Genomic DNA, 57,671 nt, shown 5'->3' with positions numbered 1-57,671 from the left:
GAAACATATACCATTAAAGAATTATTGCAAATAACAGTTTCTGCTTCTAGTAATGCGGCAGCACTAATATTAGCAAATGAAGTATCTAAAAACACTTCAGAATTCACTGACTTAATGAATAAAAAAGCTAAATCAATAGGCATGAAAGATACGCACTTTGTTAATCCTACAGGTGCTGACAATGCCCAACTAGAAGATTTTGCACCTAAAAAGTACACTGATGAAGATAATTCAGTGTCTTCAACACGAGATTTCGAAATTTTATCGCAACGTTCAATTCAAGATACACCTAAAATTTTATATTTCACTAAGCAAACTGCGCCAACACAACATGGTGTTACATACTATACCTTCAACCATTCACTTGAAGGTGGCGACATGAGCTTAGAAGGTACTGATGGTTTAAAAACTGGATCAAGTGACCTAGCAAATTATAACCATACTATCACGACAAAACGTGATGGATTCCGTATTGTACAAACAATCATGGGAGCCGGAAACTATGATAACTTCGGTGGTGAAAAACAACGTAACATGATGGGTAATGCTATGATGAATATGTCTTTCGATCAGTATAAATACACTAAAATTTTAGGCAAAGGCGAACACAAAATTAATGGCAAAACTTATTACTTAGAAGATGATTTATATGATGTATTGCCAAAAGACTTTACAAAAGAAGATTATAAATATGTCATCGAAGATAAAAAATTACACATTGAATACGACCGCTCATTTATTTCCGATAAATACGGTCCACCTTCTGTAAAAGTGAAAAAACCATTATTACACGAAACTACTACTATGGTTAAATCCACTTGGGATGATCATCCTATTTTAACGTTATTAGGTATCGTCTTAATTATTACCGCATTAGCAATCGTTATTTATTTACTTATTGATTTAATACGTCGTAAATCTAACAATAAAAAATAGTTCAACATACGCATTGAGTCTAGGATTATCAATCCAAAACTCAATGCGTTTTTTTGAGTTAAATTAAACTTATAACGCAATAAAAAAGGACAAGTTAGAAATCATGGTGATTTCTAAAACTTATCCCTTTAAACATTATCAACACACATTCATATTATCGTGTGTGATAATTTATTAATGTTCTTCTTTACCATATAATTCTTTTTTAACTTTAGTCGTAGAAATACCTTCCGTACGTCTAAGATAAATAACCTCACATTTGTCCTTTAAAAAATCAAACTCGCCTTCCCAGTCATGACCCATGACAAATGTATCTATATCATAACGTTCAACATCTTTTTCTTTTTGTCCCCATCCTTCTTCCGGGATTACAAGATCAACATAACGAATTGATTCTAACATCATTTTACGTTGTTCATAGTTATAATAAGATTTTTTATTTTTTATACGGTTGAATTCATCCGATGATAACGCAACAATAAGATAGTCACCCATTTCACGTGCTCTTCTCAATAATTCAATATGACCATAATGCAATAAGTCATAAGTTCCATATGTTATAACTCTTTTCATTATTATCTACCTCTCAGTAACTTTTCACATTTTCAAGAAGTATATCATACTAAAATTTTTAATACTATAACGTAATTAATGTTTACCTTTTCAATAATTTTTTTAGAGTCATTTTGCTTTTAAATTTAGCACGTCTCGGTAGAATTTCAACTTTAAAACGATAATAAGGTGGCCGTCCAATACCAACATAATGTAATGTTTCTCTCCATGTTTCATATATTGGTTTTGTCCAACCTTTACCACCTTGCTCTACTACTTTAATAATTCTGAACAATGCGCGCCCTTCGTAATCTGTTGTTTGCATTGTTTTCAGATACATTGTCACTGCATTAATAAATGGTTCGGTAATTTCCTTTTGATTGGCTAGGTAAGATTGAATTAAATAGCTAACAATCAACTCGTCAAAACGATAACTGTAATATACTCTTAAATTCGATAATAACAAAATATCCATCACGCGTTGTCTAACCACCGCTGCATTAGCTAAATAATCTTCAAAACGGTGCGTACGCTGTTCTGTAATTGATCCTTCTACATTATTATAACCATAAATAATATTAGGTAATAATTGAATATCACTGGCTTTATTAAAAGCACGTGCCATAAATGTATGTTCTTCACAAAACACTACATCTTCATCAAAACGTAAGTCCGCAAATTTAGCACTAAACATTTTTGCACCAGGGCCTATAGATTGTAAGATAGCTGGACATTGAGCCAAATTCACAGTATCAAATTTATTAATTTCTGTATGAGTTGGAATCGTTTGCCATTCTCCATGACGCTCGCGTCCTAGTTGCCCTAAAACAATATCTACATCATCATTTTTCAAATAGTAGTCAGCCATGTAATCAATTCTGCTAGGTAAGAACTCATCATCAGCATCTAAAAACATAAATACATCACTCGACATAGATGCAAGACCTCTATTACGACTTGCTGCCGCACCCGCATTTTCTTGATTGATAATTGTCAGTTCTTTATACATTTTCGCTAATTCCTGCAACACTGCTAATGATTCATCAGTCGAACCATCATTTATACAAATGATTTCATGCTCATACTTAGTATCAATCGAGGCAATAGCACGACGAATCGTATTAGCTGCATTATAAACTGGAATAATAAATGCTATTTTCATTGTGAAGCCTCCTTATTAATTAACTTCATGACTTGATTTAAGCTATCCTTCGTATTGTATTGATGCCACGTTTGAAATAACGGTTCTAACGTTTGTTCTTGTTGCTGGATCAATTGAATTAATGATGTTTCATCATATGCTTTATAACGACTTGGTATATCATAATAATAGCTATTTAACCCACGTTCCGCTTCATACAATGTCTCATCATAAACGTAAAAGACAGCAGTTTTATTTAATAAACTTGCCTCAATTGCTAATGAGCTATAATCAGTAATAATCAAATCTGCCATCAACATCAATGTCTGTGTATCAATCTGAGTCTGACTTGGCTCTGCTACTGCTGGATGTAGTTTATTGATTAAAGTATAACCAGGTAATACTTGTTCAAATTGTGTAACATCGATTATTCTATTTCTTTGATTGTATTCCCTGTATGTAGGAACGTAAATCGCGAGTTTAGTCGTAATCCCATGCTGCTGTTTTAACTGTGTTTGCATCTCTTTAACATCTAATTGACAATACGGTACTAACCTCGGTAGTCCTGTCGTACAAAGCTGTGTTGGATGTACATCAAAAGCTGCTTTAAAACATTCTGCCATTGGTGGACCACCGATTAAATAAAAATCTGTAGCTCCATAAACCCGACGATATTGTTTAACTTGCATTTTATTAGTATGATCCACTTGATGATCCGTTAGCCCAAAATGTTTTAGCGCACCTGCAGCATGCCACGTTTGAATAATTTTTTGACCAGCTTTTTTGCGATAGCCACCTAATAGTAAATAATAAGTATCAATCACTATTACTTTTGCTGTGCTTAATGCTTTTATATGGTGAATAATATGTTTATTTCCTGCTGGAATAAATGTACAATTTTGTAATTGTTCAATGGTTTCTTGATGTATGCCTTTAGCAATTACTGTGACACGATATCCTTGTTGAGATAATTCTTTAATTATCGGTAAGACATCTGCTTCAAAAGTCATCATCACTACTATGTGTTTTGTTGATATTTTATTCCAACTAAATACTACATTTAGTATATGTATCATCATCATGTAAATTCTTTTTATCCATTGTCTCATTTTTTCTCCCCTTTACTTCAGTTAGTTTCATTTAATTATAGCGTGCTTTTTCCAAAATTTATAGAATTGCAACGATAGCAATGTTTAATTATTAAATTATTTCGTTCTATCTTATTGTCAGCTTGGCCCTATTCACTTAACCTACACTTCTAACGATTAATTATTACCAATATACAAAAAGAACCTGGAACGTAAAATATGTTTCAGGTTCTTCATATATTTTATAAATAATGCATTACATAAAGTCTGCAAAATGATCGCGATACTTCATGTGTAAAATCGATCCTACCACGAGTAAAACAATAACTAAAATGACATTATAGACTGCCAATTCCCAATGAGAAATAAAGTACCAATCATGATGTAAAATAGCAGCTCTATATGCTTCAGCTAAAAAGTAAATCGGATTTAATTGCATCACATCAGTTACAATACCTTTAGGTGGCACGATTAAAATAGATGATACGAAAAAGACAATTCGCATTAACGCTTGCATTGCCATCTGAGTATCTCTAATAAGTACACCTAAAGTTGATGTTACGAGTGAAATTGCCACCGTTAAGATTAACGCGAAAGGTACATATATTAACAACTGTAAGGTGTAAATTGTCGGGTGATACCCTGCAAAATAACATATAACCATCACTATGGCTAATAAACCGAGATGCCCGTAAAATCTACTAAACACAATATAAGTAGGAATAATAGACAACGGAAAATTCATTTTTGCTACTTGATTATATTTCGACGCAATCGCCTTGGTTCCTTCTAATACACCTTGGTTCACAAAGAACCACATACTAATACCGACCAATAACCAATATATAAACGGCACACCATCTTGAGGGGTATTACTGCGCATACCTAAACCAAAAACAAACCAATAAACCGCAATTTGCATTGCTGGGTTGATTAATTCCCACGCCATACCTAAGTAATTACTATGGTTAGTGATTCTAATTTGAAATTCTGCTAATCTTTTGATCAAATATATATTTTTTATATGTTCTTTAAATACAGTCCAAACTGCCTTCATTTAAATAAACCACGCTTTCAAACGATTTACTTTTATATCTTAAACTTTTGTTTTTTATTCTGTCGTTATCTCCAAATATTTTCATAACAAAAAAATTATACCCTATTTAATAAATAGATGTAAACTTACTATGATTTCATTTTAGCTCATTACTATTAATATCATCATAAAATAGTATTGCCAATTATTATATACTAGATGATACCAGCTACATTTTACACTATTTTCTACTAAAAGAGTTGATTTAATTCCACAAATTCAGTAAACTTTAACAATTGTAGACTATAGTTTTCTCGCAATTCATACCTACTTACTTTACAATAGGTTAATAAATTTAACAACTCATTTACTATATATTATAATAACAGTAATTAGAAATAAGGATGGTAAAATTATGACAGTCTCGGTAAACATTGAACATGTCTCAAAAGAATACCGTATTTATCGCAATAATAAAGAACGAGTAAAAGATTTACTGGTACCTTTTCACAAAAACAAAACATTTTATGCTTTAAATGATTTATCATTAACTGCACATGAAGGTGATGTTATTGGCCTAGTAGGTATTAATGGTTCTGGTAAATCTACCCTTAGTAACATGATTGGCGGATCACTTTCCCCAACACGTGGTCACATTAACCGCAATGGAGAAGTCAGTGTAATCGCCATTAATGCTGGACTTAATGGTCAACTTACTGGAATTGAAAACATTGAATTTAAAATGTTGTGTATGGGCTTTAATAAAAAACAAATTAAAGATTATACTCCACAAATTATTGAGTTCAGTGAACTTGGTGAATTTATTTACCAACCCGTTAAAAAATATTCCAGTGGTATGCGTGCCAAATTAGGGTTTTCAATAAACATTACCACTAATCCCGATATTTTAGTTATCGATGAAGCTTTATCCGTTGGTGACCAAACATTTGCACAAAAATGTCTAGAAAAAATTTATGAGTACAAAGAACAAAATAAAACAATTTTCTTTGTCAGTCATAATATGAAACAAGTACGTGACTTCTGTTCAAAAATTGCATGGATAGAAGGCGGTAAATTAAAACAATTTGGTACATTAGATGAAGTCTTGCCTGAATATGAAAAATTTTTAAATGACTTCAAAAAACGTTCCGCTGCGGATCAAAAAAAATTCAGATCAGAATTAGATAATTCTCGTTTTGAATTTAAATAACGTTAAACTAAAAACGATTACGATGCCACAAAATTCAAGACATCGTAATCGTTTTTAATGTTTATGTCGCATTTGTTTCATAACTTTCCATAAAAATCTAGGAATACTTTGCATTCTTCCTAACCGTTTCCAATCAATTATTAAGCGATAGACCCACTCTAAATTAATGGTTCTAATAAATTTAGGTGCTCGTTTTTTGACTCCACTAAATACTTCTAATGAGCCACCTACGCCCATCATCACTGTATGTTCAAAGTTATGTCGATGCTGCTCTATCCACATTTCTTGTTTAGGATAACCCATCCCCACAAAAATATAATCTGGCTTAAAGTCTTTTATTTCTTGAGCAATGTGCGCATCTTGTAGATCGATATATCCGTGATGATGATCAAAAATTATATTTGGATATTGCTGTTTTAACTGTTCTTGTGCTTTTACTACTACTACTTCTTTGGCTCCTAATAAATACACCCGTTGATGATTAGAATGCGCTATTTTTAAACATGATTCCATCAATTCAATACCTGGTACACGAGCTTTTAATGGCGTTCTTAAAATTTTGGAAGCTTTGACCACGCCTGTACCATCTGCAACGGTATAATTAGCGCTGTTAATCAATGTTCGATAAAATGTATTAGTTGTAGCATAATCTACGATTTCTGGATTTGCAGTCACAATAAACAGTGTCTCTTGTTGCCCGTCTTCAAAAAATTGTTTTACATTTGTTACCATATCGTCCATTGTGACATTATTAAAATGTACAGATAAAACATCTACTTTATCTGTTTCGTCTCTTTTCACCATTAACTATTAACTCCTATCTACTCACTGTCGATTTCATACAATATTAACAGTCATTTTATCATAATACGCAGTAATGAGATAATACTTTCTGTAATATGCTATTCCCCTAATTCTTTCCTACATCAAAAGTCCAAATGCGCTAATTGTTTATATCGTTTATAATAGATTAAAGTTCATATTCATCACCATTACAAAAGAGGTATTTGCATGTCCTATATACAATCATTTTTAAGTTCATCCATTCAATTACATATTAGTTGGATTTTAATATTAGCAGTGCTTTACATTGTGATTCATCAGTATAGGCACAAGCCACTTAATCGTATAATTGATATTTATTTAAATTATATTCCAGTATTAACACATGAATTTGGCCATATTTTATTTAATAAAATTAGCGGAGGCAAAGCTAGAGATTTAGTTATTGTCGCTAAACCTTCAGAACGTGACCAAACATCACAACAAGGTTATGCTATTACACAATCTAGTAGTCGTTTGAGCCAAATCATTACCACATTAGGTGGTTATATCATGCCACCTTTAATGCTCTTTTTAGGATATTTAGCTGTCACTGCCAACTATCCCAACATCTTTATTGCTGTGTATTTATTTATATTTTGCTATTTTGTCATATTAACATCTCGTAAATTACTCCCAATTATTATACTTTTGATGTTAATTGTATTGCTTTATGGTATATTTCAAAGCAATGATCAGGAGCTCATCTTTTATTTCGTTTCTATAAGTTACCACTTCATCCTTGGAATGTTGCTCGGTGAAGTGCTCCAATCAAGCTGGACAATCTTTAAACTGACGTTTTTCAACCGTGATGTTGAATGGGATGGTACAACATTAAACGAATTAACTCGCTGCCCCACATTCTTTTTTAGTACACTGTGGATTGCGATTAATTTATATACTGTGTATAAACTTTTCACTGTAGTTATTTCATTTTAAATATATATGCAAAAAGCGATGGTTAATATAAACCATCGCTTTTTATATTATTCTACGTAAATATGCGCTGCATTATCATAACTCAAAATTGTAACCGTCTCGCCTTTTTGAATCATTACTACTCTATTTGTATCATCTTTATCGACGATAAGTACTTCATCACCAATTGAGATGGCTTTACTAGACAAATAAACCAATAATTCTGTTCTGTCCCTTACTCTTTTAACATTAACATAATCTCCAGCACTAAATTGTAATAAATCGGTTGTATATAGTTCCTTATATTGATTATTACGTGGTATAACGCCGCCATGAGGACATGTAGTTGGATAATCTAATAACTTATCTAACCGCTCTACAAATAGATGTGAGACTCTGTGTTCTAATACTTCCGCTTCCTGATGCACTTCTTCCCAATCATAATGCAATATTTGAATTAAAAATAATTCAAGTAAACGATGTCGTTTAATAATATCTAAAGTGTGTGCCAAACCTTTCTGCGTTAACATCACACCTTTATATGGTTTTGTTGCTACCAATTCTGTTTGTTCTAATCTATTTATCATTTCACTTACTGATGGTGGCTTTATATTTAAATACTGCGATAACTTTTTGTTTGATACAAAAGTAGTATCGCCTTTATGCGTTAAAATGGCCTTCAAGTAGTCCTCTTTCTCTTCTGTCAGCATACTTTCACCTCTCACAATCATTGTCTTTATTGTATCACGAAAATTCTTGACACGCTAAAAGTTCGTAGTATATTATAAAATAAATTAGGTCAACCTAAAAATATTTTTAGAAGGTGAATTATGTTAGAAATAAAAAACTTAAATTTGCATTTAGGGAAGAAACATGTGCTCAAAGATATTAATTTAACATTACCTATCCAAGGTGAAATTATAGGAATTATGGGACCTAATGGTGCAGGAAAGTCATCTTTATTTAAATCGCTTATTGGAGAATTCAAAGCAACTGGAGAACAATTGTTAAATCAACAACCGCTCTCCTCAGTATTAAAATCAATTACGTATATTCCTCAAAAAGCTCATATTGATTTAGATTTTCCTATCGGTGTAGAAGCTGTTATATTATCAGGCTCATATGGTAATATCGGATGGTTTAAACCCGTAACTAAAAAAGTAAAATCACGACTCGAGTCTTTATTAACAACATTAGAATTAAATGATTTGCGTCATCGTCAAATTTCCGAATTAAGCGGAGGTCAATTGCAACGTGTACTTGTGGCACGTGCTTTAATGCACAGTAATCAGGTCTATATGTTAGATGAACCTTTCGTAGGCATAGATTTTCATAGTGAACAGTTAATTTTCAATTTATTACAGCACCTAAAAAGTGAAAACAAATTAATCTTAATTGTTCATCACGACTTATCTAAAGCCACTCAATATTTCGATCGTATCATTTTACTTAATCGCACTATTCGCTTTTTTGGTGATAGCGATATAGCAATGCAACCTGAACAATTAAACCAGACATTTTTAAATGCAGAACCTTCTGCACTAATATCCGATGAAAAGAGTGTGCAGTAAAATATGTTAGATTTCATTGAACATTTATTCAGTTATCAATTTTTAAACCGTGCACTTATTATCTCTATAGTAGTAGGTATTGTATGTGGCACGGTAGGTAGTCTTATTGTATTACGCGGTCTTTCGTTAATGGGGGATGCTATGAGTCATGCAGTGTTACCTGGTGTAGCATTATCATTTGTACTCGGTATACCAATGTATATCGGTGCTTTAGTTACAGGGATGATTGCAAGTTTATTTATAGGATTTATTACGCAAAGCAGTAAAACTAAACCAGATGCTGCGATAGGTATTAGTTTTACGGCCTTTTTATCTACTGGGATTATCATTATTAGTTTGATTAATAGTGCAACAGATTTACACCATATTTTATTTGGCAACATTCTTGCCATTACAACTAATATTTTTTGGTCTACTATTATCGTCAGTGCTATAGTACTTTTACTTATTGTTATATTTTATCGACCTTTAATGATTTCAACATTTGATTCAACATTTAGCCGCATGAGTGGCTTGAACACTACATTAATTCATTATTTTGTAATGTTATTACTAGCTATGGTAACAATAGCCAGTATTCAAACTGTTGGTATTATTTTAGTCGTTGCATTATTGATAACACCTGCGAGTACTGCATTTTTAATAGCTAAGACCTTACCACAAATGATGGTAATTGCTAGTACTATTAGTATTATTTGTTCTGTCACTGGTATGTATTTTAGCTACATTTATAATATTCCAAGTGGCGCAACCATTGTTCTGTGTGCATTTATTATTTACATCATTGTATTCAGCGCACTAAAAATTAACACACGTATAAAGAAAGGACAATTAACATGAAAAAATTATTACCCATACTTTTAATATTAATGCTAGTCGTTGGTGCTTGCAGTAATAACAACAAATCTGCACAGTCAGAAAACAAGTCAAATGATAAATTAAAAGTTGTAACTACTAATTCAATAATTTATGATATAGCTCAAAATGTTGGCGGTAAGAATATAGACTTACATAGTATCGTTCCTATAGGCCAAGACCCTCATGAATACGAAGTAAAACCTAAAGATATTAAAGCATTAACAGATGCTGATATTGTATTTTATAATGGGTTAAATTTAGAATCGGGTAACGGGTGGTTTGAAAAAGCTTTAAAACAAGCGAATAAATCAATGGACGATAAAAATGTTGTAGCTGTTTCTAAAACAGTAAAGCCTATTTATTTAGAAGGTGCTAGTAAAAAAGAGGAGAACCAAGATCCTCATGCGTGGTTAAGTTTAGAAAATGGTATTAAATATGCCGAAGTTATTAAAGAGACGTTAACTAAAAATGTTAAAGATAATAAAGATGTAGAGAAACAAGGTTCAAATTATATTAGCAAGCTACAAACATTGAATAAAGAAAGTCATAACAAGTTTGATGATATTTCAAAAGACTCGCGTGCATTTATTACAAGCGAAGGTGCCTTTAAATACTTTGCAAGACAGTACGATTTAAAACCAGGATACATTTGGGAAATAAATACTGAAAAGCAAGGTACACCAGAGCAGATGAAACAAGCCATTGAATTTGTTAAAAAACACAATCTAAAACACTTACTTGTTGAAACAAGTGTTGAACGTAAAAGCATGGATACATTAAGTGAAGAAACTAAAAAAGATATTTATGGTGAAGTATTTACCGATTCTATTGGAGAAAAAGGAACTAAAGGAGATTCCTATTATAAAATGATGGAAGCTAATATCAACACAATTCATGGCAGTATGAAGTAATAATTATGATAATAACTAAGGCTATTCAACCTGTTAACTAGGTGAATAGTCCCATATCGTACGTGTCTCTCCTAAACATGCTACACACCCACGTACGATATGGTGGTATTCAAGCCTTAAATCATACTCTTACGCCATCAATGGTACATAATCCTCCTCCATTGATGGCGTTTTCTCTGTGTAAAAAAGTAAACGTAGCAATATAATGAAATTTCTATCCAGACAGCCCATATTGCTACGCTTACAAAACTGGCAGACCGCTAAACATTTATGATTCATTGTTTTAGTGATCTGCCAGTTTATTTTTATTTACTTTTCAGTTCGTACATTAAACTAAAGCAACTCTATATATAGAGTAGTGTCACTAAGTTAAACTATCTACAATAACCATTTCATCATAGTTGATTGATTCTCGTATTTTTAACGCTGTTGTGTCACTAACATCTTCTTCTTCTATCAATTGATTTAAGATACGACGTTGTTCTTTCAATGCATCTAAACGAATTTTCGTTATCGAATTTTCGTTCTTAGGATTGAAAAAGTTACTTGGTGTTAAATTATCACGTCGTGCCAAATAACCATCACAAATCATCCCAACTTCTAATTTATTATCTTCAGTAGTTTCTTTACTTAAGCGACTCACTACTCGATAATGTACTGTACGCATAACATTGGAGATTTCTAACAAGTTATCTGCAATAGATAACGAAGAAGCTGCGTTTGTTTTCATACGTTTTTTAATACGTATTTTCAAAATATAAACTTTCACTTCAACAATTAAACGTTGCATTAATGAAGCTTGTTTATAAATTTGAGTTCGTTCAGCGTAACGCATATAGTTATCCAACACACTAGTAGTAATATCACCATTAACAACTAAATTATTTAAAGTATCGTTTTCAACCTCAAATGCAATTTTTTGCAGTCGCTGCAATTCTTTGATATTCTCATCTTCATTTTCCACAGTACGTAAAAATGCAAGTTTTTCATGGTATTCTTTAATTACTGTTCCATAATGAAAACTAGATTCTAAAGTTGAATTTTTATTTAATGACTCTATTACCTTTTCTAAAATAAAGATTCTTGCATGCTTATAGTTCATCCCTGTATCTTTAGGTTTCGGTGCAGATGGTGTAAATAATGGTAATAAGAATTGTGCTATTACTAAACTAATAATTACCATACCAGATGCAACAAATAGTAAATCATCCCTAAAAGCAAAAGAATGATGATTTGCCAACATATATGGCAAAGTTAAAGCAATAGCTAATGAGATAGTCCCATGTACACCACAAAGAGACATTATAAATGCATAGACCCCTCTTTTTGGTGGTGTTTCTGTGTTGGTTTGATTATTTTCATTATCCGACATCATTTTTTGGAAAGGACTCACTGGTAAATAAAAGTAAGGGTATAAAACGAACACCCATAAAAATCTAAAGACATAAATCGCTAGTGCTATTAAAACAGTAACAATAATTAAAAATAATAAATTATGCGGTTCATTTTCTATAATACGACCTACCACTTCAGGAATTAAATAACCTAAAATAGCAAACACAAAGCCATTCAATGCATAGCCGATAATATTCCACGTATGGTTATAACTCATTTGCAAACGTGTACGTGCTTGTGAGATACGATCTCTTTCAAAGCCATGAACCAAACCAGCTACAACCGCGGCAATAATACCTGAAGCATGGAACATTTCTGCTATAAGATATGTGACAAACGGTGTTAATAATTGAATAAAAGTAAACATGTTAACATTTTCAATGCCTCGTCGTGTTAAAGATACTCTTGCTCGTACTAAAACCACACCGATAATAAGCCCTACGATAAATCCTCCGATAGATGATATTAAAAACTGTTCTATCGCGTTAGCCACTGAAAAAGTTCCAGTAATAAGAGCTGCTACAGCAATTTTAAAAGATATGATACCAGCTGCATCATTTAAAAGTGATTCACCTTCTAAAATTGTCATAGAACCTTTAGGTAATACTTTCCCTTTCGTTATAGCTTGCACAGCTACTGCATCGGTAGGACATAAAATGGCTGCTAAAGCAAACGCTGCTGCCATTGGTAACTCAGGCCATATCCAATGAACAAACAGACCTACTACTATAACTGTTGTCACTACTAAACCCAATGCCATCATTAAAACTGGCTTAATATACCTTCTTAAATGTACGCGAGATACTTGTACACCTTCTACAAATAATAATGGAGCAATTAATGCAACCATAAAAAGTTCTGAATCAAAATTAAAGTCTACAGGTACAGGTGTAATATATAACAACATACCTAAAATTATTTGAATGAAGGCCAAAGGAACTTTTGATAAAAATATATGTACAAATGAACTTAAAATGACGACTACTATAAAAATAAGCAGTGTCTCAAATATTTGCATAGTTTCACCTCTCATCGTTTGAACTTTACTATTATAATTGCTGAGGTTGAAACAAATAACGCATAATATACATGTCACACAAGCGCTTACGCTATCATCTCATTTTAAATGCTACAATGAGCAAACGTTGCCCATCGATTATTAATTCACACAATTACAAATATATATTATTTTATCATTTTTTTAGGGAATGGAACAGAAATCGAATTTTATTAATAAGATTCCTCTCCCCACAGCGACAAGGATGACTGGTATAAAAAACATGAGTTAAGGTACATTACAGTTCAGTTAGCTACTGGCAATATAAAATGAAGATGACGATTTAGTTATTCCCTTTCCTCTTGTTATAGAACGTAGACAAAAACCAAGGTGATAGTTCATCTAAAACTTTCATATATTATTGGCAGTGATTTGGGCCAACTCCTGCGGGAATAGCAAGAGCCGAAGACTACAGGCTGAGGCAGTTCCCGCGGAAAGCGAGCACAAAAAACTGCAAAAAAAGTTGGAAGCTTTGTCAATAGCCTATTGTCTTATTGGCAGTAAACATACCTTAAATATTAGTTATCCTAAAGACTTTTCTACAATATTGGCAGTGCTTTGGGCTGACTCCTGCGGGAATAGCACTCGCCGAAGACTACAGGCTGAGGCAGTGCCCGCGGAAAGCGAGCACAAAAAAACTGCCAATAAAATGTTGAGACTTTGGCAGTAATATAGAAAACATGATCCATCATTGACCCCTCAATATTCCATCACATTATTTAACCTAAATATTTAATAAAAAAGTGCATCTTATTCCGCCTACCTTGTCAGCACAGGAGGAAAAGATACACATCTTCATATAACAAAATTAATATTCGTCTTCTTCATAGGCTTTTTTACGTAATTGTTCACGCTCTTTAGCACGCTTTTTCAGCTGTTCAAAATTATTTTGATCATCATTTGAACTTAACAATATGTTCGTTTGTCTCATACCATCTTTTTTACGATACATATAAGCCCCCGTACGATATGCAGCTCGTGAAATTAAATGTCCTCCAACAGGAGAAGTTAAATTAATAAATACCAAGGCTAAAATCATACGTACACTTAAATATCCTTGCGCAGAGATGAAATAAATAATAACTCCGACTAACGTCAATAACACTGACAAAGTAGAACTTTTAGTAGCCGCATGACTACGTAAAAAGACATCCTGAAATTTGATTAAGCCAATGGCACTAATAAGTGCAATAACACTTCCTAAAAACATGATAATGGCAGCACATAAATTAACGATTTCGCTTGTTGTTTGCATTAAATACGTGCCCCCCTTCAATAAATCTAGAAATAGAGACTGTACTTACAAATGAGATAATGGCAATTAATAATATAGAATCTAAGAATGAAAACGTACCATAAATAACGCTTAAACCACCTACTATAGACATGAGTATTGCACTGGCAGCATCAAATGCAACAACTCGATCAGCAGTGGTAGGTCCCTTGATTAATCTAAACAAAGTGAGCAGTAACGCGATCCCAAAGACAATAATGGAACTTGTAATGAAAAAATTGGTTAGTGAATCAATCATTCTGCCACCTCCAATATTAGACCTTCATATTGTCTAATACTTTTTAATAACTTTTGACGTTCTTTGTCTGACACATCAATTGCATGAATAAAGAATTTTTGTTTTTCTTTTGAAATACGAATAACAGTAGAGCCAGGTGTAATAATGATAAGTATTGTTAAAAATGATACTTCCCAATCACTATCTAAAGTCGTTTCATACGTAACAAGACCTGGATTCATATCTTTTGTTTTAAACAAAATATAATTAATGTTGGTCATACTTGATGTAATCAATTGATATAAATACACAAATAAAAATTTAATAGCCACCCAAACTTTTTTCAAGTAAAACTGTTGGCCAAAAAAGCGATGTAATATATAAATAACAATTAGACCAATTAAATATCCTGCGAAGAAGGTAGAAATATTAAAAGCGTCTTCATCTTGAAATAAAACCCATAAAAACGCAATGACAACATTTAACACTACTTGTCTCATAGATTATTTCTCCTCCTTCAGCAAATGTGGATTAACTGCTTTTTCATATGCTTGGTCATCCATATTTAAATGTGTCGCATTTTCAGTCACTTTAAATAAAATAGGTGCTGCTAAACCAATAGCAATGACCACAGCGACAAGCATCCCTATTAAACTTTTACGATAGAATGGAATACGTTTAAACAATACTTGTTCACCTTTTTCACTACTTCCTAAATACATTGTAAAGTATATTCTGAATAAGCTAAACATCGCTATTAAACTTGTAATGATCATTAACGTTAAACCGATATAATTACCATTTTCTACAGCGCCTTGGAAAATTAATAATTTCCCAGGAAATCCACTAAAAGGTGGCACGCCTCCGATAGCTAGAATTAATACAATAAAAGCGACACCAAAAAATGGCTCTTGTTTAGCTAAACCAGATAAATATTGGTAGTTTCTATGTCCAGTTATATATACTAAACTTCCTATAATAAAGAAGAGTAAAGTTTTCACAACAATATCATTTGTTAAGTAAAATATGGCGCCATTCACACCCGCAAAAGTATGTGTACCCAAACCTAATATGATAAATCCAATCGATAAAATAACTTGATAGGCAGCAATTTTTTTAATATCTTTATAAGCCATTACTCCAAATGCTCCAATAAGCATAGTAACACAAGCTAAAAAGACCATTAATGAATGCGTTACATCATCTTGTTCATTAAATATTAAAGTGAAGAAACGAATCAATGCATAAGCGCCAACTTTAGTCATTAATGCAGCAAATAATGCTGCTAATTCAGTATTTAATACCGCATAAGCTTTTGGCAACCACATAAAGAGGACTAATGCTGCTTTAGAACCAAATGCCACTAAAAAGACCATCGAAATTATGACTACGGCACGTTGATCTTGAACTTCACCAATACGTTGCGCAACATGTGCAAAGTTAAGTGTTCCAGTTAGCTTATACAATAACCCTATACCTAACAGTAACATCCACGATCCGACAATGTTCAGCACGACATAGATAATTGCCGCTCGTAGTTGTTCTACCGACTGTCCTAATGTAATTAATACGAATGAAGACAATAACATTACTTCAAACATGACATAGATGTTGAATAAATCAGCAGTTAAAAATGAGCCAATAACGCCTACAGTTAAGAATAAAATAAAACTGGGAAGATAGAAGCGTATCGCACGTTTTTCAGCTCTACCAAAGCCATAAGCAATTATTAATGTGACTACGAAACTTGATGTTGTAACCATTAATAAACTTAAAGAATCTCCGACAAACTGAATACCATACGGTGCTTGCCATCCACCAAAATCCAATTTGATAGGTTTCCCCTGCATTACATGTATTAGTAAGAATAACGAGACGAGTGTAGAGACCGCCATCGTACCTATCGCAAAAATTCGGGATAACAAACTATTATTACGAATGAAGACCAAGATTAAACCACAAAGTGCTGGAAGCAGTAATGGTAGTATTAATAAATTACTCATTATTTTCGTCATCTCCTCTCAGCACATCAATTTCATCTTCTTTAGTAACTCGGAAGGTTCTGTATACAAGTACAAGCAAGAATGCTGTCATCGCAAAGCCAATGACAATAGCCGTTAAGACAATCGCTTGTAACAAAGGGTCAACAAAATTTTGGTTAGCAGTTCCAATTAATGGTTCAGTCTTGTTTTTACCATAACTACCCATACTCATAATGATTAAATTACCAGCATGCGTATAAATAGAAATACCAATAACGATACGTATTAAATTGACTGATAAAATCATATACGTTCCTATAAATATTAAGAAGCCAATTACTAATAATAAAATTAAATTCATGAGCGACCACCACTAATTGACAGCATTACGGTAACAATGACTCCCACAACTGAGAGTACTATTCCCGCTTCAAACAATGTCACAGTTGTTAAATGCAATTCACCCATTAATGGTACATTGACGTATGCATCTGTTTGGTAAAGGAACGGTTTACCAAAAAACATAGGTACAATTGCTGTTACCATTGATAATAATGAGCCGACAATAATCATTATTTTAAAATCAACAGGCAGGGAGACTAATACTTGTTTCACATCGAAGGCTAGAAACATTAGTAAAAATGCTGAACTAAGAACCAGTCCTCCAATAAAGCCACCACCTGGATTATTATGTCCCGCTAAAAACAGATAAAATCCAAATGTTAAAAGAATAAAGACCACAATTTTAGTTATTGTGCGTAAGACAACATCATTCTCTTTCATCTTGTCCCCTCCGATTTTTAAAGTTTAATAATGTGTAGATACCTAAGCCGACAATAATCAATACCATACCTTCAAATAACGTATCAAATGCTCTGAAATCTCCTAATATAGAATTAACTATATTTTTACCGCCAGATAATTCATAAGCATTGTGATAGAACGTTGATATCGTTGATATTGATGTGCCATGTTGTGCGATAAAGACTAATATTACTACTGTTATGGCCATGATTAGTGATACGACTATTTTCATTAATTCACGTTTTTTATGTACTTTTGCTCTAGGTACGTTTGGTAAACGTGAAAAGCTGACAATAAAGAGTATCGTTGTTATCGTTTCTACCACTAATTGCGTTAATGCTAAATCTGGTGCTTTCATTAAAATGAAGAATATTGTAACACAATACCCTATAATTCCATTCAGAATAACCATTGTTAGACGTTGTCTGATAAACACTAAAGCAATTCCCAACACATAAACAACAATCAACGTAACAACTTCTAGCGGTCCAAATTCCCCTACTTTTACTTGATGTACTTCAGGGAAGCCAACACGAATAATGGCATACAAGACAAGTACCGCAAAGATAATAAGTGTCATAATAATGTATTGATTTAAACGGTTATTCATTAGTACACGTATACTATAACCTGAATAATGTTCAAATTGTTTATAAGAATTGTCATAAAACTCTGTAATAGATTTCACTTTGAAATTACGTGCAAATTTAGTCCAATTTATTTTCAATCCTGCGATAATCCCCACTAATATGACAACAACACTTAGTATAAGTGGTAAATTCACGCCGTGCCATTGTGCAATATGCGGAGCAAATTGATCAACTTTTTCACCAATGGTAATACTTCTTAAAGCCGGTAAGACTAAGTGGTCACCGAAAAGATTCGGAACAAAGAAAATAACAGGCAATAAGAGCGTCATTAGTAATGATGGTAATGTAAATTTCAATGGTTCATGTGGTTTAGCAACTTCTAGTTTCGCCTCACTATATTTGCCCCAAAAGACTTCCTTAATCATATAAACCACATAAATCATCGTAAATACACTTGCTAAGCCACCTAATAGATCAATAATTAAAGTTAATACTATATTAAACTGTGGCAATTCATGTGCGCTAAGTAAACCATCAAAAAACATCTCTTTACTTAAGAAACCATTTAAAAACGGAATGCCCGCCATAGATAATGCTGACAACAACATGACAAAATGAACTTTCGGAAATACTTTGCGCATTCCTGATAATTGTCGAATGTCACGTGTTCCTGTTTCATGGTCAATAATGCCCACACCCATAAATAACGCACCTTTATACAATGCGTGATTTAATAAATGGAACAATGCGGCAAAAAGTAACATTGCATATTTAGCTGATAATTCATCTGATGTATGTTGAGCATAACCACCACCTAAACCTACCATCGACATAATCATACCGAGTTGGCTGATGGTTGAATAAGCTAATATTGCTTTTAAGTCATATTGTCTAAGTGCATTTATAGCCCCATAAATCATTGTAATTAACCCAACAAAAGTCACACTATAAATATAAAAATCACTAAGTCCAAGAACAGGTGTAAATCTAAAGAGTAAAAAGATACCTGCTTTCACCATTGTTGCCGAGTGCAAGTAGGCACTGACTGGTGTAGGTGCCGCCATCGCTTTCGGTAACCATACATGGAATGGAAATTGCGCTGACTTGGTAAAAGCACCTATTAACACTAGGATAATAATTGGTATAAACAATGGATGGTTAGCTATTTTATCACTTTGATCAAGAATATCTGTAATCGTATTTGTGCCAGTAATGCTGTAAATCATAACGAAGCCTACTAATAATGCCAAACCACCTAAGACTGTAATTACAAATGATTGTATAGCACCATACTGACTATCTTCTTTATCGTACCAATAAGAAATAAGTAAAAATGATGACACACTTGTTAATTCCCAGAACACATATAATAAAATTGTATTATTAGAAGTAACAACACCTATCATACTGAACATAAAAAGTAATAAGTATATATAAAAACGCGGTAAATGATCATGTTCTTTAGACAGATACTGTGTCGCATAATAGAAGACGGCTACTCCAATGCCTGAAATTAATATGCCAAAAAGTAAACTTAAACCGTCAAGTCTAAATGCCAAGTCAATATCTATAGCTTGCAACCAAGGTATATTGACCATCGTCATTTGTCCTTCCACTACTCGTGGAATTTGCCACAAAAAGTATACTAAAGCTAGAACTGGAGCTATTAAAGCTATTTGTCCTGCAAATCTACTTAATTTGACATGTGTCATTGTTAAAGACACAAGTATCGTAATAGCTAATATAATACATAATAGGTATATCAGACTCATCGACTTCCTCCTTTACATTTATAAATTTAATGCGATTGTCGTCTTACTTGCATTCCTTGAAATACCTATGAATTTCATCGTTTCATAAGTGGTCTGATGCCCTAAATATTTTTGAATAATAGAAATAGAGATTCCAGACTGATAGGCGTGATAAGCAAACGTCTTACGCAAAGTTGTTAATCCTATATGTAACATCCCCAACTCTTCTGCAGCAGCATGGATAATGCGATACGCTTGTTGTCTAGATAAACCTTTTTGAGTTCTATTGGATTGAAATAACAAGTCACCCGTATTTAACTGTTCCATAGTGATGTATTGTCGTAATTCGCGTTGTAATTCTTCTGGAATCATAATATTAATATTTGATGCATGTGATTCTACCCAAAATGATTTAATAGCTTTATTTTTATCCATCACTTCACACACGGTTAAATTTAATAATTCAGATAATCTAATACCTGTGTGTATTGCGAATTTAAATAATAAATAATCTCTATATGACTTTCGTTGCAACACTTCATACATCAATTTTATATCTCCAATATCTCTAATTGGGTCCACCTGGTTCATCTTCACACCTCTTAACTTTAAAATGTTTCTTATTCAATAATAAATGATAAATAAGTAACATAAAAGCATTTTACACAAATTTCTTAAAATTTTTATAGCCATTTGCTTTTATCACTTCGATATTTTTAATAGAAGGAGGTGTTAAGCAATGAATGGAATTAATCAATTAACAGTAACATTTTCTCGTAGCTTTGCTGGACCTGATGGGAAAGTGAAAAATTTCTCTCGTCGTTTTGCCAATATAAATCCACAGGCAACTACAGAACAAATCAAAGCCTTTAAAGTTGCGCTTGAAAATATGCTTGGAGAACAGTTTACTACTATAGAATTAAACAAAAGCGAAATCGTTCATTAAGGAGGCACCATAATGTCAAAAACATTAGAATTAGTATTTACAGATGTACTTAATAAAACGTTAAAACTACAAATTCCTAAAGTGGAACGTAAACTAACAGAAGTACAAGTCAAAGAAAACATGGAAAAAATAGTTGATTTGGATATTTTGAGAATTTCGAAAAGCCAACCTGTGAAAGTACATGCTGCCTATTTGATAGACAAAACAATTACTACAATTTTTGAAACGTTAGACGCTAAACACTAACCATTTTCTAGTAACTTTACATTATATGACTATCTAATTAGCACTATATATACACATAGTTGCTAACTGTCTAAAAAATAAAAATCGCCCCCTCAGCTTAAGTGCTTTAGGGGCGATGTCACTGTGACATTTTAATGTATATTTGACATCTAGTTAATTATTTAACGGACGAATTCTGACTGTATCACCAAAAAATATTTTTTTCTTGCCTAATTTTTTACATAATGCATATTGTTCATACACTTCTTCAACGCGTGCTAAATTTTTGTATGATCTTTTAGGGTTCAATACTTCAATAAATTGTTGTGGTCTTAGTTGTTGATTGCTCCCAGCACCAATAAAAAAAGTTTCTTCGTCTAACAGACGAATGATAGAAAGTTGCTTCAATTTAGTTAGTCACTCACTTTTAAATTCTAAAATCATTCACTTTTACAAACATATCTGCTATAACTCATGTATCAATATCATGAATTTTACATTTATATCGTATATACTCATCATATCATATAACAAAAGAATAAACTGACATTATCAATATCAAAATTTTAGAGAAAGCGTGATTATTTTGTTTTTATTATTTATTTTAGGGTTAGTTGCTGGTATGGTAGTACCTTTTCAAACTTCCATCAACTCACGATTGAGCATGTATACCCGTTCATCATTTTATGCTTCGACGATTTCATTCGCTACGGGAATGTTATTTTTAATTCTTATCAATATTATCGTTAATCCTCATGTCTTTACAGCTGATTTCTATGCAAACCAAAGCTTAAGCTATGTTTGGTTTGTCGGTGGTATAATAGGTGTTATTTTTTTAACAGGAAACTTACTCCTCTTACCTAGATTAGGTGCATCTTTAACGGTAGTAATGACTATTGCAGGTCAAATTATTATGGGAGTACTTATTGATACTTTTGGTTGGTTTGGCGCAAATCACGAACCTTTTACTGTAGTGAAATCATTAGGCATTATCATATTATTTATAGGGATATTGTTAATGAATTATACTCGTAAAACACAAGAACGCCGTGTAACACCCGTTTCTTTTTATCTTTGGCTAATTATTGGCTTTATCTTTGGTTTTGGCCCTCCGATACAAACTACAATTAATAGTAGTTTAGGACAACAATTACATTCTCCAGTAATGGCAGCCCTTGTTTCCTTTACTATCGGCACAATTTTATTATTTATCCTCACTTTGATATTTAATAAATCATTAAAAATAACAACTTATAACCCGACACAAGGCAAACTTAAACCGCTTTATTTTATTGGTGGTATTCTTGGTGTCGTATTTGTTACGACAAACATTATATTGATGCCACATCTTGGCGCTGCTGTTACTACCATAGTAGTTATGTTAGGCCAGATGATTATGGGCATTATTATCGATCATTTTGGTTTGTTTGGAACACCTACTAATAAAGTAACATTACGAAAAATTATCGGTATTATAGCATTGATGCTTGGTATTATCTTATTACGATTTTTCTAATCAGCAGTTACAATTTATAGTTACATATAGCGACAGAGATTTAGTTACAGTTAATAATTATCATTTTTTGAACTTAAAACGTTAAAATATCTACTATATATTAATAATATTTCAATTACTCATTTAATTTACACAACATTGTAAAACATTTGTAATTAAAATAAAGTTGAATTTATTACTCATTGAGCGTAATATAACTTTGGTAGTATCAAATAATCAATTTAACAATAAATTTTAATTAACTATTGTTGGTGTTTGAATTGTTTTCATTTTTCAATGATCAACTTGTAATTATAGAAAAGTGAAACATCTTGTTTTAGAATTAATTTTTTTAAAATACAACGACTCTAAATTAGTTTATAGTCAAATTAATTTTGATAAATTTAAAAGCAAATTATGCTAAAAAATGTCTTTAATATATTTAAAACGGGTAAAATAGACTACGATGCATTTGTATTAATGTTAACCATTAATTAATGAAATATGCATTAAATACTTAGTAATATTACAAAGTATTTAAAAAATTCGCCAATCGGCCAATTTAAGTTTTAAATTATACTGTAATGGGAAAAATTAGTTTAGAGCAATAAAATATATTTAAATTTTTGCTTATAAACTAATTGAATTAATAAAATAAATCATTACGCCCACTCTTAAACAGTTTTTAGTTTACTTTCTATTTTTATTTAGTTATAATAAACTAAATAATTATGGTTTTAATATATTTTACACAAATAAATTTAGACTAAAATTATCATAATAAAGTAGGTTTAACTTTCGTTTTAGATAAAAGTTATACAAATTATAAAATTTAATTTGTATCATGATTGGGCTGGCAAAACAGGGAGGAATATAAAAGATGGCGATCACAAAAATAAATGATTGTTTCGAGTTATTGGCTATGGTGACATATGCAGACAAATTAAAAGGTATTATTAAAAAAGAATTCTCAGTGAGCTTTGAAGAATTCGCAGTACTTACTTACATCAGTGAGCATGAAAGTGAAGAGTACTATTTAAAAGATATAATTAATCATTTAAATTACAAACAACCGCAAGTGGTAAAAGCAGTTAAAAATTTATCACAAGAAGATTACTTCGATAAAAAACGTAATGAACACGATGAAAGAACTGTATTAATTTTAGTTAACAAAAAACAACGTGATAAAATTAATGAGTTATTAGAACGTGTTAATAAACGTATTAAAGAAGCTAATGACAATAAAGAAGTCTAAATCATTTTAATTTTATATTCATAAAAAGAATCTGCAACACCAAAGGTGCTGCAGATTCTTTTTAATGTATTTAATAATACAGTTTAAACGTTGACTTGTGCTTATTCATTTCCATGTGTAATTTACTCCCCTTAATATCTACATACTCACACTTTCACTGATTCCACAAACAAATTGAAGGCTGTTAAAAAATGTAATGGTTCCTCAATATGTGGAGCATGTCCAGATTCAGCGAATAATTTTACAGTGATATTAAGATTATTAGATGCGAAATTTTCCGTATAGTCATGATTAATGAGCGGATCATTTTTCCCGTTAATAATCAAGGTGGGTACTGTTGTCTCTCCCATAATTTCTTCATTATCTAAAGTTGGAAAAGTCATCATTGCTCGTGTAGCAGTTGCGCTGCATTCAGGTTTTTGTCGTGCATAAATTCTTTGCTTCTGTACCCACTTTTTGGCGCTCTCACGGGCAGTGTACATATACGGGAATAAAATAATCAAAGCTTCTTCCTTATCAAAACCAATTATTTCTTCTTCGTGTTCAAACATTAACTTATTGAGACCATGAATACCATTTGTATAGTCAAATGAAATTAACGTTAACGTGCGGACACAATTTTGATAGCGATCTGCAAAACCTTTAGCAATAATCGCGCCCATGTCATGACCAATCACATGGGCATCAAATAAATTTAATCGTTCCATTAAGATTTTTAAATCTTCAATATGATCATCTAATGTAAAAGTTGTTGGTTTTGATGAGTATCCATGACCAACTACATCATATGTGATTACTTTATAATTGTGTTTCAATTCATTTTTTAGATTACAAAATGCTGCCATATTCCCATCTAAGGCATGGATTAAAATTACAGGAATTCCTTGACCCTCAATTGTGTAAGCTATCTCGTTGTCATCATTAACAAATATTTTATTCATTTGGGTCACCTCCCCTTACAAGTAACATATACCCACTATGTAAAATGTTATTCCATTATGGACCCTATTAATTTCATAAAAATATCATATTGAGAACAAATTGTTTTCTTGATTTTTTTATATAATAAGAAAAGTGAAGCAACAATCATCTCCATCTGATTGCTACTTCACTTTGAAATCGAGCTATAAATTAATTGTAAGTTCCACGATAAACGTGATGTTTTGTTGCTGTTTTCAACGTACATTTTATAATGTTAATTTCTGGAAGAAATACGAATAGTGTAATAAATAATTACAATTAGTAATAAAATCCAAATAATGATAGATACAATTTGCGCAATACCAGGGTTCGTAATCATAGCATCTACTGTTTTTTGACATAACAGCAAACCTATACCTGTAAACTCTAAACGTTTGAAATAAATTCCGGTAATACTAAAAATGATACCTACAAAGAAAATAAATTGATGTGCATAAATTGATACCGCAACGATACTAAAATTAACATTAAATGCATGGATAACAACTAATACTAATGATACTGCTGCAATGGCGAGACCGATATACATTTCTAATTTATTACTATACAAATAGTTTTTATGACTTATCCTAATATAAATCACAATTGAAATAGGTAAAATAACCAAACAATAAAAAATAGATAGTCCTGAAGCTGCTTGGAACGGTACATATTGTTTATCATATAAATAAGAAATTACGATAAAATTTAAAATGAAAAATACAATAGGATTTAACTGTAAAGTAAATAAATTACGTTGAATCGTCAATATAATTTCAGCTGGTGATTTTCCTCTATACTCAATATAATCTTGATTTTGTTCTTCAGATTTTCTAAAATCTTTTTTTAACTTTTCTTTTATGTCATCGATTAAATTAGGAGAAAGTCCTTTATGAGTAAAATAATCATTGATATTTTCTACTAATACTTTGTCATTGACTCTCATTATAGTCTCCTTTTCTCTTCTACTATTACAATGCTTATTAAACATACCTTTATGCCAATTATCATATTAACTCAGCTATATGGTGTCCAGTGACGTATTAATAACATTGTATCAATAAAACAACCGACAAGTATAGACTTGTCGGTTTATTTTTCACTAAGTATGACATTGACGATTAGCTTAAGTCAATACGATATAATTTAATATCTTTATCATCTGGTGATGTAGTAGTAAATTGATATGATAAATTGTCGTCTTGGATATAACCTATGTTACCTGTAACATCATTGTAATGTTCACGAGCAGAAGCCTTATTACTTACTTCTTTTTTCACTTCATTAAAAGATGGTCCATTGGGTTCATTATAAACCATTGACGCACGTAAAATTTTACCTTTACCTTTTTTACCATCTGCAGTGACAATTAATACACCATTATCTTTTTTAAATTCATAATAATGTTCATCACCATCAGGACTGTATGAATATAGTGGTTTTTTATTATTTTCTAATACAGTTTCGATAGATGCTCCTAATTCTGCACCTTCGAGTTCCTGATCACCTTGCTCTAATTGTTCAACACTTTGAATAGAGTTACCTGAAGCTGCCTCAACATTTGTAGCACTAAAACCTGATAATGTAAGACCTGAAACTAATAAAGCAGCAAATAACTTTTTCATCAGCACTCTCTCCTTTTTCAACCTATTTTGTGCTTAACCACATTATAATATACATGTTACGAAAATAACAGAGATATTACAAAATGATTTCAATTATTACTAATAAAAGATATATATAAGTGTAATACTATAATATCTCTACACAAAACGATTGATAAAAGGTTTGACTGTTTTTAAAAATGCTTCTTTTTCTTCAATAAAAGGATATAAACCTGAGTGTTGGAAAACTTCAAATTCACTGTTCGTAATATAATCTGCTACTTCTTTAGCTTCAACTACTGTAGTCCGTTCACCATGTTGTCCAACTATAATTTGGACAGGTACTTGAACTTGAGCTAAAAAGTTTCTAATATTATTAAAATTAAAAGAAGCCTCAACTGACTGACGTTCCGCTGTTGTAGTAAAAGCCAGTGTATTTTCCATTTGTTTTAACACCTTTTGTGCTTTTTTCTTATCGTAATATAATTGATTCGCTAAAAATTTGTGCTGTTTTTCTTCATCCCAATTACGAATTGTTTCAGCATATTTTTGATACAAACGCTCACTTGGCGATTTATCTTCTAACATCGTAGGATTCACCATAGTTACAGACGTCACTAATTCAGGATATTTTGATGCTAATTCAGCACTCACAGAGGCACCCATTTCATGTCCAATAAGTGCACAACTTTTGATGTATAACGCATCTAATAATTGTTTGATGTCGCTACCATAGTCCGAAAAGCTAATATGTTTAGGTTTATCAGAGTACCCATGACCTCGCAAATCTATAAGTACAATTTGATAGTCCCTACTCAGTTGTTTTTCCAGTTCTTTAAAAACTGTAAAATTTTCTAATGCCGTGTGAATCATCACAATAGCATGCCCTTCTCCACTCGTATCGTAATTAAGTGCAACGCCGTCTTGTGTAGTAAATAAATTCATATCAGTTTTGTCCTTTCTGCTTCATCGGTAAAATTGTTAACAATTCTTCTAATGTTGTAATCGTAAAGTCTACTTCTTCTGGTAATGGTTCAATCTCTGCATCTTCATCTTTAAACCAAACACTTATCATTCCCATTGCTCTTGCAGGTGCGACGTCGTTCAATGGATCGTCTCCTACATACATAGTCTCTTCTGGTTTAGTATCTAACTTTTCTAAAATATCTTCAAAAATTTTGGGATGTGGTTTACGCACGCCAACAGTTTGTGACGTCGACATATAATTGATGACGTGTTCTATTCCAAGGGCGTGTAGGCGGTATTGCTTGATCTTTGATTTACCGTTAGCAATGACACCAGTAATATAATTATACTGGTTAAGTCGTTCTAACGTGTATAAAGTATCGTAATACGGAAATACATAGCGATAAAAATGCATTTCAAAATCATGAAATAAATCTTTCCACGTCAGTCTATCTACATGAAAATCTTTAATAATCGCTTTGTATAACTCCGGTTTATCATGATCTTCGTCATCATCTAATGCTATAAATTTATTTTTGAAATCTATTGCCTGTATATTGACTAAATAATCATGAAATCGCTCATATTGTTCTTCTATAAATTTTTCTCGTGATTTTTTTCTATCTAATAAAGTACCTTCTAAATCAAATACAACTGCTTTAATATTTGATAAATCCATACGCTACCTTCTTCTCTATTTTTTATACTTAATTTAATGTTTTAGGTTGAGTTATCATTAAATAAAATAACACAAGAATGCCGATAATGGCTATAATGATACTCGCTGGGATTTGATATGTTTGTAAAATTATCCCTCCAACACCATCTGCGATTAACATAGTAGTACCACCAATTAACATGTTTAAAGTCAGTTGTTTACTTAATGTATACTTAAAATAATAACGACGAATAAGTTGTGGTATGACCATACCAATAAAACCAATAATTCCTACAAAGGCAATAATAATCGCTGTCATAATTGATGCTAATAACAGCACACCATACGTTAATTGCTGAGCGTTCAATCCTAGCCCTTGCGCATGTAAGTCGCCAAGTCGCAATAATTTAATTTTAGGCATCATACTATATAACACCACAATACAACAAATTAAGATTATAGCAATATATATTACCTCTCTATATTCTGCTGCTGAAAAGCCCCCAAACATATAATTAACAATATTATTCATTTTATCTTGATTAAATAAAATCATCATATATAATAAAGCATTAAATAACGCGCCAATCATAATACCTGATAAAATAAGTGATTTCATAGGGTAGCCTTTAGACATCATTGTAGTTATCACAATGACTAAAAGTAATGTGATCAAACTAAATAATATAGAAAACAGAGGGAGCATAATAAAACCTGCACCGAGTACAACTGCTAATCCTGAACCAAAAGTAGCACCACTGGCCAAGCCTAACGTATAACTGTCAGCTAATGGATTATTTAATATAGTTTGAAACATTTGTCCTGCAACTGTTAACCCAATACCGGCAAAAAGCGCCTCTAAAACTCTAGGCAAGCGCACTTCAACAAAAATTGCATGTTGCATCGCAGGCGTCAAGCCCCACATGCCCCAACTTAGATTGACTAACACGGCACATAATAGAGTGCCGAGCCATACATATATCGCTCCATTACGCATCATTTTCTTGCCACGCTTTCGCCTCAAATTTGTTCTTTATTTTACCATATCATCATCACACAAAACTAACTACAATAAATTCACTTCTATGCAAAAAATCCTTATCGTCAAAATTAGCGATAAGGATTTTTATTTAGTTATATATCGCATCTCTTAGTGCCTTCAAACCTTCATCAATACGAGGTCCTGGTCTTGATATTTCATCACCATTCACTGTCGTTACTTGATCATATTGAACGGCCTGAATGTGGTTAAAGCCACCGCGTTGCTTAACACTTTCTTGGTATTTTTCCTTGCTAATGCCCATCGTACCTATCATGACATCAGGATTTTGTTTAATGACTTCTTCTTTACTTACCTTTTGCCATCCCTCTTTCGAAGCAAAGCTATTTTTGGCATGCAACTGTGTCAGCATATCATTAAAAAATGTATTTTTGCCGGCTGTAAAAATTTCTGGTTCAGAAGATACTTCCATAAAAACATTAGGTTGTTGTTTAGTGTCTGGCACTGATTCGACAACTTTTTTTATATTTCCTTTGGTTTCGTCTATTAATTTCTTAGCCGCTTGCTCTTTGTTTGTTAACTTGCCAATATTTTCAAAAGTATCGTACATCTCAGATATTGATTGGGCATCTTTTACATAAACAACTTTTATATCATTTTGTTTTAAGCTGCTAAGTACTTTACCATTCATGCCTTTTTGACTTTCGTGCGCTAAAATTAAATCTGGTTTAGCTTTCATTAATGCTTCTTTATTTAACTTCATAGCATCAAACTGTTGCTTGTTTTTTACGTCTTTAGGGTAATCATCTACTGTAGACACCCCTATAATTTGTTTACCTAAACCTAACTCATATAAAATTTCAGTATTACTTGGCATAAGTGAAATGATACGATCATAAGACTGCTTATCATTATTTTTACTATTTTGTTGTTCATTTTGACCACATCCAGCTAATACTATGATAGCTACAAATAGTACCACAAATAATTGGTATTTTTTCATGACTTAGTTCTCCTAATTTATTTCAACTTTAATTCAATCTGCAATTGTTATATTGAATTGTCATTTAACGTATAAAATATTCATCTAAAAATGTATATCTATGTGGTTGCTTACTATTAAAATAAACCTTTCCAAAATTATCTAAAAGTGCATGAAATTCGTTCGCATCTTGTACTTCAAAATCTGACGGCAATACAATATGCTGTTTAAACTTACGATAATTTGTCGTATTGGGATAGCCTAATTTGTAATAAATACGTCGAGTATAGCTATCAGGAATAAATTGCACCTCTCCAAAGACATAAACTAATAACACATCTGCCGTTTCTTCACCAATCCCTTTATGTCGAAGTAACACCGCTCTTAAATCTTGTTGATAATGTGATTTGATTGCTTGATAATCAAAGTTAAAAATCTCAAACCATGACAAGACTGTTTGCAGAGTTCGTGCCTTATTTTTATAAAAGCCACTCGGTCTGATTAATGTTTGTAATTGCTCATCTGTGAGTCGAAGCAAGGTTTTAGGTTGTAAGTCGGTAGCATCTTTCAATTGTTCAATCGCACGCGCGGCATTATTCCAATTGGTATTTTGGACCAAAATAGCACCTATGATTATTTCAATTGAGCTCTGTGCTGGCCACCAGCCCTGTGGACCCATATGTGCATATAACGTTTGATACAATGTTTTTGTGTCTAACATGTCTCCACCTACTAGTTATCAGACTGAATAAGAGTCAGTGCTTGATTAACATTATAGTACTCGCTCGCACCACTTTGTTTATGCACTGACTCTTTCAAAAATTATTACTTACATTGATTCCGGTGCGTTGACACCTACTAAATGTAATGCATTGTGTAGTGTAATTCTTACCGCTTCTATTAAAGCAACTAAAGCAGTTGTTTTAGCAACATCGTCCGTTAACACTTTTTCAGCATTATAAAATTTATGGAAATGTGCTGCTAAATCTTGGATATAGTTGGTAATGCGATGAGGGGCTCTATGTGCCGCCGCACTTTCAATTGTCGGTTCAAATTCCGCTACTTTTTTCAATAATTCTATTGCCTTGTCATTCGTAATTAAATTAAAATCTGCATCTGTCGTTGGTGTGATACCTCTTTCTTGCGCTTGTTTTAAAATAGAACAAATACGAGCATGAGCATATTGTGCATAGTACACTGGATTATCTTGAGATTCTTGTTTAGCTAACTCCATATCAAAATCAAAGTGTGTATCTGGACTTCTCATCGTTAAGAAATAACGTGCCGCATCTACACCTACTTCGTCCATAATTTCACGTAACGTAATAGCATTACCAGTACGTTTACTCATTTTCACTTCTTCTCCATCTTGCATTAAACGTACCATTTGCATAATTTGAATTTCTAAACGGTCGCTATCAACACCAAATGTTTCTAGTGAAGCTTTTAAACGATTGATATAACCGTGATGGTCTGCACCAAAAAGATTAATCAAAGTATCGTTACCACGTTGAACTTTATCAAAGTGATATGCAATATCTGGTAAAAAGTATGTGTAATTTCCATCTTTCTTAATAAGTACACGATCTTTGTCATCTTTAAAATCAGTTGTTCTTAACCATGTCGCACCATCTTGTTCGTAAGTGTAGCCTAGCTCATTCATTTTATTTAATACTTCTGTAATTTCGCCTTGTTCATATAGCGTTGTTTCACTAAACCAACTATCAAAATGCGTATTAAAATCAGCTAAATCAGTACGTAATTTTTCCATTTCATAATCTACACCAAGTTTTCTGAACGTTTTAACACGTTCTTCATCTGATAATGAGCGTAATTCAGGTTGTTTTTCAGCTAAAGTACGCCCAATATTAATAATATCTTTACCATGATATCCGTCATCTGGCATAGTATGCGTAGTATCTCCTAATGCTTCAAAATAACGTGCTTCAATAGAACGCGCTAAATTCGTAATTTGATTCCCAGCATCATTGATATAATATTCTCTTGTTACATCATAACCTGCAGCCGCTAAAATGTTAGACAGCGTATCGCCTACAGCAGCATTTCTTGCATGTCCGATATGTAAATCTCCTGTAGGATTAGCAGAAACATACTCTACAATTATTTTGCCTTTATCATGCGATTCAGCACTTCCAAATTTATCGCCTTTATTCAATGCCTCTGCAATTACAGCTGTCAAATAAGAATTATCTAAATAAAAATTGATAAAACCTGGACCAGCAATTGCTACTTCTTTAACATTGGCTTTCGTCGCATCTAAATTGTCGACGATTGCTTGTGCGATATCACGTGGATTTCGTTTAGCTATTTTTGTTAAAACCATTGCGATATTTGACGAATAATCACCATTTGCTGTGTCTTTAGGGATTTCTATTTTAATTTCAGGAATATTTGCTGCTTCAGTTAGTTCAGCTTTTACAATACTGGCTTTAATTTCAGCTACTAATGTATGCTTCACTTTATCGATTATGTTCATTGCTTTTTCTCCTTATAACTTATTTCATATTGATATGTGCCCATTTTTTCGTCTTCTTGTAACAAATCATAATGTACTTTAACTTTACCACCATCATCAGTTACAAAATGTAAAATAGAGTGTGTATGAACAGTTAATGGAATACGGCCACCATTAATTTCATACAATGTAATTGTATCTTCCCCTTCTACAAAATGAAGGTTCATATTTATATCACCTTTACGGATAATTTTCACGCCAGCTTGTTCAATTTTCACAGTTACATTGACAGTAGCATCTTCTATCGTTTCTTTATATCGAATAAAATCTGCTTGTCGCTTTTGCCATGTACCTTCTGTTTTAAATGAAAATTTTTGTTTATCGTCGTGTTGTTTGACAACTTGCTTTGTATGAATAAATACATTGTTTTCCAATGTTCATTTCACCCTAATCTTTAAAATAATACACATAATTATAGCATAATTATGCCTTACATCACAGGTAAGAAATTAGCATTATCCTATAGCAGTAGCAAGTACAAATTTGCATAAAATTTTACATATGATAGTAACATGCACAGTTCATATTCACTAATTGTATTAATCACCATAGTAATAAGGCTGGAACATACTAAATGTCCCAGCCTCGCTGCTCGTAACTATCCTTCTGTTGACAATGCTTTATGCAATTCCTCAGCCGAATTGTGCCACATTTCCTCATTATGTTGCTCTAAAAATGCTTTTAAAATGTTTTTATTAGTATCGCCTATATGATCAATAATAATTTCTCGTTTCATTGATTTATCCATCATATTCACATGTTCTGGCATACTTTTATAACCTCGACGGATGCTTTTATTAACTAATAAGTAACATGCTGTCACGCCTGCATAATAAGGTCCATTTTCACCACGTTCCGTAGTTACCCAACATAACCAGTATGGTTTAGCGTCCTCACCTTCAACAATTTCTTTATCGTTAATCCACTTAACACCCTTTTCAACACTAGCACGTGCATGCATACCACCAATATCTATAAAAGCTTCTTGATTTTGTACATCTATAAAAACTGGTGCAATGTTATCTAAACTAATAGAACCTATGTTAGTACCTTTATGTCCACCCAATGGATCGTTTTTAATAATGTTAAACTTAAATCCTTTATTTTCAGACACTAGCACCACACCTCCTTCTAAATCATTCAATCATTTCTAACTTCCATATTAAATTATATATTTCACTGTCACAATAACTTAGTTTAATTCGTTCAGCAAACTAATAATCGCATTACGCACTTGATCATCTTCTACATTCACGAGTAATTCTTTCGGATAATATAATTTATAATCCTCTCTTTGTATACCGGTAATACTCGAAATAATTAACGATTGGTTACTAATTTCTCTAATTGAACCATTACGTCTCAATAGATGAATAGGTTGGCGATTGGAACCTGGTCGATCATAGTCATATGGTAAATCACTAAATGATTCACTTACGAAATAATAATTAGGGTCTATATCTGCCTGAATAAATAAATCTGTTAACTCAGTAATGGTAATAATTGAACCATCAAACGGCATATGCTTAAATAAATCACGATTAATAAATCGTCGAGCTAAATCACTTAAAATAGTATCCGCTTCATGTACCCATGCTTTTAAATAGTACAAGACGACTACTTCGTCTAAGTCTATATATTGTTCTATCGTCATCGTTTCCTCGAAGAACGGTACAAAATCAGTTGGATACATTTTAAATTGATATCCTTCGTTGTAGAGTTGCTTTGCACGTTTTAAACAATTATTCAATAATACCTCTCCACCACGACTTACTGGATGAAAATATATTTGCCAATACATTTGATAACGACTCATAATAAAATTTTCTACTGCATGCATACCACTTTCTTTAATAAGTACTTCTTCCTTCGAAGGACGCATTAAACGTAAAATACGCTCCATATCAAATTGACCGTACGATACACCAGTAAAATAAGCATCTCTTTGCAAATAATCCATTCTATCAGCATCAATTTGTGATGATATCATTGAGATGACTAATTTATTACTATGCGATTTGTTTATCACATTAGCCACTTCTTCAGGAAATGTCGGTGCTACACGCTGCAACACTTCATTTACTTCAGTTGGTCCAGTAATAATAGCTTGTGTAAAAGCTTCGTGGTCAGTATTAAATATTTTTTCAAAGCTATGTGAGAAAGGACCATGACCTAAATCATGTAATAATGCGGCACACAACGCTAATGGTCTATCATCATCATTCCATGCTTCACGACCTGAAAATGATTCGTCAATAAGTCGACGCACTATTTCATATACACCTAATGAATGACCAAAACGACTATGTTCTGCAGTATGGAAAGATAAATATAATGTGCCTAGTTGCTTGATGCGTCTTAAACGTTGAAATTCTTTAGTTTTAATTAAATCCCAAATAACTTGGTCTTTAACATGTATATAGCGATGTATCGGATCTTTAAATACTTTTTCTTCAGGTAATTTTTGCGTCGCATATGTTGATTGTGTCAAAATAGTCCTCCTATTCACTAATAGCTGAAACGTCTACAGCTTTTTACGCATTAAAGCTAAATCCATAGTTTCACCATACATTACATGCTCATACGACCGAACTACTTCAAAGCCTTTATGTTTATAAAATGCCATCGCTTCATCATTTTTATTATCAACTTCTAAAAATATTTCATCATATTGATCTTTAAACTGGGCAATCCCTTGTTCTAACAAATCAGTGCCATACCCATGATGTTGTGACACTGGTGTCACATAGTGAGCTGATAAATAAAGTTCTGTCCCATAAATAAAATTCGCAAAACCTATAATTTCATCGTTAGATTCAACGACTAAAAACAATTGTGATTCCAAGCGTTTTTTTAAATGCTCTTCATTATATGAAGCAGCTAACAATTCATTAACTGTTTTAGCTGCATAAATATTCAGATATGTGTTATACCAAGCTTTTGTTGCTACATTTCTAATGCCAATAACATCATATGGTGTTGCCGTTCTTACTTTGTACATGTTGCTGTCCCCCTATGTTTGATAGGCTAATTAGTAGCTATATTATATCATAATTCCATCAGTCACCATACGTAAACTATATCGCATGTGACCTTTTATTATTTAACTACCTTTCACATATTCCAATGCATTTGCGACTATACGTATTATAGCGATTTAAATAGGAAAAGAACCGATTCTAAGCAATATATCATCGCGATTGAATCGATTCCTGTATTATATTTATATACCATATTTGTCTTTAATCTTTTAATGTTTGTTGCCATTCACGTGCTCTTTTGAAGGCATATGTGTCCTTCTCGATATCACCTGGTCGTTCCGCTGTACCGATAATATAACCATTGAGTTGACCACCTAAAAAGCCCAAACTGTATTTCATTTGCGCAATACATGGTTTTGCTTTTACTTGAGGACAGTCACCCCCAACAACAATAAGTCTAAAGTCTTTAGTTGCCATTTGTTGTTTAAAATCTGCATAACGCGGGTCCAACAAACTTTCTGACCAGTGATCAATAAAGCTTTTCATAGAAGCAGACACACTATACCAATAAATAGGTGAAGCAAATATCACTGTGTCACTCGCTAATACTTGATCAATAATAGTTGCATAATCATCTTCATAATGATTAATCTCAGTGTCTTCATGACGTAAATCTCTGACAGGATTCAATTGATATGTCGTTAAATCTATCCAATTATATTCATGTCCCTCTAATGCTAATTGCGTCAACTGCGCGGTGTTCCCTTTTGGACGACTCCCTCCAAATAATACTGTAATCATTAGTTTCTCCTTCTATACAATTCTTTTTGCTTAGTGCTTTAGGGCTATTACTCTATTACTCTATATAGGAAATATTTGATCAATTTCTGCAATTTCATCATCTGTTAACTTAACTTCTGTTGTTGTTAAGTTATCAACAACTTGGACTGCACGTTTAGCACCTGGTAAGACTACATCAAGTGATGGACGAGTTAAATAAAATGCTAATACAATGTGTGCAACATCAACACGATGATTGTCTGCAATACTTCTTAATTTATCGACTTTTTCTAAGTTTTCTTTAAATTTGTCACCTTGAAACTCTGGATTTTCTGCACGTAAATCATCAAAAGTTGTATTTTCGTTATACTTACCTGCAAGTATGCCTGAAGCTAATGGGAAGTATGGAATAAAAGTAATTTGATTTGCTGCAGTATACTCAAGCACTTTTTCATTCTCTCTATTTAATAAATTATATTCCATTTGCACAACATCAACGTCACCATTTTTATTAGCCTCTTTCAATTGTGTTAACGAAAAATTGGATACGCCTATCGCTTTAATCTTGCCTTCATCTTTCAGTTCTTTTAATGCTGCAACGGCCTCGTCTTTAGCTGTGTCATCATCTGGAAAATGAATGTAGTATAAGTCAATATAATCTAACTGCAAGCGTTTAAGACTATCCTCTACTTGTTGTTTTAAAAACTTAGGATCATTAGAAAAATGCACATCGCCATTATCATCGAAATAATGTGCACCCTTGGTAGCAATCACAAATTCATCTCTTGGAAATTCTTTTAATGCCTCACCAACTAATTCTTCTGATCGTTCAGGGCCATAGATATACGCAGTATCTAATAAATTAATACCATTTCGAATCGCTGTTCTCACAACTTCTTTACCTTGTTCTTCATCTAAATCATTATATAAATTATGTCCACCTACTGCATTCGTGCCTAGTGCGACAGGAAATACATAGACATCTGATTTTCCAAGTCTTACTTGTTCCGTCATAACTTATTATCTCCTTTTTTGATTACTATTACCTTTTTTAAGACATTGTAACCATTTATATTAATAGTTTAATTAGTTTACATTTTTTTAATACATACTACTTTTATATAGTTAGATTATTTACATACAGTTAATATTGTAAATTCTTTTATAATATATTCACAATATTATGATAACATTTCACAAATTTAATGCTATAGTTTGACACACTTTTCTTATAAAAATCCATAATTTCATATATATATATTAAAAAAACTATATGCACTTTGGTCAAAGTGCATATAGCCTGATCTATGTATGTTATTTTTTCTTTGCTAATTTTTCTTTAAGCTTACGATCTTGTTCTTCTTTACGACGCTTTCGTTCTTCGTTACGTTTTCTCAATCGTTCTTCTTCTTCTGGATCACGTGGTTTTTGTAAATGCTTCGTTACCTTTTCCATTAATTCTTCTTCAGTTAAAGCTGCCAGTGGCCTATTATTGATAAAGGCAAATGTTTTACGCCGTCCGGGACCACAATATGATTGACAACCAATTTCTATTTCAGCTTGCGGATCTAATTTTGACAGCTTGTTTTCTAAAGATTTACAATCAACGCCTTGGCAGTCATCACAAATTAAAAATTTATTGTGCACATTCACCCCACCTTTCATTTTCTAAATAATATAAAATGCGCACAGTTACTTGATGCATTATTGATGCTTAAGTAACACAACTTGATAGATAGCATTTAGTTATCATAACTTTAATTATTGTACGCTTTCTCATAATAATTTCAAGTCTTTCAATACGAAAAACTAAAACGACTGAAACACAAATAATGTTCCAGCCGTTTATCATATATTATTCTCTTTTATGTCCACCATAAATCTGGAGCAGGTTGATTAATGTTTACTGAAGTTAAATTAGCAACTGCTTTTTGAAAACCTTCTTCTATCGACATAATCGGATCTTCATGTTCAATACTAATTACATAATCATAACCATAAGTACGGAGCGCACTAATCATCTCACTCCAAACTTGTGGCGAATGACCATAACCTACAGTTCTAAAAGTCCAAGCACGAGTTGCCACTTCACTATACGGTTGCATATCTGTTAAACCATACATATTAACATTATCTTGATCTATATAAGTATCTTTAGCATGGAAATGATGTATAGCATTTGCTCTACCTAAAATTTTAATTGCTGCTACTGGGTCAATGCCTTGCCACCATAAATGACTCGGGTCTAAATTGGCACCTATAGACTCATTAGTAGCTTCGCGCAATTTGAGTAATGTATGAGGTGTATGTACTGAAAAACCTGCATGTAATTCAATACCTATCTTTACATCATGTGCTTGCGCAATTTCTGCTACTTCTTTCCAATAAGGTATTAATTTCTCTTCCCATTGCCATGTGTATATATCACTATATGCAGTTGGCCAAGGTGTTACTGGCCAATTAGGGTGCTTTGCATCATCATCTGAGCCAGGAACTCCAGAGAATGTATTCACTACCGGGACATTGAGCAATGACGCTAATTTAATAGTTTTCACTAATGTCTCATGGGCTAAGTCTGCTTCTGTTTGATTCGGAGACACACCATTGTCATGACAACTGAAAGCGCTAATAGTTAATCCGCGGTTATGGATGGCCGCTAAAAAACTGTCACGTTCCGTTTCGCTTGCCAATAATGCATCAACATCACAAAAATGATTACCTGGATTGCCTCCAGTTCCGATTTCCACTGCAGTCACACCTGCAGCCGCAACATAATCTAACATTTCTTCAAATGACTTATCTTGGAATAATACTGTAAAAACACCTATTTTCATCTTGCATTCCTCCTATTCCATTACTATACTGTGACCTGTTTCACTACTGCGATAAATTGCATCGATAAGCTGATTAACAGTTTGTGCTTCTTCAGGTTGTACTACTAATGTATCTAGACCTAAACAACTATCTACAAAATTACGCGCCTGTTGTTGAGCTGCTTTATGTTCATCATGAGGCGCATCTGCACTTTCCGTAACAAATGTGCCGTATTTGGGTGTGTACGTTTCAAAAGGATAAACATTTAAGCCACCTTGCTCTCCCGAAATACTTATATGCATTTGATCTGCTTTGACATTTGCAGACCATGAACATTCAAAATGCATCGTTGCTCCATTATCAAAGGTAATAAAACTAGTGACGTGATCATCGACATCAAACGTTTCGTGATTTATTGCGCCCCATTCATTCAGTTGATTCGGCATTTTGCTTAAATTATTATACGTTTTGCTTAACACTTCTACCGGTTTGACTTCGCCTAAAAGCCATAATGATAAATCTAAAAAGTGACAACCGTAATCTATAAGACTACCGCCACCTTGTAATTCTTTATTCGTGAAGACTCCCCAACCCGGTACTTTTCGTCTACGTAGCGCTTGTACACGAATAACTAAAGGCTTACCGACAGCACCTGCTTCTACCGCTAATTTTGAACGTATCGCTGCTTCGGTATAACGATAATGATAAGCAATAGATAACAATTTATTGTGTTTACGCGCAGCTGCAACCATATCCTCACATTCTGTTGGTGTCATGGCCATCGGTTTTTCACATAACACATGGACTCCTGCTTGTAATGCGGCAATACTAATTTCCGCATGAAATTTATTCGGCGTACAAATTGTAACGGCGTCCACATATGGAAATACGTCATTATAATCAGTACATACATGTGGAATGTGATGCTGTTCAGCTATAGACTCCGCTAACTCTTGATTAACATCATGGACTGCGACCAATTCTACTCTATCGCTCATTTCTGTAAATGCAGGTATATGTCTACCTTGGGCAATACCACCGACACCAATAATTCCGATTTTTAATTTATCCACGTCAAGTGCCTCCTAGAATTATTTTTTTGTAATATGTTCTAATGGTTGAGCATTACCATAATCATGCTTTGGTGTCGCCTGGGGTTGCGCCCATTTCACAGCATTGCGAATCACTTGTTGTACATAATTATTATAATAAGTTGGATAAGTTTCATGGCCTGGTCGGAAATAGAATATTTTACCGTTTCCGCGCTTAAACGTCGCTCCACTTCTAAAAACTTCTCCACCTTCAAACCAGCTAATAAATATCGTTTCATCAGGCGCTGGAATATCAAAATGCTCTCCATACATTTCTTCTTTATCTAATTCAAAATACGACGGTAATCCAGTCGTAATTGGGTGTGTCGGATCAATAACCCATAAGCGCTCTCTATCATCTGCTTCACGCCATTTTAAATCACAAGTTGTGCCCATAAGTGTTTTGAATATTTTTGAAAAATGTCCTGAGTGTAACACAATAAGTCCCATACCATTAAGAACATGTGCTTTTACACGATCGACAATTGCATCGTCAACTTCATCATGGGCTTTGTGTCCCCACCAAATTAAGACATCCGTTTGTGCTAATACTGACTCTGTCAAACCATGTTCTGGTTGGTCTAACGTTGCTGTTGTCACCTTATGCTCATCTGTTAAAAATTGGGCAATGGCTTGATGAATCCCTTTAGGATAAACTTGACGTACCTCTTCATTCTCTTGTTCATGACGATATTCATTCCATACTGTTACTTTCATTTAATCACTCCTCAACTGAAATTTACTTATTGAAATACACTGCTTGACCACTTTGCGCAGATTGATAAATAGCTTCTAAAATTTGAGTAACAACTAGTGCTTCTTGTGGGTCAACTACTGGTTTTGTATCATTCAATATCGCATCAATCCAAGCTCTTGCCTCTACTTCTGCTTCATCTTCATCTTCGCCTTCATAAAAAGCAACACCTTCATTATCTAATGCAATATGCTTCGTATAGAGTTTGCCCATGTCTTCTCCGTGAATACGTAAGCCATCTTTCATATCAGCACCACCTTCAGTACCTGATAATGCACATTTTGCTTCGTCTTCATCTAAAGTGTTCAATGCCCAACTTGATTCTAAAATGATAGTAGCTCCATTAGTCATCTTAATATAACCAAATGCAGAATCTTCGACTGTAAATGCTTCAGGGTCCCAAGAATCCCAAGCATTAGCTGCATTTGCTTTTTGTCCTAGCTTATGAAAAGTTGATCCCATAACCGATTCCGGTTCATAATTATCCATCATCCATAAAGTCAAATCTAAAGCATGTGTTCCAATATCGATGAGTGGTCCTCCACCTTGTTGTTGCTCATCTAAAAATACTCCCCAAGTTGGTACAGCACGACGGCGAATAGCTTGTGCCTTACCTAAATAAATTTCTCCTAAATCACCACGTTGCGTCACTTGACGTAAATACTGACTATCTGTTCTAAAACGGTTTTGATAACCAATTGTCAGCTTTTTGTTATTTCGTTTCGCAGCAGCAATCATATCTTTGGCCTCTGCAGTCGTTTTGGCCATTGGTTTCTCACACATCACATGTTTACCAGCGTCCAATGCTGCAACTGTTATATCTCTATGTGAACTATTCGGAGTACAAACATGAATAACATCAATAGAATTATCTGCTAATAGTTCACGATAATCTGTATAAACACGTGCTTCTTCACTGCCATAGTTATTAGCTGCATCTGTTGCGCGCGCTTGTTCAAGGTCACAAAAAGCTGTTAACCTCACTTCGTCAATAGCTTGTAGACTAGGTAAATGTTTACCATTTGCAATACCACCACAACCAATAATACCAACATTCAATTTCATGTATCTCATCCTTTCACCCTTTTAAGGAAGCGTTTTCATTTTAAGTTATTAAAAAACACAAATGACAATCATTTATGTTGCTATAAAATATTATGTTTGCATTAATCGTAATATAAAAGCTTCATATGACCAATAATTTTGACGTATTTAGAATTTATGTATTAATATTAGAATATATTTCCAAGTAGCGAAAAATTTTCCATGTTAGGTGTGAAATAATCTTTTATGATACTCGATCCTCTGATTAACAAACATTATGATGCTTTAAACGACAACGACTTACATATCATTAACGTTATTCATCAACATATTGACGAAATGGTAACAATGAAAATTCAAGATTTAAGTCACCTTACGCACACATCTATCTCAACCATTCATCGACTAGTAAAAAAATTAGGATTTGAAGGCTACAGTGATTTTAAATTTCATATTAAAATGGAACAACAACAAGCTGTACCCAAGCAACTGGTACATGCACATGCCGTTATGGAGGATGTCCAACGTACTGTGGAACATTTAGAAATGTTAGATTATACAGTGTTAAATCAACGTATTGATCAAGCTGAAATTATTTATATTTTTGGTACAGGCATGGCGCAACAAAATGTCGCCCGAGATGCCCAACGCCATATGCTCTCCATTTCCAAACGTGTTATTATCTTGAATGATGAAAGTGAATTGTTGTTAGCAATCGATCAAATGCGCGATACCGACTTACTTTTTATTATTTCGCTATCAGGCGCAACAAAACATATTGAATATCCAGTACAATTATTAAAAACACGCAACTTACCATACGTATCTATTACAACATTACAAGATAACTTTATAGCACAACATGCTATTTTTAACATTTATGTGAGCACTACGCCAATTACTTTTTTCAACCATAAACAATATTATAGCTTTACACCCTATTATGTAATTTTTGATTATATCGTGCGTACGTACCATGATTATAAAATTGCTCAAGATACATAAAAATGAGCTTGTTAGGTCAAAAGTAGTTGGTTTGATCTAGCAAGCTCATTTCAGTATATTCTATTACTTTTTAGTTTACGTGTTTAGACAATGTTTTATCGTCTACTATTGCCCATGATAAACATTAAATTCTAAAGGAATAACTTCATGTGATTTCCACTCTTTATAGATATGCTTTTTATTACTATCACTATTTATAATACTAATACCACAATCTCCACCGCCAGCGCCGGATGTTTTAGCGGCCCCGCCATGCTTTTCTGCAATTTCACATAGTGTTTTTAAATGTGGCGTTTCAATATCAATCGTCGCTTCATTATCCATTTGTTGAATGATTTTACGATTATGACGAATCATTTGTTGTACACCTTTAATATGGTTAGTTTTAAACGCATGTATGAGTTTTTCCACACAGGTATGAGATTGCTCTAAAAACTTGCCATAAAAAGTCGGATCTGCTTTTAGCCTTTTCACTTCACTCACTAAATGATGTGATGAAGCAGGCGAACCTGTCCATCCAATTAACACTTCCATATTTTCTGGTGCTTGCAATGGCTCAATATGTAACCCTGGCCAGTTTTTATTTAACACCTCATTGACAGAAGTATCTTCAATTTGTTGCATCACCCATTCGTGATCAAAAGTGCTATAGGCTAACCAACCTGTATACACACTCACTGCAATATCGCCACATGAACTTAGGCTTTGTAATTTCATATTAGCAATGACTGCTAATTTATAAATATATAAATTAGACAATTGCATATCATAAAACTCATTTAATGCTTTTATCACAGAAACTAAAACTGCTGCACTCGAACCTAGTCCATATTTATGACCAGATGCATCATCTAAATTACTATCAATAGTTAAATTAAAATGCTTTAAACTAATATCGTTACTACGTACATATTGCTCAAATACCTCAATCGCAGTAATTACATATTTTAGTTGTTTCGCAGCATGTAAATCTGACACTGCAATTTTGTCTTCTCGTCGCTGAAATGTCACTGGTTCATGATGTAATGTTTTAGAATGTATCGTACCTTGTGTTGCTAACGATGTTGTATCTTCAATAGAAGCTGTCACAAAACGATCTACTGCAATCAATACAGACTTATAGCCAGGTTCTGTAACTGCGTATTCTCCTGCAATATAGAGCTTTCCTGGTGCTTTTACTTGAATCATTTTATCTCTTCCTTATTCTATAATTTCTACTCCTGAACGCGTGATGTCACTTGCGATGATTTGGTGTGGTTCGAAATGTTGGTGTAATTGTTCAATTACATGAGCTTGATTATGTTTTTCCACTAAAATTTTAACATTAGGTCCTGCATCCATTGTGAAATAACATGGATAGCCTAATTCACGGCATTGATGAACCACTTCCATAGCTTGATAGCTTTCAGGCACTAAGTAAGTAAACGGGGGTTGCGCACCTAAATTGGTTGCATGCATTCGTAAGCCATTGGCTTCAATGACTTCACCAAGACCCTTAAAGTCCTTGCGTGATATCGCTTCTTTAACAGCTGCTATATCTTCATCTACATGGTCTAACCAATATTGATAAAACCTTGATGTATCACGTGTTAATGACATACCTGCACGGCTTGATACTTTTTTGGATTTATTATTGATAACAACAAAAATCATCGCTAGGTCATCTTCCCAACGATCGGCATCAATAGGAAAACTATATGATGTTGTATCATCGTACCCTTTTTCCCATTCAACGAAGCCTCCAAATATGCTACGAGATGCTGAACCTGAACCTCTACGCGCTAAACGCGACAGCTCTTTATCAGACCAACCTAATTGTAACGCTTCATTACATGCTGACGCTAAAGCTGCATACGCACTAGCAGATGAGGCTAAACCAGCTGCAGTAGGTACAAAATTTTCACTTTCAATATAGCTATACAAAGTAGTATTCGTCTTTGCTCTCAACATATCCATAAATCGAGTGATTTTTTTACTTTCTGCCGCATTAACAGTTTCACCATTTAACACTAAAGTATCCTCTGTATAAGATTCACTAAATGTCACTTTCGTTTCAGTATAAAACCGCTCTAGAGATACTGATAAACTATTATTCATAGGTAAAATTAAATCTTCATCTGCTTTTCCCCAATATTTTATCAATGCAATATTTGTATGTGCGCGTGCTTTACCGCTTTTAACCACCTTGTTAACCTCCTAAATTTTCAATCCATGTATGCTGCGCTCCAAGCTTTTGAGCGCTTTGTTCAATTTTTTTAGCAATTTCAAGCGTTTTTGCTAGTACTATCATACTGCCACCTCTACCACTGCCAGTCAGCTTACCTGCAACCGCGCCTAGCTTGTTGCTTTCTTCTAAAATTGTTTCAATTTTTTCATGACTTACAGTTAATAGTTTCAAATATTTTTGACACCAGTTAAATGCAGGTGCTAATTTTTCAAATTGGTGTTGTTCAATAGCGTTACGTGCATCATAAACTAGTTTACCAATTTCTTTAATATATTGCAGATATTTTTCCTCAGAAGCACACAATCTATGAACATCTTCTACAGATTGTTTGGTTGAACCTAAAATACCGGTATCAATTACAACCATATAGCCATCTAGGTCTAATGGCTTTAATGTCGTAACACTACCTTGTTTGAACCATACAGGTTTGTTTGACACAATGGTTTGGGCATCTATACCACTTGGTTTGCCATGTGCAATTTGTTCAGACCAATTCGTTTCTGCAATTAACGTTTCATCAGAAAGTGGTTGCTTGATAAAATCATAACTCGCACGTACAAATGCAACCGCAAAAGCAGCACTTGAACCTAACCCTCTTGAAGGTGGCAAATTTGTTTCAGTTGTTATTTTAATTGGTTGTGTCACGTTATGACGTTCAATAAATCTTGTAACCACTGCCTTTAAATGTTCTGGTGCTTCCGCTAGCGAGCCTCTGTAGACATCACTATCAATTTCTGAAGTTGCATGTTGTTCTAGTGAAACTATTGTTGCCTTTACTTTTCCAGAAGTAAATGGAATGGCAATTGCTGGTTGACCAAAAGTAACTGCATGCTCACCAATTAATATCACTTTTCCATTTGCTTCCCCATATCCATATTGTGCCATTTTCTCAATCACCTTTAGATTATTGTTAATTTCCATTCAGTATTTCTCTTTTACTACAGTTCTACTAGGAAGCATGTTTGAAATTTCCACTCCATAAACAGCATTGAATTAGCAGCACTATGGTTGTCTTTGGTGAAAATCAATACTCACTCATCCAAAATTAACACCTGCTACTAATTCATAACCATACTTCTCCATTATAATGCGCAATTATATTATATTCAAAAAGTTACGCTATTTTCTGGTTTTTTATTTTTCAGAAATACTACACTTTTACTATATTACTTTTTTAATTTCTATAATTCAACAAAAAGAAAAAGGTACACTAAACAATCGTGTCCAGTGTACCTTACTACAGCACCGTTTAAGTTAATTTTATTGAAATTACAAAATAATCTTATATATCCATTCGATTATTTAATTTTTCATTACGTGCAATCATTTTGTCAAAGTAGCCATCATAACGTTCCCATTCTGTTTCAGTAATGGGTTCCATATTTAAACGGGCACCTAAATCTTTCATTGCATATAACAATTGGAACATTACGTCTTGGACTGTGATTTCTCTATTCAACAAAGTCTCAAGTGATGCCATATAGTTTGGCTCAATATTAGGATATTTAAATTTTGTTGATTCGCCTTTCAATGCGCGTTCATAAAATGTTTTCATCATTTCAGCGCGTTCAGCTCCAGAACCTTCGACACACAAATAAATTTGTACAGCTATTCCACCACGTACGCGACGTTGTGAAATGCCAGCAAATTTTTTGCCGTTAATACTCAAATCAAATTTACCTGGACAATAAGATTGCGTTATTTCGTGTGTTTCAATTTCTACACCTTCATCTTCGAACATCTTAGCAATCAATAAATACATAACTGTAAAAGCTTCATCTATTGTAGTTTCAGTTTTACCTTTAAATATTAATGAAATATTCAAAATGCCTTGGTCTAAAACTACACCCAGACCACCTGAATTTCTCACAATCGCATTATAACCTTGTTCCTCAGTTAAAAATCTAATGCCATCATGCAAATAAGGTAGTCGTGAATCATGAATTCCTAAAATAACGGTATGCTGATGTACCCACGTACGTACCACATTTGGTGAATCATCATTACCTACACTTTCACAAAAAGTATCATCAAACGCAAAAGATTGCATTGGCGCTAAACCAGAAGAATGATCAATATAACGCCAATCTATACTATTAAAATATTTACTTGCTAAGTCCATTATTGTAGTGCTTGAGCTGCAGTAATGATTGAAAGATTATAAACGTCTTCAGTTGAACAGCCTCGAGATAAGTCATTAACTGGAGAGTTTAAACCTTGTAAAACAGGTCCAACTGCATCAAATCCACCTAAACGTTGTGCAATTTTATAACCAATATTACCCGCTTCTAAACTTGGGAAAATAAAGACATTTGCATCGCCTTGAATTTGAGCACCTGGTGCTTTTTTCTTCGCAACTTCAGGAACAATCGCTGCGTCAAATTGGAATTCGCCATCAACAATAACATCTTCTAATTGTGCTTCAGCAATTTTTTCTTGTGCTAATTCAACAGCAGTTGAAACTTTTTCAACATCATCTGATTTAGCAGAACCTTTAGTTGAGAAGCTTAACATTGCTACACGTGGTGACATACCAAATGATTGTGCTGATTTTGCACTCTCTACAGCAATTTCAGCTAAATCTTGTGCTTCTAATGTAGGATTAATTGCACAGTCACCAAAAATATACTGTTGATCATCTTTAATCATAAAGAAGATACCAGATGTTTTAGATACTCCAGGCTTTGTCTTGATGATTTGTAATGCAGGTCTAACTGTATCACCCGTAGAATGTGCAGCCCCACTCACTAGACCTTGAGCTTTACCAGTGTATACAAGCATAGTACCGAAATAGTTCACGTTTTGTAACATTTCTTGTGCTTGTTCTTCAGTTGCTTTACCTTTACGACGTTCTACAAATGCTTCTACTAATTCTTGTTTTAAGTCACTTGTTGCTGGATCGATTAATTCTATTTGAGCAATGTCGAAACCTTTATCTGCTGCTAAAGCTTTTACATTTGCTTCATTTCCTAATAATACTGGTGTCACATAATCTGTTGCTTGTAATTCTACCGCAGCAGCTAACACACGCTCATCTTCACCTTCTGGCAGAACGATTCTGACATTTTTCCCTGAAAGTTTTTCTTGTAATACATCTAATAAAGACATAATAGCCTCCTTGAAATTTTGAGTATAGTTTATAGTGATTTTCCTTTGTCATTATACGTTATTTTGCGATAGAATTCCATGTCACCAATTTGTAAACATTTACTTATGTTATCAAGATACCTTTATGATAGAATTTTCAGTGAGGTATTAAGTATTTTATAAAGGAGCGATTTAAATGCCACAAGCACCTGAAACATTAGATGGATGGTACAGTTTACATTTATTTTATGCAATAGATTGGACTACATTACGTCTATTACCATCTGAAGAACGTCAAGCGATGGTAGATGAATTACAATCTTTTTTAACAACACACGAAGCAGCACGTACAAATAATGTAGGCGACCATGCGCTTTATAATATTACTGGTCAAAAAGCAGACCTATTACTATGGGTACTACGCCCTGAATTAAAAATGTTAAATGCTATTGAAAATGACTTTAATAAATTAAAAATAGCAGATTATTTAATTCCAACTTATTCATATGTTTCCATCATTGAACTTGGTAATTATTTAGCTGGTAAATCTGATGAAGATCCATATGAAAACCCACATATTAAACCACGTTTATATCCAGAACTACCACATGCCGAGTACATTTGCTTCTATCCTATGGATAAACGTCGTAACGAAACATATAACTGGTATATGTTGCCATTAGAAAAACGTCAAGAGTTAATGTATGCACATGGTAAAATCGGCCGTCAATACGCAGGTAAAATCAAACAATTTATTACTGGTTCAGTAGGATTGGATGATTACGAATGGGGCGTAACATTATTCGCAGATGACCCATTGCAATTTAAAAAAATCGTTTATGAAATGCGCTTTGATGAAACAACAGCACGCTATGGTGATTTTGGTAGCTTTTATGTTGGTCATATCCTACCGACATCTGAGCTTGCAACATTCTTTAAACTATAAACAACACCACTACTGTTCGTTGTTAGCACGCTAAACACGTAATTTTTGTACATCAAGCGTAGCGACACAATTTAACTGAGTAAATGCTCAATGTTGGGTTGGCTACACTTATGTATAAAGAAAATAGTAAAATTTCAAATATAAAAAAAGCACACTTGTGAGCAAACAAGTGTGCTTTCTGTAGTGTGTCTGGGAGAACATTAATCACCACTTAATAATTAACTGCTGTTTATATTGTCGCTACTCAATATATCAGTAACAGTTAACTATTATTAGTTTATCCGAAATATAAATCGCGCAAACATAAAGTCGCAAAATACATGCTGCACAATATATTTTTTATCTTAATACGACTCCTAACAAAACAAAACATTCATTCCATGTTACAATAAACGAAATTAATCTTACTTAAAAAGCCCAACGCTAAAGAATAAACTATAACTTGGTGATGATATGACAAACATACAATACAATGAAACCTATGAAGAAAAGTTAACAAAAGATGTAATCCTCTTAGCAGGACGTATATTATTAGAATCCGGAGCGGAAGGCACACGCGTCGAAGATACTATGACACGTATTGCCAATCAGTTGGGATATCATGAAAGTAACAGTTTTGTTACTAATACAGTAATCAATTTTATGTTGCACAACGAAACTTATCCTAGAGTCTTTCGTATTAAATCTCGAGACACTAATTTATTCCGTATTTCACGTACTAATGGTGTTTCACGTAGATTAATAGCTGGTTCTCTGTCTTTAGAGGAAGCTTATTCTGAATTAGAACAAATCTATACTGAACAAAGTATTCAACATGATTTAGTATTCAAATTTATTGCAGCAAGCATCGTGTCACTGAGCTTTTTATATTTACAAGATGGCAAACTCATAGACATTTTGACTGCCCTACTTGCCGGCTCATTTGGTTACTTAGTTACAGAAATACTAAGCCGTAAATTACATACACATTTTATTCCTGAATTTATGGGCGCTCTAGTTATCGGCTTTATAGCCGTCACAGGCCATAACCTTATACCAGGAGGTTCTGTTGAAACTATTATCATTGCGTCTGTTATGCCAATAGTGCCCGGAGTCTTAATTACCAATTCAATACAAGATTTGTTTGGTGGGCATATGCTGATGTTTATTACTAAGTCTTTAGAGGCTTTAGTTACAGCCTTTGGCATTGGTGCAGGTGTTGGGACAATCTTAATTATTTTTTAGGGGTGCTGATTATGTTTTGGATCTTAAATTTAATTTTTAGCTATTTAGCAGCATTATTTTTTGGTGTCATCTTTGATGTCCCCAAACGGTTATATCATACAACAGGTATCGTTGGTGCATGCGGTTGGATCGTTTACACTATCTTTTATGATACTTTAGAGTTCCATACCATTTATTCAAATTTCTTTGGCGGTTTAGCACTCGGTTTATTAAGTCATGTAATGGCCCGATATAAAAAAGAACCAGTTATTTTATTTATGGTGCCTGGCATCATCCCTCTCGTACCAGGTGGATTAGCTTTTGATGCTACTAAGAATTTAATTCTTATTCAATTTAGTAAAGCAATTAATACAATGCTAGAGGTCACATTAATCGCTGGTGCTATTGCCTTAGGCTTACTCTTTGCAGATCAAATTTCTAAACTAATCATTACTGGAACAAAACGAACGATACGCAAAATCTAAAGCCCCTATGTATTGCACCTCAATTAAAATATAATTACGCATTAAAAAGACTGTCGACAGTTGCCGACAGTCTTTTTTTAGTTATTTTGATTCTTGTGTTGACGTATTCACTATTTCATCTATATCTTTCGCGGATTGATTTAAGATCATTTGACTTAAATAATCATTATTAATACGTTTTAATTTCGGATAACGGAAAACAAAGAATCCTAATCCTATAATCGCCCATACACCTAATGCTATATATGAAGGTGTTGATAATGCCGCTGGTGAACCGGGTACTAATAATAACAATAAGAAAATAAATGATACGATTGAGCCTAAAATCGCAAAGGTCTTGTATATTGGACCATACGTATTGCTCGCTTTATTATAGCTAAATAATTTAGCCGCAGATAAACATGTAATAAAATAAGCAATTGACACGCCAGTCGATGACATATCAACAATCCACGTCAATGCCGTACGTCCTAACCATGGTGCAATTAACGTAATAGCTACTAGAAAGATAATAGCTACATATGGCGTCTTGTATCGACGGTGTAATTTACTAAATACTGTAGGCATGATACCTGAGCGCCCCATTGAAAAGAGCAAGCGACTAGAACTCATTAAAAAGCCATTCAATCCAGTAAAAATTCCCATGATAATAGCAATTGCTAAGATTGCTAAACCTATGTGACCGAACGCCTCACGTGTCACCGCACCTGTTAACCATAAATTACCATTTACACTACTTGCATTCGTACTCAACCAACCTGTAAACAAGAGCATTACGACATAAGTTAACGCCGAAGCTAATAAACTATACACAATTAGTTTAAATGTTTTGTTAGGTGAAAAATCAAATTCTTCTGCAGTTTGTGGAATATTGTCAAAACCAACATAAGCCCACGGAGCAACTGCTACAATCATTATAATCGACGTAAACCATCCTTCTGACTTATTAGCCAGTGGCTGTAAATTGTCTAATGAAAAATTACTACCAAAAAATGAGCCGAAAAATAATAATAATACAGTTATTACTAATGCCACACAAAAATAATATTGTAACGAGCCTGACACGCTAGCTCCTTTAATTGCAATGCCCATAAATACTAATAATAATACAGATGCGATTATTATTTCAGTAATATAAACATCCCAACCTGCAATGGTATACAATTTACCTACTTCTAATACGCCAGGCATTAAAAATTTAATTAATAAGCTAAATGCTGTGGCATTTAACGCAACCACACATATGTAACCAAATGTGAGGAACCATGATGAAAAGAAACTCACATAACGTCCAAAACCTAAAAAACTAAATGCAAATGCTCCACCAGATACCGGAAAACGTTCCACTAACGCTCCATAACTGACGGCGATTAAAATCATCAACAGCGCACCTATAGTAATACCGATAGCCGCTGCTATAGGGCCAGACTGACCAATCCAGTCTCCAGGGAGTATAAATGCTCCCCAGCCAATACATGAGCCATATGCAATCGCCCATACAAATTTTTCAGAGAGATTTTGTTTCAAATCTCCCCTATCTATTTCTACATTTTTTCTACTCATTTAAAAAACTCACCTCATGGAGTGTATTATACCCATAAGACGAGCTTTTTTAACATAAAAAAATTATAATTTAATTGTTGCAATGACTAACATTAACCAGCCTGCGATAAATAACAAACCACCAATAGGTGTAATAGCGCCTAGAATTTTAATTTGAGTTAACGCTAAAATATAAAGTGAACCACTGAAAAATACAATGCCTAAGAATATTAACCAGCCTGCCCAGTTTACATTAATTGAAGTTGTACCACTTAATATACCTAAAACTAATAAGCCTAGACCATGGTACATTTGGTATGTTGTAGCTTTTTCCCATACAGACATATATTTATCAGAGAGTTTTCCCTCTAAACCATGTGCGCCAAATGCACCTGTACCTACTGCCATCAAAGCATTCAAGGCACCTAAAATAATAAACACTTTCATCATTTTGCTCTCCATCCTTTTCTATTAAAAATCAAAAATAGACTCACCATTACCAATTTCATCATCCGTAGTTAATCTATTACTGTCCAAACTTGTTGGGCTAGCTTTGTGTTGTTGCATTGACTGTGACACTTTACCACCCATAGCTTTAATTTCCGCTGCAGATACTTGGTTTTTTGACTGATCACTTGGTATCTGTGTGGAGACACTAGAACTCACTTCAGATGCTAATGGATAAGACGTAGTATGTTGCTTAGTTGATGTTGTATATAACGAAGTCAAAGTATGAATTGCATACATATGCTTTTCAAACTCTGTTTCGTTACTTGCCTCTTCAGCTTGTAGTAATTCATTTTCAATAAGTTGAATCATTTTGTCTTTATTCATCATTATCACTCACCTTCACACCAACGAATTGGTTGAATACCTTTAGATTTTAAATAAGCATTGGCTGTCGAATATGGTTTAGAACCAAAGAAACCTCTATACGCAGAAAGCGGACTCGGATGAGGCGCTTTAATGACTTTATGTTTTGAGGTATCGATAAGCCTAACTTTATCCTGTGCAGGCTTTCCCCATAAGATAAAAACCACATCTGAGCACTGTTCTGACACTGTTTGGATAATCTCATTGGTAAATAGCTCCCAACCAATATTTCTATGTGAATGTGCTTCACCAGCACGTACTGTCAATACAGTGTTTAATAATAAGACACCTTCTTTTGCCCAGTCTTGCAAGTGTGGTGACGTACGCTCACACCCTATATCATCTGCCAGTTCCTTGTACATATTTCTTAATGATGGTGGAAACTTAGCATTAGGCTGTACAGAAAAAGCTAAACCATGTGCTTGATTGGGTCCATGATAAGGATCCTGTCCTAAGATAACTACCTTCACTTTATCCAATGGTGTTAAATCAAATGCTTGATATATATTTTCACGCTCTGGATAAACCGTTTGCGTCGAATATTCTTGTTCTAAAAAATCATGCATAGCCTTAAAGTCATGACGTGTTGTAATATCATGAAATACCTCTGACCATTCCATACTGTTCACCTCACGCATCATCATAACATATAGCAAAAAGTTACGTTACTACAATAATACCATCATACACTATGATGAGTAAGCAATGAAATAACGGTAAGTACACAAATTCAACAATTTTGCGAACCTCTCCACTTTGTTAACTTTCACAAAGAAATAGTTAACTATATTAATTGCATTACTTCTTCTCATTCGTTTATGCTAAGGACAAATGCTATCTTCATCAAGGAGTGATTCATATGTGTACAGGTTTTTCGTTATTCACTAACAAACAACATCATTACTTAGCAAGAACTATGGATTTTGCGTTTGAATTTAATAGTGTACCTATAGCCGTTCCTAGAAATTATCATTACCAATTTGATTTAGAGGAAGCGACTAAACTCAACTATGGTTTTATCGGTACGGGGGTTAAAGTAGGACGTTATCGTTTCGGCGATGGTATAAATGAACATGGACTTAGTGTCTCTAATCATTATTTTACAGGAGAAGCGAGTTACGCTACGGAGAAAGAACAAGGCTTTATTAACCTAGCCCCTGAAGAATTTATCGTCTGGGTATTAGGATTCGTTAAAGATATTGCCGACTTAAAATATAAAGCCGCTCGTCTCAATATTATGAACATTAAAAATCCAGCATTAGATGTAGTACCTCCATTACATTTCCTTATTACAGATCGACATGGCTACACTGTTGCAGTCGAACCCCATGATGGCAAATTAATTGTCAAAGACAATTACGTCAATGTACTAACAAATGCACCTAATTTAGAGTGGCACATTGAAAATTTACGTAACTATCCTTTTTTAACACCAACAAAACATCAACTCAAAGTAACGGGAAAAGTGTTAATTCGACCAATGGGCGTAGAGGATGGCACAGCCGGACTACCTGGTGGCTATACATCTACTGAACGTTTTGTCCGTGCCTCATACTTACGTAATAATTTAGAAGATGCACAAGATGAAACTACGAATATTACAAATTGCTTTAAAGTGTTAGATGCTGTAAGTATTCCTCGTGGTGCTGTAATCGATGCACAGGAAACGCATTACACTCAATATCAATTAGTGTTAGATAGTAAGACCAAAACATATTATATTAAACCTTATTATAATAATACTTTATTCCAAATCACGTTAACTGAAGCTCTGCTTTCTGCTGCTGATTTAACATATTTCCCTCTCGAAAATACTTTTTCAACAGTCTCACTAAATGACAATGACTAGGTGTCAAAATGACATCTAGTTTGTTGCCGGAGTTTAAGTATTAGTATTTTGCATATTTGCTAAACATGATATGATATAGATAAATTATTTTTGGGAGTGAACAATTTATAATGGCACTAAAAAAAACGTTAACAATTGCAGGTTCTGACACAAGTGCCGGAGCTGGTATGCAAGCTGATTTAAAAACTTTTCAAGAATTACAAACGTATGGCATAGTTGCTTTAACTTCTATCGTTACTATGGATAAGGCCACTTGGTCACATGACGTAACACCAATCCCATTTGACGTCTTTGAAAAACAACTAGAAACTGCCATTTCAATTGGACCTGACGCTGTAAAAACAGGTATGTTAGGCACGGAAGAAATCATTAAGCGTGCTGGTGAAGCTTATGTACAATCTGGTGCAGATTACTTTGTAGTTGATCCAGTAATGGTATGTAAGGGTGAAGATGAAGTACTTAACCCGGGAAATACAGATGCTATGATTGAATACCTATTACCTAAGGCAACTGTTGTAACACCTAACTTATTTGAAGCAGGACAGTTATCACAATTAGGCAAATTAACGTCTATAGCCGACATGAAAAAAGCAGCACAAATCATTCATGACCAAGGTGCACAACACGTTATCATTAAAGGTGGAAAAGCCTTAGATCAAGATAAATCATATGATTTATACTATGATGGCGAGCAGTATTATCAACTCACAACCCCTATGTTCCAACAAAGTTACAATCACGGTGCAGGATGTACATTTGCTGCCGCAACAACAGCTTACCTAGCAAATGGTAAATCACCAAAAGAAGCAGTAATCGCTGCAAAAGCATTTGTTGCTTCCGCTATTAAAAACGGTTGGAAAATGAATCAATTTGTCGGTCCAGTCGATCACGGTGCACATAACCGTGTCGAACATATCGATGTAGAAGTAACAGAAGTATAATTCATCGTCATAAAACAACTAAATAACATACACATGAATATCTCTGACTAAAAAACATCAATTTCTATTGTAAGATATAGTAATTGATGTTTTCTTTAGTTTTATGAAAATTTGTTGATTGCTGAACTACTGCCCTTCCTATATTCAATGTCATTAAGACAAACACAAGTTCTTGTTTAACTTTTATGTTTTCGAAGATCCTTATATTTGATTAACCAAATATAAATTGTACCGATTTTGAAACGTGCTGACGCCCGGGGAAATAGTATGCGTGAGAGACTACAGGCTCGATCCATACCCCAGGCAAGCATGCACGGTCAAAATCGATTGTTTTTTAATAACAAAGTACATGTTGTATCGATTTTGTATCATGTTGATGCCCGAGGAAATAGTACGAGTGAGAGACTACAGGCTCGAACCATCCCCCTAGTCAAGCATGCACAGTCAAAATCGAATATTTAAAATGGACATTTATATCCTAATCTCATCTTAAATCACTGTTCACTATGCAACTTAACAACCCACTCCTCTTAACTTACATAATAATAAAGTCGTAGGATAAGTTAATACACAAGACTCATGCATGCGGTTATACCCTGTAATATAATAAAATTGTAGCGAACAAAGGAGGTAAGTTTCATTAGTAATCTACAAGTTAGGTTAACTAACGCTAGTATCCCAATTGTACAAAAACGCTACAAACACATTAAAACAATAGAACATAAACTTTACATTTTAAACTTAGACGATAGTCGTAGTATAAATTGATACCCTAGCCCCATGAAAATCAAATCATATTACGATACCATATTAAGTGTAGAGAGCAAAGGAGGTATTACATCATGATTATTTATAGACAAGCTTTTGACAATGGTAATCCAATTTATGAAATTATTACTAAAACCTTCAAAACCATTACAGTAAAATGTGATGAACATTTTAGTAATAATGAATTATACAAATTACTCTCTCTACTAGAGCACGATGTTGATAACATGAAACTAAGTTATTAACACTTCACACCTTAGAACAACAAAATACTGTACCAAGACTTAAAAGATTGAACATAAAATTACTCCCCAAAAAGTATGAATAAAGTCGTATTTAAAGTACTTGCTAAGCTGTCCCCTTACGCATGATACTTTTAAACACACAACCCTAAAAACTCACTTTTAAGCGGCGATAAAGCAGTTAGATTAAAGATTGTCCCCTTTAATAACCTGGAGAGCACCTCGAGGTTTACTAACTCAATCGTCGCTTTTAGTATGTAAAAAAGGGAGTGGGACAGA

At 33.5% G+C, this 57,671-nt stretch carries 62 protein-coding genes (1 of these 62 only partly in view); 17 read left to right on the top strand and 45 right to left on the bottom strand.

The window, feature by feature from the left end:
* A protein-coding gene (gene pbp4 / locus JVU85_RS04620; protein ID WP_107373894.1) for a penicillin-binding protein PBP4 crosses the window boundary here: on the top strand, positions 1-936 show its 3' portion. 360 nt of this gene lie to the left of the window's left edge; only the last 936 of its 1,296 coding nucleotides appear in the window; the start codon falls outside the window, past its left edge; it ends in the stop codon at positions 934-936.
* Positions 937-1,110: 174 nt separating this feature from the next.
* Here pbp4 and tagD read toward each other — a convergent pair whose 3' ends face one another.
* From tagD to JVU85_RS04600, 4 genes are all read right to left on the bottom strand, one after another.
* Positions 1,111-1,509, bottom strand: a complete 399-nt coding sequence (gene tagD, locus JVU85_RS04615; RefSeq protein WP_002508968.1) for a glycerol-3-phosphate cytidylyltransferase — start codon at positions 1,507-1,509, stop codon at positions 1,111-1,113.
* A gap of 82 nt (positions 1,510-1,591) precedes the next feature.
* Positions 1,592-2,650, bottom strand: coding sequence for a glycosyltransferase family 2 protein (locus JVU85_RS04610; RefSeq protein ID WP_021459176.1), 1,059 nt, complete (start codon positions 2,648-2,650; stop codon positions 1,592-1,594).
* Positions 2,647-3,738 carry a teichoic acid glycerol-phosphate primase TarB gene (gene tarB, locus JVU85_RS04605; protein WP_021459177.1) on the bottom strand — a complete coding sequence of 364 codons (1,092 nt, stop codon included), beginning with the start codon at positions 3,736-3,738 and terminating at the stop codon, positions 2,647-2,649. Before tarB ends, JVU85_RS04610 begins: the two co-directional genes overlap by 4 nt.
* A 235-nt stretch (positions 3,739-3,973) precedes the next feature.
* Positions 3,974-4,774, bottom strand: coding sequence for an ABC transporter permease (locus JVU85_RS04600; protein ID WP_002508971.1), 801 nt, complete (start codon positions 4,772-4,774; stop codon positions 3,974-3,976).
* 394 nt (positions 4,775-5,168) lie between these two features.
* Here JVU85_RS04600 and tagH point away from each other — a divergent pair, with 394 nt between their 5' ends.
* Entirely contained in the window at positions 5,169-5,963 is a 795-nt protein-coding gene (gene tagH, locus JVU85_RS04595) for a teichoic acids export ABC transporter ATP-binding subunit TagH (RefSeq protein WP_002508972.1), read from the top strand.
* Between the two features lie 54 nt (positions 5,964-6,017).
* On the opposite strand, the gene tarA is transcribed toward tagH, so the two are convergent.
* Complete coding sequence (gene tarA / locus JVU85_RS04590) at positions 6,018-6,767, bottom strand: N-acetylglucosaminyldiphosphoundecaprenol N-acetyl-beta-D-mannosaminyltransferase TarA (RefSeq protein WP_021459178.1); 750 nt, start codon at positions 6,765-6,767, stop codon at positions 6,018-6,020.
* Positions 6,768-6,974: 207 nt separating this feature from the next.
* On the opposite strand from tarA, the gene JVU85_RS04585 reads away from it, so the two are divergent.
* Complete coding sequence (locus JVU85_RS04585; RefSeq protein ID WP_021459179.1) at positions 6,975-7,724, top strand: M50 family metallopeptidase; 750 nt, start codon at positions 6,975-6,977, stop codon at positions 7,722-7,724.
* A gap of 47 nt (positions 7,725-7,771) precedes the next feature.
* On the opposite strand, the gene JVU85_RS04580 is transcribed toward JVU85_RS04585, so the two are convergent.
* Positions 7,772-8,413, bottom strand: coding sequence for a metal-dependent transcriptional regulator (locus JVU85_RS04580; protein WP_021459180.1), 642 nt, complete (start codon positions 8,411-8,413; stop codon positions 7,772-7,774).
* A 120-nt stretch (positions 8,414-8,533) separates the two neighbouring features.
* Here JVU85_RS04580 and JVU85_RS04575 point away from each other — a divergent pair, with 120 nt between their 5' ends.
* From JVU85_RS04575 to mntC, 3 genes are read left to right on the top strand one after another with little or no spacing between them, the layout of a single operon-like run.
* Positions 8,534-9,274 (top strand): metal ABC transporter ATP-binding protein, encoded by a 741-nt coding sequence (locus tag JVU85_RS04575; protein ID WP_002508976.1) that lies wholly within the window; start codon positions 8,534-8,536, stop codon positions 9,272-9,274.
* A gap of 3 nt (positions 9,275-9,277) precedes the next feature.
* A complete protein-coding gene (locus tag JVU85_RS04570) occupies positions 9,278-10,114 on the top strand; it encodes a metal ABC transporter permease (RefSeq protein WP_002508977.1) in 837 nt (278 codons plus the stop codon).
* On the top strand, positions 10,111-11,043 hold the full coding sequence (mntC, locus tag JVU85_RS04565; RefSeq protein WP_021459182.1) for a manganese ABC transporter substrate-binding lipoprotein MntC: 933 nt from the start codon (positions 10,111-10,113) through the stop codon (positions 11,041-11,043). Before JVU85_RS04570 ends, mntC begins: the two co-directional genes overlap by 4 nt.
* A 364-nt stretch (positions 11,044-11,407) precedes the next feature.
* Here the strand turns inward: mntC and JVU85_RS04560 are convergent, their stop codons facing one another.
* The 9 genes from JVU85_RS04560 to JVU85_RS04520 form a co-directional block, all read right to left on the bottom strand.
* The gene (locus JVU85_RS04560; protein WP_002508979.1) at positions 11,408-13,456 is read right to left on the bottom strand and encodes a cation:proton antiporter; all 2,049 of its coding nucleotides are present in this window, start codon (positions 13,454-13,456) and stop codon (positions 11,408-11,410) included.
* An 847-nt stretch (positions 13,457-14,303) separates the two neighbouring features.
* Positions 14,304-14,750 (bottom strand): Na+/H+ antiporter subunit G, encoded by a 447-nt coding sequence (locus tag JVU85_RS04555; RefSeq protein WP_002508980.1) that lies wholly within the window; start codon positions 14,748-14,750, stop codon positions 14,304-14,306.
* On the bottom strand, positions 14,725-15,027 hold the full coding sequence (gene mnhF2 / locus JVU85_RS04550; RefSeq protein WP_002508981.1) for a Na+/H+ antiporter Mnh2 subunit F: 303 nt from the start codon (positions 15,025-15,027) through the stop codon (positions 14,725-14,727). Before mnhF2 ends, JVU85_RS04555 begins: the two co-directional genes overlap by 26 nt.
* Positions 15,024-15,506, bottom strand: coding sequence for a Na+/H+ antiporter Mnh2 subunit E (mnhE2, locus tag JVU85_RS04545; protein WP_021459184.1), 483 nt, complete (start codon positions 15,504-15,506; stop codon positions 15,024-15,026). Before mnhE2 ends, mnhF2 begins: the two co-directional genes overlap by 4 nt.
* 3 nt (positions 15,507-15,509) lie before the next feature.
* Positions 15,510-17,009, bottom strand: coding sequence for a Na+/H+ antiporter Mnh2 subunit D (gene mnhD2, locus JVU85_RS04540; protein WP_021459185.1), 1,500 nt, complete (start codon positions 17,007-17,009; stop codon positions 15,510-15,512).
* On the bottom strand, positions 17,002-17,349 hold the full coding sequence (gene mnhC2, locus JVU85_RS04535; protein WP_002508984.1) for a Na+/H+ antiporter Mnh2 subunit C: 348 nt from the start codon (positions 17,347-17,349) through the stop codon (positions 17,002-17,004). The genes mnhD2 and mnhC2 overlap by 8 nt, the downstream gene beginning before the upstream one ends.
* Complete coding sequence (gene mnhB2, locus JVU85_RS04530; RefSeq protein WP_002508985.1) at positions 17,346-17,771, bottom strand: Na+/H+ antiporter Mnh2 subunit B; 426 nt, start codon at positions 17,769-17,771, stop codon at positions 17,346-17,348. The genes mnhC2 and mnhB2 overlap by 4 nt, the downstream gene beginning before the upstream one ends.
* Positions 17,758-20,154, bottom strand: coding sequence for a DUF4040 family protein (locus JVU85_RS04525; protein WP_021459186.1), 2,397 nt, complete (start codon positions 20,152-20,154; stop codon positions 17,758-17,760). The genes mnhB2 and JVU85_RS04525 overlap by 14 nt, the downstream gene beginning before the upstream one ends.
* A gap of 18 nt (positions 20,155-20,172) precedes the next feature.
* Positions 20,173-20,724 carry a tyrosine-type recombinase/integrase gene (locus JVU85_RS04520; RefSeq protein WP_021459187.1) on the bottom strand — a complete coding sequence of 184 codons (552 nt, stop codon included), beginning with the start codon at positions 20,722-20,724 and terminating at the stop codon, positions 20,173-20,175.
* 148 nt (positions 20,725-20,872) lie between these two features.
* Between JVU85_RS04520 and sroA the strand changes: the two genes are divergently transcribed.
* Positions 20,873-21,079 carry a sigS mRNA-stabilizing protein SroA gene (sroA, locus tag JVU85_RS04515; protein ID WP_021459188.1) on the top strand — a complete coding sequence of 69 codons (207 nt, stop codon included), beginning with the start codon at positions 20,873-20,875 and terminating at the stop codon, positions 21,077-21,079.
* Between the two features lie 12 nt (positions 21,080-21,091).
* Entirely contained in the window at positions 21,092-21,325 is a 234-nt protein-coding gene (locus tag JVU85_RS04510) for a DUF2922 domain-containing protein (protein WP_002508988.1), read from the top strand.
* 153 nt (positions 21,326-21,478) lie between these two features.
* On the opposite strand, the gene JVU85_RS04505 is transcribed toward JVU85_RS04510, so the two are convergent.
* Positions 21,479-21,712 carry a hypothetical protein gene (locus JVU85_RS04505; RefSeq protein WP_002508989.1) on the bottom strand — a complete coding sequence of 78 codons (234 nt, stop codon included), beginning with the start codon at positions 21,710-21,712 and terminating at the stop codon, positions 21,479-21,481.
* Positions 21,713-21,890: 178 nt separating this feature from the next.
* Here JVU85_RS04505 and JVU85_RS04500 point away from each other — a divergent pair, with 178 nt between their 5' ends.
* Positions 21,891-22,820, top strand: a complete 930-nt coding sequence (locus JVU85_RS04500; RefSeq protein WP_031266615.1) for a DMT family transporter — start codon at positions 21,891-21,893, stop codon at positions 22,818-22,820.
* A gap of 859 nt (positions 22,821-23,679) precedes the next feature.
* Positions 23,680-24,054, top strand: coding sequence for a global transcriptional regulator SarA (gene sarA, locus JVU85_RS04495; RefSeq protein WP_002510805.1), 375 nt, complete (start codon positions 23,680-23,682; stop codon positions 24,052-24,054).
* A gap of 146 nt (positions 24,055-24,200) precedes the next feature.
* Here the strand turns inward: sarA and JVU85_RS04490 are convergent, their stop codons facing one another.
* From JVU85_RS04490 to JVU85_RS04395, 20 genes are all read right to left on the bottom strand, one after another.
* Positions 24,201-24,995, bottom strand: coding sequence for an alpha/beta fold hydrolase (locus JVU85_RS04490; RefSeq protein WP_021459190.1), 795 nt, complete (start codon positions 24,993-24,995; stop codon positions 24,201-24,203).
* Positions 24,996-25,249: 254 nt separating this feature from the next.
* Entirely contained in the window at positions 25,250-25,960 is a 711-nt protein-coding gene (locus JVU85_RS04485; protein WP_021459191.1) for a hypothetical protein, read from the bottom strand.
* A gap of 175 nt (positions 25,961-26,135) precedes the next feature.
* Positions 26,136-26,639, bottom strand: a complete 504-nt coding sequence (locus tag JVU85_RS04480; protein WP_002510803.1) for an SA0570 family protein — start codon at positions 26,637-26,639, stop codon at positions 26,136-26,138.
* Positions 26,640-26,777: 138 nt separating this feature from the next.
* Positions 26,778-27,563: an alpha/beta fold hydrolase gene (locus tag JVU85_RS04475; RefSeq protein ID WP_002510802.1), complete on the bottom strand. Its 786-nt coding sequence runs from the start codon at positions 27,561-27,563 to the stop codon at positions 26,778-26,780.
* A gap of 1 nt (position 27,564) precedes the next feature.
* Positions 27,565-28,263 carry an HAD family hydrolase gene (locus JVU85_RS04470; RefSeq protein ID WP_002510801.1) on the bottom strand — a complete coding sequence of 233 codons (699 nt, stop codon included), beginning with the start codon at positions 28,261-28,263 and terminating at the stop codon, positions 27,565-27,567.
* A gap of 28 nt (positions 28,264-28,291) precedes the next feature.
* Positions 28,292-29,242, bottom strand: a complete 951-nt coding sequence (locus tag JVU85_RS04465) for a FecCD family ABC transporter permease (protein WP_021459193.1) — start codon at positions 29,240-29,242, stop codon at positions 28,292-28,294.
* Positions 29,243-29,372: 130 nt separating this feature from the next.
* Positions 29,373-30,245 carry an ABC transporter substrate-binding protein gene (locus JVU85_RS04460; protein WP_021459194.1) on the bottom strand — a complete coding sequence of 291 codons (873 nt, stop codon included), beginning with the start codon at positions 30,243-30,245 and terminating at the stop codon, positions 29,373-29,375.
* A gap of 64 nt (positions 30,246-30,309) precedes the next feature.
* A complete protein-coding gene (locus tag JVU85_RS04455; RefSeq protein WP_021459195.1) occupies positions 30,310-30,945 on the bottom strand; it encodes an endonuclease III domain-containing protein in 636 nt (211 codons plus the stop codon).
* Positions 30,946-31,053: 108 nt separating this feature from the next.
* Positions 31,054-32,721 carry an arginine--tRNA ligase gene (argS, locus tag JVU85_RS04450; RefSeq protein ID WP_021459196.1) on the bottom strand — a complete coding sequence of 556 codons (1,668 nt, stop codon included), beginning with the start codon at positions 32,719-32,721 and terminating at the stop codon, positions 31,054-31,056.
* Complete coding sequence (locus tag JVU85_RS04445; RefSeq protein ID WP_021459197.1) at positions 32,718-33,134, bottom strand: YwiB family protein; 417 nt, start codon at positions 33,132-33,134, stop codon at positions 32,718-32,720. The genes argS and JVU85_RS04445 overlap by 4 nt, the downstream gene beginning before the upstream one ends.
* A 224-nt stretch (positions 33,135-33,358) precedes the next feature.
* Positions 33,359-33,883, bottom strand: coding sequence for a YwhD family protein (locus tag JVU85_RS04440; protein WP_172606435.1), 525 nt, complete (start codon positions 33,881-33,883; stop codon positions 33,359-33,361).
* 69 nt (positions 33,884-33,952) lie between these two features.
* Positions 33,953-35,251 (bottom strand): HD domain-containing protein, encoded by a 1,299-nt coding sequence (locus JVU85_RS04435; protein WP_002510794.1) that lies wholly within the window; start codon positions 35,249-35,251, stop codon positions 33,953-33,955.
* 33 nt (positions 35,252-35,284) lie between these two features.
* Complete coding sequence (locus tag JVU85_RS04430) at positions 35,285-35,761, bottom strand: GNAT family N-acetyltransferase (RefSeq protein WP_002510793.1); 477 nt, start codon at positions 35,759-35,761, stop codon at positions 35,285-35,287.
* Positions 35,762-36,002: 241 nt separating this feature from the next.
* A complete protein-coding gene (locus JVU85_RS04425; protein ID WP_002510792.1) occupies positions 36,003-36,542 on the bottom strand; it encodes a flavodoxin family protein in 540 nt (179 codons plus the stop codon).
* Between the two features lie 60 nt (positions 36,543-36,602).
* Complete coding sequence (locus JVU85_RS04420; RefSeq protein ID WP_002510791.1) at positions 36,603-37,535, bottom strand: aldo/keto reductase; 933 nt, start codon at positions 37,533-37,535, stop codon at positions 36,603-36,605.
* Between the two features lie 300 nt (positions 37,536-37,835).
* Entirely contained in the window at positions 37,836-38,168 is a 333-nt protein-coding gene (locus tag JVU85_RS04415) for a YuzB family protein (RefSeq protein WP_002510790.1), read from the bottom strand.
* A 218-nt stretch (positions 38,169-38,386) separates the two neighbouring features.
* Positions 38,387-39,355, bottom strand: a complete 969-nt coding sequence (locus JVU85_RS04410; RefSeq protein WP_021459199.1) for a sugar phosphate isomerase/epimerase family protein — start codon at positions 39,353-39,355, stop codon at positions 38,387-38,389.
* Positions 39,356-39,367: 12 nt separating this feature from the next.
* Positions 39,368-40,408 (bottom strand): Gfo/Idh/MocA family protein, encoded by a 1,041-nt coding sequence (locus tag JVU85_RS04405; RefSeq protein ID WP_021459200.1) that lies wholly within the window; start codon positions 40,406-40,408, stop codon positions 39,368-39,370.
* A gap of 18 nt (positions 40,409-40,426) precedes the next feature.
* The gene (locus tag JVU85_RS04400) at positions 40,427-41,143 is read right to left on the bottom strand and encodes a ThuA domain-containing protein (RefSeq protein ID WP_021459201.1); all 717 of its coding nucleotides are present in this window, start codon (positions 41,141-41,143) and stop codon (positions 40,427-40,429) included.
* A 22-nt stretch (positions 41,144-41,165) separates the two neighbouring features.
* Positions 41,166-42,245, bottom strand: coding sequence for a Gfo/Idh/MocA family protein (locus JVU85_RS04395; RefSeq protein ID WP_002510786.1), 1,080 nt, complete (start codon positions 42,243-42,245; stop codon positions 41,166-41,168).
* Between the two features lie 225 nt (positions 42,246-42,470).
* Here JVU85_RS04395 and JVU85_RS04390 point away from each other — a divergent pair, with 225 nt between their 5' ends.
* Positions 42,471-43,229: a MurR/RpiR family transcriptional regulator gene (locus JVU85_RS04390; protein WP_002510785.1), complete on the top strand. Its 759-nt coding sequence runs from the start codon at positions 42,471-42,473 to the stop codon at positions 43,227-43,229.
* Between the two features lie 105 nt (positions 43,230-43,334).
* Here JVU85_RS04390 and JVU85_RS04385 read toward each other — a convergent pair whose 3' ends face one another.
* From JVU85_RS04385 to pta, 5 genes are all read right to left on the bottom strand, one after another.
* Positions 43,335-44,417: a phosphomevalonate kinase gene (locus JVU85_RS04385; protein WP_002510784.1), complete on the bottom strand. Its 1,083-nt coding sequence runs from the start codon at positions 44,415-44,417 to the stop codon at positions 43,335-43,337.
* A 12-nt stretch (positions 44,418-44,429) separates the two neighbouring features.
* On the bottom strand, positions 44,430-45,413 hold the full coding sequence (mvaD, locus tag JVU85_RS04380) for a diphosphomevalonate decarboxylase (RefSeq protein ID WP_002510783.1): 984 nt from the start codon (positions 45,411-45,413) through the stop codon (positions 44,430-44,432).
* Between the two features lie 4 nt (positions 45,414-45,417).
* Positions 45,418-46,341, bottom strand: a complete 924-nt coding sequence (mvk, locus tag JVU85_RS04375; RefSeq protein ID WP_021459202.1) for a mevalonate kinase — start codon at positions 46,339-46,341, stop codon at positions 45,418-45,420.
* A gap of 397 nt (positions 46,342-46,738) precedes the next feature.
* A complete protein-coding gene (locus JVU85_RS04370) occupies positions 46,739-47,578 on the bottom strand; it encodes a lipoate--protein ligase family protein (protein WP_002510781.1) in 840 nt (279 codons plus the stop codon).
* On the bottom strand, positions 47,578-48,567 hold the full coding sequence (pta, locus tag JVU85_RS04365; RefSeq protein WP_103388025.1) for a phosphate acetyltransferase: 990 nt from the start codon (positions 48,565-48,567) through the stop codon (positions 47,578-47,580). The genes JVU85_RS04370 and pta overlap by 1 nt, the downstream gene beginning before the upstream one ends.
* A 172-nt stretch (positions 48,568-48,739) precedes the next feature.
* Between pta and hemQ the strand changes: the two genes are divergently transcribed.
* From hemQ to JVU85_RS04350, 3 genes are all read left to right on the top strand, one after another.
* Complete coding sequence (hemQ, locus tag JVU85_RS04360) at positions 48,740-49,489, top strand: hydrogen peroxide-dependent heme synthase (protein WP_002510779.1); 750 nt, start codon at positions 48,740-48,742, stop codon at positions 49,487-49,489.
* 453 nt (positions 49,490-49,942) lie between these two features.
* Positions 49,943-50,713 (top strand): threonine/serine exporter family protein, encoded by a 771-nt coding sequence (locus JVU85_RS04355; RefSeq protein ID WP_021459204.1) that lies wholly within the window; start codon positions 49,943-49,945, stop codon positions 50,711-50,713.
* 11 nt (positions 50,714-50,724) lie between these two features.
* Positions 50,725-51,177, top strand: a complete 453-nt coding sequence (locus tag JVU85_RS04350; RefSeq protein WP_002510777.1) for a threonine/serine exporter family protein — start codon at positions 50,725-50,727, stop codon at positions 51,175-51,177.
* Between the two features lie 81 nt (positions 51,178-51,258).
* Here the strand turns inward: JVU85_RS04350 and JVU85_RS04345 are convergent, their stop codons facing one another.
* The 4 genes from JVU85_RS04345 to JVU85_RS04330 all read right to left on the bottom strand — a co-directional run bounded on the left by JVU85_RS04345 (position 51,259) and on the right by JVU85_RS04330 (position 54,230).
* On the bottom strand, positions 51,259-52,740 hold the full coding sequence (locus JVU85_RS04345; RefSeq protein ID WP_021459205.1) for an APC family permease: 1,482 nt from the start codon (positions 52,738-52,740) through the stop codon (positions 51,259-51,261).
* A 63-nt stretch (positions 52,741-52,803) separates the two neighbouring features.
* A complete protein-coding gene (locus JVU85_RS04340) occupies positions 52,804-53,166 on the bottom strand; it encodes a DUF423 domain-containing protein (protein ID WP_002510775.1) in 363 nt (120 codons plus the stop codon).
* Between the two features lie 24 nt (positions 53,167-53,190).
* Positions 53,191-53,553 carry a DUF5327 family protein gene (locus JVU85_RS04335; protein ID WP_002510774.1) on the bottom strand — a complete coding sequence of 121 codons (363 nt, stop codon included), beginning with the start codon at positions 53,551-53,553 and terminating at the stop codon, positions 53,191-53,193.
* Between the two features lie 5 nt (positions 53,554-53,558).
* On the bottom strand, positions 53,559-54,230 hold the full coding sequence (locus JVU85_RS04330; protein ID WP_082435628.1) for a uracil-DNA glycosylase: 672 nt from the start codon (positions 54,228-54,230) through the stop codon (positions 53,559-53,561).
* 221 nt (positions 54,231-54,451) lie between these two features.
* Here JVU85_RS04330 and JVU85_RS04325 point away from each other — a divergent pair, with 221 nt between their 5' ends.
* The 3 genes from JVU85_RS04325 (at position 54,452) to vraX (ending at position 57,395) form a co-directional block, all read left to right on the top strand.
* The gene (locus JVU85_RS04325; RefSeq protein WP_204172103.1) at positions 54,452-55,441 is read left to right on the top strand and encodes a choloylglycine hydrolase family protein; all 990 of its coding nucleotides are present in this window, start codon (positions 54,452-54,454) and stop codon (positions 55,439-55,441) included.
* A 110-nt stretch (positions 55,442-55,551) separates the two neighbouring features.
* The gene (thiD, locus tag JVU85_RS04320) at positions 55,552-56,382 is read left to right on the top strand and encodes a bifunctional hydroxymethylpyrimidine kinase/phosphomethylpyrimidine kinase (RefSeq protein ID WP_021459209.1); all 831 of its coding nucleotides are present in this window, start codon (positions 55,552-55,554) and stop codon (positions 56,380-56,382) included.
* Positions 56,383-57,224: 842 nt separating this feature from the next.
* A complete protein-coding gene (gene vraX / locus JVU85_RS04315; protein WP_002510771.1) occupies positions 57,225-57,395 on the top strand; it encodes a C1q-binding complement inhibitor VraX in 171 nt (56 codons plus the stop codon).
* Positions 57,396-57,671: the final 276 nt, after the last annotated feature.

Origin of the sequence: Staphylococcus sp. GDY8P72P (genome assembly GCF_016890655.1) — a bacterium.
Taxonomy (GTDB): Bacteria; Bacillota; Bacilli; order Staphylococcales; family Staphylococcaceae; genus Staphylococcus; species Staphylococcus arlettae.
This window is presented reverse-complemented; position numbering and strand designations above follow the sequence as displayed.

Bases quoted from the DNA above. Each gene is read 5' to 3' on its own strand.
- tagD (WP_002508968.1), bottom strand. From the start codon at position 1,509: ATGAAAAGAGTTATAACATATGGAACTTATGACTTATTGCATTATGGT.
- JVU85_RS04610 (WP_021459176.1), bottom strand. From the start codon at position 2,650: ATGAAAATAGCATTTATTATTCCAGTTTATAATGCAGCTAATACGATT.
- tarB (WP_021459177.1), bottom strand. From the start codon at position 3,738: ATGAGACAATGGATAAAAAGAATTTACATGATGATGATACATATACTA.
- JVU85_RS04600 (WP_002508971.1), bottom strand. From the start codon at position 4,774: ATGAAGGCAGTTTGGACTGTATTTAAAGAACATATAAAAAATATATAT.
- tagH (WP_002508972.1), top strand. From the start codon at position 5,169: ATGACAGTCTCGGTAAACATTGAACATGTCTCAAAAGAATACCGTATT.
- tarA (WP_021459178.1), bottom strand. From the start codon at position 6,767: ATGGTGAAAAGAGACGAAACAGATAAAGTAGATGTTTTATCTGTACAT.
- JVU85_RS04585 (WP_021459179.1), top strand. From the start codon at position 6,975: ATGTCCTATATACAATCATTTTTAAGTTCATCCATTCAATTACATATT.
- JVU85_RS04580 (WP_021459180.1), bottom strand. From the start codon at position 8,413: ATGCTGACAGAAGAGAAAGAGGACTACTTGAAGGCCATTTTAACGCAT.
- JVU85_RS04575 (WP_002508976.1), top strand. From the start codon at position 8,534: ATGTTAGAAATAAAAAACTTAAATTTGCATTTAGGGAAGAAACATGTG.
- JVU85_RS04570 (WP_002508977.1), top strand. From the start codon at position 9,278: ATGTTAGATTTCATTGAACATTTATTCAGTTATCAATTTTTAAACCGT.
- mntC (WP_021459182.1), top strand. From the start codon at position 10,111: ATGAAAAAATTATTACCCATACTTTTAATATTAATGCTAGTCGTTGGT.
- JVU85_RS04560 (WP_002508979.1), bottom strand. From the start codon at position 13,456: ATGCAAATATTTGAGACACTGCTTATTTTTATAGTAGTCGTCATTTTA.
- JVU85_RS04555 (WP_002508980.1), bottom strand. From the start codon at position 14,750: ATGCAAACAACAAGCGAAATCGTTAATTTATGTGCTGCCATTATCATG.
- mnhF2 (WP_002508981.1), bottom strand. From the start codon at position 15,027: ATGATTGATTCACTAACCAATTTTTTCATTACAAGTTCCATTATTGTC.
- mnhE2 (WP_021459184.1), bottom strand. From the start codon at position 15,506: ATGAGACAAGTAGTGTTAAATGTTGTCATTGCGTTTTTATGGGTTTTA.
- mnhD2 (WP_021459185.1), bottom strand. From the start codon at position 17,009: ATGAGTAATTTATTAATACTACCATTACTGCTTCCAGCACTTTGTGGT.
- mnhC2 (WP_002508984.1), bottom strand. From the start codon at position 17,349: ATGAATTTAATTTTATTATTAGTAATTGGCTTCTTAATATTTATAGGA.
- mnhB2 (WP_002508985.1), bottom strand. From the start codon at position 17,771: ATGAAAGAGAATGATGTTGTCTTACGCACAATAACTAAAATTGTGGTC.
- JVU85_RS04525 (WP_021459186.1), bottom strand. From the start codon at position 20,154: ATGAGTCTGATATACCTATTATGTATTATATTAGCTATTACGATACTT.
- JVU85_RS04520 (WP_021459187.1), bottom strand. From the start codon at position 20,724: ATGAACCAGGTGGACCCAATTAGAGATATTGGAGATATAAAATTGATG.
- sroA (WP_021459188.1), top strand. From the start codon at position 20,873: ATGAATGGAATTAATCAATTAACAGTAACATTTTCTCGTAGCTTTGCT.
- JVU85_RS04510 (WP_002508988.1), top strand. From the start codon at position 21,092: ATGTCAAAAACATTAGAATTAGTATTTACAGATGTACTTAATAAAACG.
- sarA (WP_002510805.1), top strand. From the start codon at position 23,680: ATGGCGATCACAAAAATAAATGATTGTTTCGAGTTATTGGCTATGGTG.
- JVU85_RS04490 (WP_021459190.1), bottom strand. From the start codon at position 24,995: ATGAATAAAATATTTGTTAATGATGACAACGAGATAGCTTACACAATT.
- JVU85_RS04485 (WP_021459191.1), bottom strand. From the start codon at position 25,960: ATGAGAGTCAATGACAAAGTATTAGTAGAAAATATCAATGATTATTTT.
- JVU85_RS04480 (WP_002510803.1), bottom strand. From the start codon at position 26,639: ATGAAAAAGTTATTTGCTGCTTTATTAGTTTCAGGTCTTACATTATCA.
- JVU85_RS04475 (WP_002510802.1), bottom strand. From the start codon at position 27,563: ATGAATTTATTTACTACACAAGACGGCGTTGCACTTAATTACGATACG.
- JVU85_RS04470 (WP_002510801.1), bottom strand. From the start codon at position 28,263: ATGGATTTATCAAATATTAAAGCAGTTGTATTTGATTTAGAAGGTACT.
- JVU85_RS04465 (WP_021459193.1), bottom strand. From the start codon at position 29,242: ATGATGCGTAATGGAGCGATATATGTATGGCTCGGCACTCTATTATGT.
- JVU85_RS04460 (WP_021459194.1), bottom strand. From the start codon at position 30,245: ATGAAAAAATACCAATTATTTGTGGTACTATTTGTAGCTATCATAGTA.
- JVU85_RS04455 (WP_021459195.1), bottom strand. From the start codon at position 30,945: ATGTTAGACACAAAAACATTGTATCAAACGTTATATGCACATATGGGT.
- argS (WP_021459196.1), bottom strand. From the start codon at position 32,721: ATGAACATAATCGATAAAGTGAAGCATACATTAGTAGCTGAAATTAAA.
- JVU85_RS04430 (WP_002510793.1), bottom strand. From the start codon at position 35,761: ATGTACAAAGTAAGAACGGCAACACCATATGATGTTATTGGCATTAGA.
- JVU85_RS04425 (WP_002510792.1), bottom strand. From the start codon at position 36,542: ATGATTACAGTATTATTTGGAGGGAGTCGTCCAAAAGGGAACACCGCG.
- JVU85_RS04420 (WP_002510791.1), bottom strand. From the start codon at position 37,535: ATGACGGAACAAGTAAGACTTGGAAAATCAGATGTCTATGTATTTCCT.
- JVU85_RS04410 (WP_021459199.1), bottom strand. From the start codon at position 39,355: ATGAAAATAGGTGTTTTTACAGTATTATTCCAAGATAAGTCATTTGAA.
- JVU85_RS04400 (WP_021459201.1), bottom strand. From the start codon at position 41,143: ATGAAAGTAACAGTATGGAATGAATATCGTCATGAACAAGAGAATGAA.
- JVU85_RS04395 (WP_002510786.1), bottom strand. From the start codon at position 42,245: ATGAAATTGAATGTTGGTATTATTGGTTGTGGTGGTATTGCAAATGGT.
- JVU85_RS04390 (WP_002510785.1), top strand. From the start codon at position 42,471: ATGATACTCGATCCTCTGATTAACAAACATTATGATGCTTTAAACGAC.
- JVU85_RS04385 (WP_002510784.1), bottom strand. From the start codon at position 44,417: ATGATTCAAGTAAAAGCACCAGGAAAGCTCTATATTGCAGGAGAATAC.
- mvk (WP_021459202.1), bottom strand. From the start codon at position 46,341: ATGGCACAATATGGATATGGGGAAGCAAATGGAAAAGTGATATTAATT.
- JVU85_RS04370 (WP_002510781.1), bottom strand. From the start codon at position 47,578: ATGGACTTAGCAAGTAAATATTTTAATAGTATAGATTGGCGTTATATT.
- hemQ (WP_002510779.1), top strand. From the start codon at position 48,740: ATGCCACAAGCACCTGAAACATTAGATGGATGGTACAGTTTACATTTA.
- JVU85_RS04355 (WP_021459204.1), top strand. From the start codon at position 49,943: ATGACAAACATACAATACAATGAAACCTATGAAGAAAAGTTAACAAAA.
- JVU85_RS04350 (WP_002510777.1), top strand. From the start codon at position 50,725: ATGTTTTGGATCTTAAATTTAATTTTTAGCTATTTAGCAGCATTATTT.
- JVU85_RS04345 (WP_021459205.1), bottom strand. From the start codon at position 52,740: ATGAGTAGAAAAAATGTAGAAATAGATAGGGGAGATTTGAAACAAAAT.
- JVU85_RS04340 (WP_002510775.1), bottom strand. From the start codon at position 53,166: ATGAAAGTGTTTATTATTTTAGGTGCCTTGAATGCTTTGATGGCAGTA.
- JVU85_RS04335 (WP_002510774.1), bottom strand. From the start codon at position 53,553: ATGAATAAAGACAAAATGATTCAACTTATTGAAAATGAATTACTACAA.
- JVU85_RS04330 (WP_082435628.1), bottom strand. From the start codon at position 54,230: ATGCGTGAGGTGAACAGTATGGAATGGTCAGAGGTATTTCATGATATT.
- JVU85_RS04325 (WP_204172103.1), top strand. From the start codon at position 54,452: ATGTGTACAGGTTTTTCGTTATTCACTAACAAACAACATCATTACTTA.
- thiD (WP_021459209.1), top strand. From the start codon at position 55,552: ATGGCACTAAAAAAAACGTTAACAATTGCAGGTTCTGACACAAGTGCC.
- vraX (WP_002510771.1), top strand. From the start codon at position 57,225: ATGATTATTTATAGACAAGCTTTTGACAATGGTAATCCAATTTATGAA.